Origin of the sequence: Bradyrhizobium sp. USDA 241, assembly GCF_049739505.1 — a bacterium.
Lineage (GTDB): Bacteria > Pseudomonadota > Alphaproteobacteria > Rhizobiales > Xanthobacteraceae > Bradyrhizobium > Bradyrhizobium liaoningense.
The window spans coordinates 1,538,667-1,594,183 of the sequence record NZ_JBMGPZ010000005.1 but is presented as its reverse complement, the minus strand read 5'-3'; the positions used below and the strand labels follow the sequence as shown (position 1 = coordinate 1,594,183).

At 64.5% G+C, this 55,517-nt stretch carries 54 protein-coding genes and 4 pseudogenes (2 of these 58 cut by a window edge); 32 read left to right on the top strand and 26 right to left on the bottom strand.

Annotated features, from left to right (window positions below; genetic code table 11):
• A protein-coding gene (locus ABIF91_RS29430) for a substrate-binding domain-containing protein (protein WP_028180663.1) crosses the window boundary here: on the bottom strand, positions 1-15 show its 5' end (the start). It extends 870 nt beyond the left edge of the window; the window shows 15 of its 885 coding nt (coding positions 1-15); it begins with the start codon at positions 13-15; its stop codon lies beyond the left edge, outside the window.
• Positions 16-144: 129 nt separating this feature from the next.
• On the opposite strand from ABIF91_RS29430, the gene ABIF91_RS29425 reads away from it, so the two are divergent.
• On the top strand, positions 145-1,068 hold the full coding sequence (locus ABIF91_RS29425; RefSeq protein ID WP_035670497.1) for a quinoprotein relay system zinc metallohydrolase 2: 924 nt from the start codon (positions 145-147) through the stop codon (positions 1,066-1,068).
• 53 nt (positions 1,069-1,121) lie between these two features.
• A complete protein-coding gene (locus ABIF91_RS29420) occupies positions 1,122-1,940 on the top strand; it encodes a quinoprotein dehydrogenase-associated SoxYZ-like carrier (RefSeq protein ID WP_028181814.1) in 819 nt (272 codons plus the stop codon).
• A 117-nt stretch (positions 1,941-2,057) separates the two neighbouring features.
• Here ABIF91_RS29420 and ABIF91_RS29415 read toward each other — a convergent pair whose 3' ends face one another.
• Positions 2,058-2,417 carry a hypothetical protein gene (locus ABIF91_RS29415; protein ID WP_028181813.1) on the bottom strand — a complete coding sequence of 120 codons (360 nt, stop codon included), beginning with the start codon at positions 2,415-2,417 and terminating at the stop codon, positions 2,058-2,060.
• Positions 2,418-2,555: 138 nt separating this feature from the next.
• Here ABIF91_RS29415 and ABIF91_RS29410 point away from each other — a divergent pair, with 138 nt between their 5' ends.
• From ABIF91_RS29410 to ABIF91_RS29390, 5 genes are read left to right on the top strand one after another with little or no spacing between them, the layout of a single operon-like run.
• Positions 2,556-3,503 (top strand): ABC transporter substrate-binding protein, encoded by a 948-nt coding sequence (locus ABIF91_RS29410; protein ID WP_035670500.1) that lies wholly within the window; start codon positions 2,556-2,558, stop codon positions 3,501-3,503.
• Position 3,504: 1 nt separating this feature from the next.
• On the top strand, positions 3,505-4,242 hold the full coding sequence (locus ABIF91_RS29405) for an ABC transporter permease (RefSeq protein WP_028181811.1): 738 nt from the start codon (positions 3,505-3,507) through the stop codon (positions 4,240-4,242).
• Positions 4,232-4,972: an ABC transporter ATP-binding protein gene (locus tag ABIF91_RS29400; protein ID WP_028181810.1), complete on the top strand. Its 741-nt coding sequence runs from the start codon at positions 4,232-4,234 to the stop codon at positions 4,970-4,972. Before ABIF91_RS29405 ends, ABIF91_RS29400 begins: the two co-directional genes overlap by 11 nt.
• 48 nt (positions 4,973-5,020) lie before the next feature.
• On the top strand, positions 5,021-5,815 hold the full coding sequence (locus ABIF91_RS29395) for a pentapeptide repeat-containing protein (RefSeq protein ID WP_028181809.1): 795 nt from the start codon (positions 5,021-5,023) through the stop codon (positions 5,813-5,815).
• Between the two features lie 26 nt (positions 5,816-5,841).
• Entirely contained in the window at positions 5,842-6,189 is a 348-nt protein-coding gene (locus ABIF91_RS29390; protein WP_155252095.1) for a hypothetical protein, read from the top strand.
• Between the two features lie 10 nt (positions 6,190-6,199).
• Here ABIF91_RS29390 and ABIF91_RS29385 read toward each other — a convergent pair whose 3' ends face one another.
• The 6 genes and pseudogenes from ABIF91_RS29385 to ABIF91_RS29360 all read right to left on the bottom strand — a co-directional run.
• Entirely contained in the window at positions 6,200-6,409 is a 210-nt protein-coding gene (locus tag ABIF91_RS29385; RefSeq protein WP_028181807.1) for a hypothetical protein, read from the bottom strand.
• A gap of 189 nt (positions 6,410-6,598) precedes the next feature.
• Positions 6,599-7,468, bottom strand: a complete 870-nt coding sequence (locus ABIF91_RS29380) for a hypothetical protein (protein WP_028181806.1) — start codon at positions 7,466-7,468, stop codon at positions 6,599-6,601.
• Positions 7,469-7,705: 237 nt separating this feature from the next.
• On the bottom strand, positions 7,706-7,786 hold the full coding sequence (pqqA, locus tag ABIF91_RS29375) for a pyrroloquinoline quinone precursor peptide PqqA (RefSeq protein WP_008562446.1): 81 nt from the start codon (positions 7,784-7,786) through the stop codon (positions 7,706-7,708).
• A gap of 218 nt (positions 7,787-8,004) precedes the next feature.
• The gene (locus tag ABIF91_RS29370; protein WP_035670503.1) at positions 8,005-8,334 is read right to left on the bottom strand and encodes a hypothetical protein; all 330 of its coding nucleotides are present in this window, start codon (positions 8,332-8,334) and stop codon (positions 8,005-8,007) included.
• A gap of 146 nt (positions 8,335-8,480) precedes the next feature.
• On the bottom strand, positions 8,481-8,879 hold the full coding sequence (locus ABIF91_RS29365; RefSeq protein ID WP_028181803.1) for an EF-hand domain-containing protein: 399 nt from the start codon (positions 8,877-8,879) through the stop codon (positions 8,481-8,483).
• A gap of 170 nt (positions 8,880-9,049) precedes the next feature.
• Positions 9,050-9,967: pseudogene (locus tag ABIF91_RS29360) on the bottom strand (IS1380-like element ISBdi2 family transposase); the annotation flags it as partial.
• Between the two features lie 88 nt (positions 9,968-10,055).
• Here ABIF91_RS29360 and ABIF91_RS29355 point away from each other — a divergent pair.
• From ABIF91_RS29355 to ABIF91_RS29330, 6 genes and pseudogenes are all read left to right on the top strand, one after another.
• Positions 10,056-11,164, top strand: a pseudogene (locus tag ABIF91_RS29355) (IS3-like element ISRj2 family transposase); the annotation flags it as partial.
• 168 nt (positions 11,165-11,332) lie between these two features.
• Positions 11,333-12,049: pseudogene (locus tag ABIF91_RS29350) on the top strand (PQQ-binding-like beta-propeller repeat protein); the annotation flags it as partial.
• A 10-nt stretch (positions 12,050-12,059) separates the two neighbouring features.
• Positions 12,060-12,416, top strand: a complete 357-nt coding sequence (locus ABIF91_RS29345; protein WP_028177976.1) for a c-type cytochrome — start codon at positions 12,060-12,062, stop codon at positions 12,414-12,416.
• Positions 12,413-13,342, top strand: coding sequence for a substrate-binding periplasmic protein (locus ABIF91_RS29340; RefSeq protein ID WP_424579544.1), 930 nt, complete (start codon positions 12,413-12,415; stop codon positions 13,340-13,342). The genes ABIF91_RS29345 and ABIF91_RS29340 overlap by 4 nt, the downstream gene beginning before the upstream one ends.
• Before the next feature lie 141 nt (positions 13,343-13,483).
• A complete protein-coding gene (locus tag ABIF91_RS29335) occupies positions 13,484-14,473 on the top strand; it encodes a Bug family tripartite tricarboxylate transporter substrate binding protein (protein ID WP_028177978.1) in 990 nt (329 codons plus the stop codon).
• Positions 14,474-14,598: 125 nt separating this feature from the next.
• Positions 14,599-15,024, top strand: coding sequence for a hypothetical protein (locus tag ABIF91_RS29330; protein WP_028177979.1), 426 nt, complete (start codon positions 14,599-14,601; stop codon positions 15,022-15,024).
• 36 nt (positions 15,025-15,060) lie between these two features.
• Here the strand turns inward: ABIF91_RS29330 and ABIF91_RS29325 are convergent, their stop codons facing one another.
• Positions 15,061-16,029 carry a helix-turn-helix domain-containing protein gene (locus ABIF91_RS29325; protein ID WP_028177980.1) on the bottom strand — a complete coding sequence of 323 codons (969 nt, stop codon included), beginning with the start codon at positions 16,027-16,029 and terminating at the stop codon, positions 15,061-15,063.
• A 513-nt stretch (positions 16,030-16,542) separates the two neighbouring features.
• Here ABIF91_RS29325 and xoxF5 point away from each other — a divergent pair.
• From xoxF5 to ABIF91_RS29290, 7 genes are all read left to right on the top strand, one after another.
• A complete protein-coding gene (gene xoxF5 / locus ABIF91_RS29320) occupies positions 16,543-18,348 on the top strand; it encodes a lanthanide-dependent methanol dehydrogenase XoxF5 (RefSeq protein WP_028177981.1) in 1,806 nt (601 codons plus the stop codon).
• Positions 18,349-18,453: 105 nt separating this feature from the next.
• Entirely contained in the window at positions 18,454-18,945 is a 492-nt protein-coding gene (locus ABIF91_RS29315; RefSeq protein WP_028177982.1) for a c-type cytochrome, methanol metabolism-related, read from the top strand.
• Between the two features lie 61 nt (positions 18,946-19,006).
• Positions 19,007-20,116, top strand: a complete 1,110-nt coding sequence (locus tag ABIF91_RS29310) for an S-(hydroxymethyl)glutathione dehydrogenase/class III alcohol dehydrogenase (RefSeq protein ID WP_028177983.1) — start codon at positions 19,007-19,009, stop codon at positions 20,114-20,116.
• 32 nt (positions 20,117-20,148) lie between these two features.
• Entirely contained in the window at positions 20,149-20,712 is a 564-nt protein-coding gene (gfa, locus tag ABIF91_RS29305) for an S-(hydroxymethyl)glutathione synthase (protein WP_028177984.1), read from the top strand.
• Positions 20,713-21,340: 628 nt separating this feature from the next.
• The gene (locus ABIF91_RS29300; protein ID WP_028177985.1) at positions 21,341-21,793 is read left to right on the top strand and encodes a (2Fe-2S)-binding protein; all 453 of its coding nucleotides are present in this window, start codon (positions 21,341-21,343) and stop codon (positions 21,791-21,793) included.
• Position 21,794: 1 nt separating this feature from the next.
• Positions 21,795-24,107: a molybdopterin cofactor-binding domain-containing protein gene (locus tag ABIF91_RS29295; RefSeq protein ID WP_424579543.1), complete on the top strand. Its 2,313-nt coding sequence runs from the start codon at positions 21,795-21,797 to the stop codon at positions 24,105-24,107.
• A 54-nt stretch (positions 24,108-24,161) separates the two neighbouring features.
• Entirely contained in the window at positions 24,162-24,419 is a 258-nt protein-coding gene (locus ABIF91_RS29290; RefSeq protein ID WP_028177987.1) for a hypothetical protein, read from the top strand.
• 159 nt (positions 24,420-24,578) lie between these two features.
• Here ABIF91_RS29290 and ABIF91_RS29285 read toward each other — a convergent pair whose 3' ends face one another.
• The 4 genes from ABIF91_RS29285 to ABIF91_RS29270 form a co-directional block, all read right to left on the bottom strand.
• Positions 24,579-26,303: a methanol/ethanol family PQQ-dependent dehydrogenase gene (locus ABIF91_RS29285; RefSeq protein ID WP_028177988.1), complete on the bottom strand. Its 1,725-nt coding sequence runs from the start codon at positions 26,301-26,303 to the stop codon at positions 24,579-24,581.
• Positions 26,304-26,434: 131 nt separating this feature from the next.
• Positions 26,435-27,088 (bottom strand): ubiquinol-cytochrome c reductase iron-sulfur subunit, encoded by a 654-nt coding sequence (locus ABIF91_RS29280; RefSeq protein ID WP_028177989.1) that lies wholly within the window; start codon positions 27,086-27,088, stop codon positions 26,435-26,437.
• Between the two features lie 244 nt (positions 27,089-27,332).
• The gene (locus ABIF91_RS29275) at positions 27,333-27,797 is read right to left on the bottom strand and encodes a group III truncated hemoglobin (RefSeq protein WP_035717583.1); all 465 of its coding nucleotides are present in this window, start codon (positions 27,795-27,797) and stop codon (positions 27,333-27,335) included.
• Positions 27,798-27,934: 137 nt separating this feature from the next.
• Complete coding sequence (locus tag ABIF91_RS29270) at positions 27,935-28,786, bottom strand: 3-hydroxybutyryl-CoA dehydrogenase (RefSeq protein ID WP_028177991.1); 852 nt, start codon at positions 28,784-28,786, stop codon at positions 27,935-27,937.
• A 297-nt stretch (positions 28,787-29,083) separates the two neighbouring features.
• On the opposite strand from ABIF91_RS29270, the gene ABIF91_RS29265 reads away from it, so the two are divergent.
• Positions 29,084-29,782 (top strand): ABC transporter permease, encoded by a 699-nt coding sequence (locus tag ABIF91_RS29265; protein WP_028177992.1) that lies wholly within the window; start codon positions 29,084-29,086, stop codon positions 29,780-29,782.
• Here the strand turns inward: ABIF91_RS29265 and ABIF91_RS29260 are convergent.
• Positions 29,756-30,565 (bottom strand): substrate-binding domain-containing protein, encoded by an 810-nt coding sequence (locus tag ABIF91_RS29260; protein ID WP_424579542.1) that lies wholly within the window; start codon positions 30,563-30,565, stop codon positions 29,756-29,758. The genes ABIF91_RS29265 and ABIF91_RS29260 overlap by 27 nt on opposite strands.
• Before the next feature lie 167 nt (positions 30,566-30,732).
• Here ABIF91_RS29260 and ABIF91_RS29255 point away from each other — a divergent pair, with 167 nt between their 5' ends.
• Positions 30,733-31,011, top strand: coding sequence for a hypothetical protein (locus tag ABIF91_RS29255; protein ID WP_028177994.1), 279 nt, complete (start codon positions 30,733-30,735; stop codon positions 31,009-31,011).
• Between the two features lie 259 nt (positions 31,012-31,270).
• A complete protein-coding gene (locus ABIF91_RS29250; RefSeq protein WP_028177995.1) occupies positions 31,271-32,401 on the top strand; it encodes a hypothetical protein in 1,131 nt (376 codons plus the stop codon).
• Between the two features lie 183 nt (positions 32,402-32,584).
• Here the strand turns inward: ABIF91_RS29250 and ABIF91_RS29245 are convergent, their stop codons facing one another.
• Positions 32,585-32,761 (bottom strand): hypothetical protein, encoded by a 177-nt coding sequence (locus ABIF91_RS29245; RefSeq protein WP_424579541.1) that lies wholly within the window; start codon positions 32,759-32,761, stop codon positions 32,585-32,587.
• A gap of 430 nt (positions 32,762-33,191) precedes the next feature.
• Here ABIF91_RS29245 and ABIF91_RS29240 point away from each other — a divergent pair, with 430 nt between their 5' ends.
• A complete protein-coding gene (locus ABIF91_RS29240; protein WP_028177997.1) occupies positions 33,192-35,201 on the top strand; it encodes a putative bifunctional diguanylate cyclase/phosphodiesterase in 2,010 nt (669 codons plus the stop codon).
• Between the two features lie 2 nt (positions 35,202-35,203).
• Here ABIF91_RS29240 and ABIF91_RS29235 read toward each other — a convergent pair.
• The 8 genes and pseudogenes from ABIF91_RS29235 to ABIF91_RS29200 all read right to left on the bottom strand — a co-directional run bounded on the left by ABIF91_RS29235 (position 35,204) and on the right by ABIF91_RS29200 (position 43,563).
• Positions 35,204-35,921 (bottom strand): annotated as a pseudogene (locus ABIF91_RS29235) (ABC transporter ATP-binding protein).
• Positions 35,914-36,669, bottom strand: a complete 756-nt coding sequence (locus ABIF91_RS29230) for an ABC transporter ATP-binding protein (protein ID WP_028177998.1) — start codon at positions 36,667-36,669, stop codon at positions 35,914-35,916. The pseudogene ABIF91_RS29235 and the gene ABIF91_RS29230 overlap by 8 nt, the downstream one beginning before the upstream one ends.
• The gene (locus ABIF91_RS29225; protein WP_028177999.1) at positions 36,666-37,664 is read right to left on the bottom strand and encodes a branched-chain amino acid ABC transporter permease; all 999 of its coding nucleotides are present in this window, start codon (positions 37,662-37,664) and stop codon (positions 36,666-36,668) included. The genes ABIF91_RS29230 and ABIF91_RS29225 overlap by 4 nt, the downstream gene beginning before the upstream one ends.
• Positions 37,661-38,536, bottom strand: coding sequence for a branched-chain amino acid ABC transporter permease (locus tag ABIF91_RS29220; protein WP_028178000.1), 876 nt, complete (start codon positions 38,534-38,536; stop codon positions 37,661-37,663). Before ABIF91_RS29220 ends, ABIF91_RS29225 begins: the two co-directional genes overlap by 4 nt.
• Positions 38,537-38,547: 11 nt before the next feature.
• The gene (locus ABIF91_RS29215; RefSeq protein ID WP_424579540.1) at positions 38,548-39,789 is read right to left on the bottom strand and encodes an ABC transporter substrate-binding protein; all 1,242 of its coding nucleotides are present in this window, start codon (positions 39,787-39,789) and stop codon (positions 38,548-38,550) included.
• Between the two features lie 23 nt (positions 39,790-39,812).
• Complete coding sequence (locus ABIF91_RS29210; protein WP_424579539.1) at positions 39,813-42,188, bottom strand: xanthine dehydrogenase family protein molybdopterin-binding subunit; 2,376 nt, start codon at positions 42,186-42,188, stop codon at positions 39,813-39,815.
• On the bottom strand, positions 42,185-42,706 hold the full coding sequence (locus ABIF91_RS29205) for a (2Fe-2S)-binding protein (RefSeq protein ID WP_035670554.1): 522 nt from the start codon (positions 42,704-42,706) through the stop codon (positions 42,185-42,187). Before ABIF91_RS29205 ends, ABIF91_RS29210 begins: the two co-directional genes overlap by 4 nt.
• Positions 42,703-43,563 carry an FAD binding domain-containing protein gene (locus ABIF91_RS29200; protein WP_035670556.1) on the bottom strand — a complete coding sequence of 287 codons (861 nt, stop codon included), beginning with the start codon at positions 43,561-43,563 and terminating at the stop codon, positions 42,703-42,705. Before ABIF91_RS29200 ends, ABIF91_RS29205 begins: the two co-directional genes overlap by 4 nt.
• 252 nt (positions 43,564-43,815) lie before the next feature.
• On the opposite strand from ABIF91_RS29200, the gene ABIF91_RS29195 reads away from it, so the two are divergent.
• Complete coding sequence (locus tag ABIF91_RS29195) at positions 43,816-44,451, top strand: TetR/AcrR family transcriptional regulator (protein ID WP_035670564.1); 636 nt, start codon at positions 43,816-43,818, stop codon at positions 44,449-44,451.
• Between the two features lie 37 nt (positions 44,452-44,488).
• Here the strand turns inward: ABIF91_RS29195 and hutU are convergent, their stop codons facing one another.
• From hutU to hutI, 3 genes are read right to left on the bottom strand one after another with little or no spacing between them, the layout of a single operon-like run.
• Positions 44,489-46,159, bottom strand: a complete 1,671-nt coding sequence (gene hutU, locus ABIF91_RS29190) for a urocanate hydratase (RefSeq protein WP_028178004.1) — start codon at positions 46,157-46,159, stop codon at positions 44,489-44,491.
• A 10-nt stretch (positions 46,160-46,169) separates the two neighbouring features.
• Positions 46,170-47,729 carry a histidine ammonia-lyase gene (hutH, locus tag ABIF91_RS29185; RefSeq protein WP_424579538.1) on the bottom strand — a complete coding sequence of 520 codons (1,560 nt, stop codon included), beginning with the start codon at positions 47,727-47,729 and terminating at the stop codon, positions 46,170-46,172.
• Positions 47,726-48,940 (bottom strand): imidazolonepropionase, encoded by a 1,215-nt coding sequence (gene hutI / locus ABIF91_RS29180; protein ID WP_028178006.1) that lies wholly within the window; start codon positions 48,938-48,940, stop codon positions 47,726-47,728. Before hutI ends, hutH begins: the two co-directional genes overlap by 4 nt.
• Before the next feature lie 82 nt (positions 48,941-49,022).
• On the opposite strand from hutI, the gene ABIF91_RS29175 reads away from it, so the two are divergent.
• The 7 genes from ABIF91_RS29175 to ABIF91_RS29145 all read left to right on the top strand — a co-directional run.
• Positions 49,023-50,381 (top strand): formimidoylglutamate deiminase, encoded by a 1,359-nt coding sequence (locus ABIF91_RS29175; protein ID WP_028178007.1) that lies wholly within the window; start codon positions 49,023-49,025, stop codon positions 50,379-50,381.
• The gene (gene hutC / locus ABIF91_RS29170) at positions 50,378-51,106 is read left to right on the top strand and encodes a histidine utilization repressor (protein WP_028178008.1); all 729 of its coding nucleotides are present in this window, start codon (positions 50,378-50,380) and stop codon (positions 51,104-51,106) included. The genes ABIF91_RS29175 and hutC overlap by 4 nt, the downstream gene beginning before the upstream one ends.
• Before the next feature lie 105 nt (positions 51,107-51,211).
• Positions 51,212-52,156 (top strand): ABC transporter substrate-binding protein, encoded by a 945-nt coding sequence (locus ABIF91_RS29165; RefSeq protein WP_028178009.1) that lies wholly within the window; start codon positions 51,212-51,214, stop codon positions 52,154-52,156.
• Between the two features lie 71 nt (positions 52,157-52,227).
• Positions 52,228-53,001: an ABC transporter permease gene (locus ABIF91_RS29160; protein ID WP_028178010.1), complete on the top strand. Its 774-nt coding sequence runs from the start codon at positions 52,228-52,230 to the stop codon at positions 52,999-53,001.
• Positions 52,998-53,783, top strand: coding sequence for an ABC transporter ATP-binding protein (locus tag ABIF91_RS29155; protein ID WP_028178011.1), 786 nt, complete (start codon positions 52,998-53,000; stop codon positions 53,781-53,783). Before ABIF91_RS29160 ends, ABIF91_RS29155 begins: the two co-directional genes overlap by 4 nt.
• Complete coding sequence (locus ABIF91_RS29150; RefSeq protein WP_028178012.1) at positions 53,776-55,008, top strand: Zn-dependent hydrolase; 1,233 nt, start codon at positions 53,776-53,778, stop codon at positions 55,006-55,008. Before ABIF91_RS29155 ends, ABIF91_RS29150 begins: the two co-directional genes overlap by 8 nt.
• A gap of 42 nt (positions 55,009-55,050) precedes the next feature.
• Positions 55,051-55,517: the 5' portion of an IS630-like element ISRj1 family transposase gene (locus tag ABIF91_RS29145; protein WP_424579537.1), read on the top strand. Its footprint extends 598 nt past the window's final position; only the first 467 of its 1,065 coding nucleotides appear in the window; its start codon is at positions 55,051-55,053; the stop codon falls past the right edge of the window.

Sequence of the window (55,517 nt, the reverse complement as noted above, 5' to 3'; positions counted from 1 at the left end):
TCCAGCTTCCGTCATCGCGCTTCCTCCTCGTTTTGGTTGGATGTTATCCATGCAACGCATGACGCGCCACCTGTGCCAACTTTGCACTGGCCCAACTTGTTGCAGTGCAACGAGACGAACCCTTTGAACTGAGGCAGAAAAAAAGTGTCTCGCATCGCTCTGATGATCGCAGCCTGGTTCCTGCTTGAAGCGACGCTAGCACGCGCCTGCGCAACCGAATTGCCTGTGAGCGAAGTCGCACCGGGAATCTTCGTACACTCCGGGACCATCGCCCTGATGACCCGCGAGAACGAAGGTGACATTGCCAATGTCGGCTTCATCGTCGGCGATGAGGCCGTGGCCGTGATCGACACCGGCGGCAGCCTTCGCGAAGGCGAGGCGCTGCTGGCCGCCGTGCGGGCCCGCACGCCCAAGCCGATCCGCTATGTCATCAACACCCACGGCCATCCCGACCATGTCTTCGGCAATGCCGCCTTCGTTGCGGAGGGCGCAAGATTCGTCGGGCACAGCAGGCTGCCGCAGGCGCTTGCGACGCGCGGGCCGTTCTATCTCGACAATTTCCGCCGCATCATGGGGAGCGAGCTGATCGATCCCGTCAAGATCATTGCCCCGACCCTGCTCGTGACCGACACGATGACGCTCGATCTGGGATCGCGCCGCCTGAGCTTGCGTGCCTGGCCGGCCGGACACAGCGACAGCGACTTGATCGTGTACGACGAGACGACCAGGACTCTGTTTGCTGGCGACCTGGTCTTTCTCCGCCACATTCCGGTCGTGGACGGCAGCATCCGCGGCTGGCTCGACACCTTGAAGCGGCTTGAGACCATCCCGGCGCTCCGCGTCGTTCCCGGTCACGGCCCCGTGAGCGACTGGCCCGCGGCGCTGATCGATCAACGGCGCTACCTATCAACGCTGCTGTCCGACGTCCGCACGCTGAACAAGAAGGGCGAGCCGATCCGAGCCGCCGCAGACAAGGCGGCCGCGTCGGAACGGCCGCATTGGCAGCTGTTCGACGACTACAACGCCCGCAACGCAACTGCAGCATTCTCTGAAATTGAATGGGAGTAGCGGGCGCGCTAGGCTGTCACCAACGATCGTTTCGTCCGCGCGGGATCATGACCATGACGGGATGCACACGCCGCCTGACCCTCACCGCCCTCCTGCTCGGCCTCGCTTTCGCGACGCCGGCGAAGGCGGAAGAGGCCTATGATCCCTGGCCCGGCCTTGTGCAGGACATCTTCAAGAGCCGTCCGATGAATGACGGCAGCGCCGTCATCGGCATCGAGATGCCGTATCGCGCCGAGGACGCAGCCATCGTGCCGGTGACCTTGCGCAGCAAGCTGTCGCCCGGCGATGCGCGGCGCATCCGTTCGATCACGCTGGTGATCGACCGCAATCCGGCGCCGATGGCGGCGAAGTTCGAACTCGGGCGCGACGCCAATGTCACGGAGATCTCGACACGCGTGCGCGTCAACAACTACACCGATGTCCACGCGGTCGCCGAGCTCAGCGACGGTCAGCTCTATGTGTCCAAGACTTACGTGAAAGCCTCCGGCGGCTGCTCGGCGCCGGCGGGCAAGAACGTCGAGGAAGCCAGGAACCGGCTCGGCCAGATGCGCTATCGCCAGTTCGCCCGCGAGGACGCGCCGGCGAGCCGCGTCCGCGAGGCGCAGGTCATGATCGGTCATCCCAACAATTCCGGGCTCCAGATGGACCAGGTCACGCAGCTCTACATTCCCGCGTTCTTCATCAACCAGCTCAAGCTGACGCAGGACGACAGCCCCGTGCTGTCGATGGAAGGCGGCATCTCGATCTCGGAGGATCCCAACCTGCGCTTCACGTACGTATCCAACGGCGCCAAGCGTTTGCGCGCGGAAGCAAAGGACACGGACGGGCACGTGTTCCGCAACGAGTGGGATGTGGAGAAACCGGGGACGTGATAGCGAGCCGTCATTCCGGGGCGATCCGCAGGACCGAACTCTGGCGCGCAATTGCGCACCTGAGAATCTCGAGATTCCGGGTTCGCGCTTCGCGCGCCCCGGAATGACGGCAGCAAACTAGAAACACCTGACCTCGGCTTCCGCCTGCGCGCGCCTCAAGTCGTTCACCGCCGAGTTCGCCTGCTCCGAGGTGCGGAACTGGACGCCGAGATTGCCTCGCACCTGCGACATGCTGAGCGCGGTCTCGGCGGTAACATAGCGCTCGTAGGGTATGATCGAAGCCACCACGTCGATCGAGCAGGAACATTGCTCGATCGCAGCCCGCGTCTCGCCGGTGGCCTTCATGCAGCCATAGACATACTCCGCGCGCGCCGAGGTGGGATAGTCATTGACCTCCTCGGCCCGTGCCATGCACGCGCTCGCAGCCAGCATCACCAATGCGGCGACAATCGGTCGTAGCTGTCCCGCCAGATTCATGCGCATCCTCCCGCTGGTTGCGACCAAGGCTATGCTATGCGTATTGTCCTGAAAAGCATTCCGTCAGAGGAAACGGCTCACAAGGTGATGAGAGCACTGGGTGTGACGAGGGCATTTGGTCGAACATTGGCGCTCGCAATGACGCTGGCGCTGCCGCTCGCCGCGCCCGGCCGCGCCGCGGATGCGATCCGCCTTGCGGTGCAGAAAACCGGAACATTCTCCTGGGAGCTGGCCGCAATCCGAGCGAGCGGTCTCGACAAGGAGGCCGGCCTGTCGCTGGAGGTCACCGAACTCGCGAGCACCGAGGCCGGCAAGATCGCGATGCGCGCCGGCAGCGCCGACATCATCCTGTCGGACTGGCTGTGGGTGTCGCGCGAGCGCGCGCTGGGCGCCAAGCTCTCTTTCTATCCCTACTCGAGCGCGTTGGGCGCGGTGATGGTTCCGGCGGCTTCTCCAATCAAGACGCTCGCCGACCTCAAGGGCCGCAAGCTCGCCGTCGCCGGCGGGGCGATCGACAAGAGCTGGCTGCTGCTCCAGGCGCGCATGAAACAGGACGGGATCGACCTGAAGTCCGAGGCAACCATCGTCTATGGCGCCCCGCCCCTGATCGCCGCGAAGGCGCTGGACGGCGAGATGGATGCGAGCCTCAATTTCTGGAATTTCTGCGCCCAGCTCGAAGCCAAGGGTTTTCGGCGCCTCGCCGGCATCGAGGACATCCTGCCGAAGCTCGGCGCCAAGGGTGCTGTCTCCGCCGTCGGCTATGTCTTCGACGAGAGCTGGGCCGCGAGCCATCGCGACGCCGTGGCGCGCTTCATCGCGATGACCCGCAAGGCCAAAGAGCTGCTGGCGACCTCGGACGCGGCCTGGGACAAGGTCGCGCCGCTCACCGGCACCAGCGATCCGGCCGTGCTCAAGACCTACCGCGACCGCTACCGCGACGGCATTCCGCGCCGGAGCATCGACGATGAGGAGAAGGACGCACGCGTGCTCTACCGCGTGCTGGCCGAGATCGGCGGCCGCGAACTCGTTGGCCCTGCGGCCGAGCTCGACCCCGGCACGTTCTATCACGCAGTCCCCGGAGACTGAGGTGCTGCGTCTTCTCTCGTTCGCCCTGTTCCTCGCAATCTGGTGGACCGCCGCGCTGTTCGTCGGTGGCGCGAAGTTGCCCTCACCGTCGGCCGTGCTCCAGGTCATGATCGCGGAAGCCTCATCCGGCGCGCTGTTCCTGCATCTCGGCGCCACGCTGGCGCGCGTCACGCTCGCCTTCGTGCTGGCGATGTCGCTCGGCAGCGCGATCGGTTACCTGATGGGCCGGGTGAAGCTCGCCGATCGGCTCGGCGATCCCTGGCTGATCCTGCTGCTCAATTTGCCGGCGCTGGTCGTGATCGTACTGGCCTATATCTGGGCCGGGCTCACCGAGGCCGCCGCGATCGCGGCGATCGCCATCAACAAGCTGCCGACCGCCATCGTCACCTTGCGCGAGGGCGCCCGCGCGCTCGACCGCTCGCTCGACGAGATGGCGAGCGTGTTCGCGATGCCGCGCTGGCGCGCCTTCCGCCACGTCGTGCTGCCGCAGCTTGCGCCCTATATCGCGGCCTCCGCGCGCTCCGGGCTGTCGCTGGTGTGGAAGATCGTGCTGGTCGCCGAGCTCCTGGGTCGTCCGAACGGCGTCGGCTTCGAAATCGGCGTCGCCTTCCAGCTGTTCGACACGCCGCGGCTGCTGGCCTATTCCCTGACCTTCGCCGCCGTCGTGCTCGTCATCGAAACCTTGCTGGTGCAGCCGTTCGAAGCCCGCGCAAACCGGTGGCGGCCCCGTGCGGCTTGAGGTCGATATCACAGGAAAGACCTTCACGAGTGCCGCGGGCGGAACCCACGAGGTGCTGGCGCCGGTCCAGTTCGCGATTCAATCCGGCGAGGTCGGTGTGCTGATCGGGCCGTCCGGCTGCGGCAAGAGCACGATGCTGCGCATCATCCTCGGATTGGACCGCGACTTTGCAGGCCGCATTGCGCGACCGCCGGAGGCGCGGATTGGCATGGTGTTCCAGGAGCCGCGGCTGCTGCCGTGGCGCTCGGTCGAGCAGAATGTACGGCTTGCGGCCCCGGAGATTTCCGACGCGAAGCTGTCCGAGCTGTTCCGGATCCTGGAGCTGGAAGCGCATCGCAGCCACTTTCCCGGCGAATTGTCGCTCGGCCTTGCCCGCCGCGTCGCACTCGCCCGTGCCTTCGCGGTCGAGCCAGATCTCCTGGTGCTCGACGAGCCCCTCGCCTCGCTCGACGATGCGCTCGCCGGCCGTCTGCGCGACGAGATCGCAACTCTGGTCGCGAGCCGTCCGATGATGACGCTGCTTGTCACCCACAGTCTCGACGATGCGATCCGGCTCGGCGACCGGCTGTTCCTGTTGTCGCCGCGCCCCGCGCGGATCATGCAGGAGGTGCCGATCGCCATCCCCCGCGCCGCGCGCAGCGAAGCCGAGATTGCGGCGATCAGGACCGAGCTTGGGCGGCGCATCCAAGCGGAGCAAGGCGACGCTCACGCCGGGCGGGATGTCTCATAGGCAACCGCGCGAGGCCCGTGCTAAATTGGGTCGCAGCGGAGTCTGCTCATGAAGCGAAGGATCGCCCTGACGGCACTTGGCCTTGCTCTGCTCGCGACAACGACGCGCGCACAGGACATGATGCGCGATCTCGATCTGACATCACCCGCCATGGTCTCCGCCGAGATGAGCCGGCAGGATGTCGAGGCCGCGCTGGCCAAAGCGAGCGCCGGCGCGCCCGCCGATTTGACCGGCAAGCGGTTATCGGGGCTCGATCTCAGTGGTCTCGACCTGACCAACGCAATTCTCCGTGCGGCAAGGCTCAACAAGACGAAGCTCGCCGGTGCCCGGCTTGATGGGGCGATCCTCGATCAGGCGTGGCTGCTGGACGCAGATCTCACGGGCGCGAGTCTGAAGGGCGCCAATTTGTTCGCGTCACAGATGGCACGTGCTCGCCTCGACGGCGCCGATATGACCGGTGCGCGCATCACGGCAGATCTCACCGGCGCGAGCATGGTCGGCACGTCGATCGCGGATGCACATCTCGGTGCCGACATGCGCAACCAGTCGATGGGGCTGATGCGCGCGGTGCTGAGATCCGCCAATATGGAACGGCTGAACGCGCGCAACGCCGATTTGTCACGCGTCGACCTTGAATTCGCGGTCCTCAGGGGCGCCGACCTGAGCGGTGCATCGCTGAAAAACGCCCAACTCGGCGGAGCCGATCTGACCGGCGCCATCGTCATCGACGCCGATTTCGACGGCGCCGATCTCGCCTCGGCGAAGCTGATCGCGCCGAACGGCCTTGACCGCGCCAAGAATTTCGACAAGGCAAAGAACCGCGAACGCCTGATCAGGGAATGACGGCGCGCCTGTGGGAGGACTGCTTGATGCGTTGGGTACTGGCATTGATCGCGTTGTCGACGCTTGCCGGCGAGGCCGCCGCGCAGGCCAAGGGCAAGGGCGTAAGGCTCTGGAACCTGACGACGGAGACGATCTCCGGTTTCCAGCTCGCGCCGGCCGGCAAGACCGACTGGGGTCCGAACCAGTGCCTGAACGACAAGGACAAGGAGGTCGATCACGACGAGCGGCTGCGCATCACCGGTGTCGAGCCCGGCCGCTATGACGCCAAGGTCAGCTATCCCGACGCGCGGCAGTGCATCGTCCGTGACATCGAGATCAAGGCGGACGCCGTGTTCTCGATCGCCGACAAGGATCTGAAGGACTGCACGAAGTAGCGCGGGCGCCCTATGCCCTGTCGTTGGGGTGTGGATATTCGCAGCGCCAACGCACCGCCTGCCACTTCGGATGCTCGCTGACCCATTGCGCGATATAGGGCGGCGCGGCCATCACGCATTGGCGGGGCGAGCCGGAATAGTTGAACACCAGATGCTGCTCCTCGCAGGTCGCAGGCGAGAGCACCGCACACACAGTCACCACCAGGTCAATCGGGTTCATGCCGGATCCTCTCGCAAGGGGCGCTGGAGATTAGCACGAAAGATTACGTTGCAGGGAGGGGGGAAGTTTCAGGCGGAGGTCAGGAATGGCTGGGAACTGCCTCCATCCCTTGCTGCCCTCGCGACGCAAAACGCCGAATTCTCCAGAGGTCATGGTCGGGCTTGTCCCCGCCCCATGACGATCTCGCAGCTAGAAGTTGATCCCGAACACCATCCGGGCCTGGTGCCGCTCGAAATTGACGAGGTCCAGCTTGCCGCCCGATCCGGCCGGACGTCCCCAGGCCTGCAAGCTCCAGCTCAAGGTCAGCCGCGAGCGCTCGGATAGCTGGAAATATGCGGTGGGGCCGACGAACAGGGCCTGGCCTGCAAATTCTCCGAGGCCGATCCCCTCATATTGCCGGAAATAGCGCAACTCGCCACCGAGCAGCACATTCGGCCGCACGCGCGCCAGGCCGGCAAACGCAGCGCCGATCGTTGAGCTCTTCTCGGATATTCCTCCAACCTCGAGGCGCGCCCATTCCGGTTGATAGATCAGGTTGAGGGCGCCGATGGCGAAGTTCGGGATCAGTTCGCGGTCGAAAGCCAGCGTGAACTCGGTGCCGTACATTCGCCCTTTGGCGCCGCTGGTCTCGTCAATGCGGTCGCCGTGCAGCTCGGCAGCGATAGTGAAGCCGAACGGCGCCCGGTCGCGATCCAGCAGGCGATAACGCAGGTCGAGCGAGGCGCCCTGGAAGTTGAACTGGCGGCGGTCGTCGATATCAGGGACGCCGGTGATGTCGTGCAAGCTGGCGGTGCCGCCGACCTCGATACGAAAATTCGGCAGTGGCACCACCTCGATCTCGACCTCGTGCTCGAGCGCGCGATACGCCGCCCCGCCTTTGCCGAAGCGCCCTGTCGTCTGAGTCTGGAATTCGCGCTCGCCGACATTGCCGACATCGGTGCCGATCATGAAGCCGAAAATGTGCTCGGTATCAAAGCCTTCCTCGGCGCTGCTGCGTGCCGGCGCCAGCACGATCGCGCACCCGATCACCATCCAGAACTTACAGGTTCTGCCGCCCATCCCGTGCCCCGAAGGCGCGCCGCTGTGATGCGGCAGCAACGCTCACCGAGCATCAGCGTAGCACACTGCGGCAGAGCACGGTCGAGATTTTGCACGGTCGAGATTTTGGTCGAGAGGTCGAAGCCTGTGCACGTGTCGCTTCGCGTCCATCGCAAAGCATGATGAGGCCATGCCGAAATCCGACACTGAAGCGGCTTCGACGGCGCCCGCCATCGAAGCCGCGGCAGGTCGTCAGTCCTACTTGCGCGAAGCGCAGGCGTACATGTTGATTTCCATGCCGACCGGCACTTCCACGATCTTCGGAGCTTTCCAAGCCATTCGGGTCTCCCAAGGTATTGAGCGCGACATCGCGCGGCGCAAAACGTAGGGCTGCGTCAGGTGCAGTTCAAGCCTCGATTCGACTGCCGAACTCGTCTGTGTCGATTCTTCGCGGCTGCATTTCTCTCTCGGACAAAGCCAGTTCCCTCTTGGTCAAACACGACCAGCGAGACAACAACTTGTGCAACGCACCGCGCGCCTAATCGACAACGGTGCCGTCAGCAGCCCTTGTCGGCCATTTCGGTATTCGGCTTGGCGCCTTCGGCGCGTTGGGCCGCGGTCGGCTCACTCTGCATTTGCCGCTGCGCATCCTCGGACGAAGCCGGCGTGTCACCGCTTGCACGATTCATCGTGCTGGTCGGCGGATGCTGGCTGGTATCACCCGTTGAACTGGATGAGTTCGACTGAGCGGAGCCCACGGTGACCGGACCAGAGCCAGCATCCTTGTCGGTGCTGGCGCTACCGGTGTTGCACGGGCCGGCGACGGCAACGCCGGCGCTCAATGTCAGGATGGCGCAGGCGGCAAGAACGGAACGTTTTGTGTTCATCTGCAACTCCTCTTCGCCCGCCGCGCAGCCCCGGCGCCAGGCGGGACGCTGCGGAGAAAACAGGCCGAGCAGCCCGATGTTCCCAAGCGTCAGGCCGGAATGATCGCAAACACGGCCCTCGTCAGGTCAGTTCCGAGTGCGCCCTCTCACCGTAACAATCGCAGCAGGGTGCGGCCGGCGCGCGAGTTCAGCTCCTTCGCATCCAGCGTTCCGTCCTTGTCGGGATTCGCCGCGTTGAAGCGTTGCTCGACCACGGACAGATATTCGTCCAGCGTAAGCGTCCCGTCGCGGTCAGGATCGGCGGCGGCGAGCTCTTTCGCCGACAACCGTCCGCGCAATTCGCGCGCATCAAGCGTGCCGTCATGATCGGGATCGAGCTTTGCGAACATTGCGGCGGCCACCTTCTTCACCTCGGCAAGATCGAGCGTGCCGTCATTGTCGGTGTCGAACAACTTGACCGCGTTGCCAGAGGCCGACCACGCCGGGCCGGCTGACAATGCAATCGTAAGGGCAAGGGCAAGGGCAATTGAACGACGCGAAATCATCTAGCCCGTCCTATTCGTGAGAGTGCGGCTTTTGGGCCCGATTGATGCGGCCGCACATCTTGTCTGACGAGGCGCACAGGATTGCCTTCGGCTTTTCGCCGCCTGACGACCGGTACTTTGCAACGCGCTTGAGGGATGGGTTGGGCGAACGGGGGCGGACGCCCCGCCGGTCAAGGACCGAGCGGCAGCAGCGCGCCGGGCAAGCCGCAGATCAGGTCGGCTTCGGGACATGCCGCGGCAAACGCAAGGCGAATGCGGCTCGTGGTCTCGACGACACGGGCGGCGATTTTCAAGAGCCGAAGACGCAGCGTCGCGAACTCGGCAGCGGCCAATTCCCGGGCTTTGGGAATGGCGTCGCGCACGGTCAGCATCAGCCAATAAGCGGCCGTATGGAGCACGAGACGGACCTGGTTGGCGAGCGCCGAACGGCAGCTGGTGCGATCGGAGGCGAGCTGCGTCTTATGCAGCTTGATCAGATTCTCGGCTTGGCCGCGCGCGCAATACAGGCTGTCGTAGATCCACTCGGCCGAGCCGACATCGAGGCTGGTGACGACGAAGCGGATGTCGAGGCCGAGCATCGTCGCCTCAATACGGGCGACAGTGCGCCGTTCGCGATCCCAGGACTTTGCCTTGTGGCGCGTCTCGGTATAGCCACGCAGAACCGGCAGGTTCTCGATGGCGCGTCGCGTGCGGATGTCGTCGGCGACCTCGTCGACTTTTCTGGCGAGAGGCTTGGTGCCGGACAGACCGAAGATGTAGTCGATGCCGTTGGTCTCGCACCACGCCATTGCCTCCGGCCGGGCATAGTGCCCGTCGCCACGGAACGTAATTTGCGTGTTGTGCCATCGCGTCCGGATATGCCGTACCAGGCGGCGCAGATGGGCACGCACCTCGACGCCGCCCGGCGTCTTGCCGGGCCGCAGCACGACGGCCACGGGCCGGTTCTTCTCCGTGTCGTAGACGTGGATCGGCAGGAAGCAGCGTTCGTCATAATGAGCGTTGAACAGCGAGAGCTGCTGATGGCCGTGGACGACGTCGCAGGTATCATCGATGTCGAGCGTGACGGATGCCGGCTCGCGCGGGTAGCTAGAGCTGGCCCCGCAAATTCGGACAGTAGCTTGAGTGGATTTTCTGCCTGACAGCGGCGAGGATTCTTGCTGCGAATCAGGAGCGAAGATGACGAAGAAGAGCCGCCGGACGCATTCTCCGGCATTCAAGGCGAAGGTTGCTTTGGCTGCGGTCAAAGGCGACAAGACACTGGCGGAGCTGGCGCAACTGTTTGATGTTCATCCGAACCAGATCACGATCTGGAAAAACCAGCTCCTGGAAGGCGCCGCCGGCGTGTTTGGGCATGACAAGACATCGGCCGAGACGCCGGTCGATTTGAAGGCGTTACATGCCAAGATCGGCGAGCTGGCGTTGGAAAACGATTTTTTGTCCGGCGCGCTCACCAAGGCGGGCCTGCTGAGCGCAAAGCGATGATCGACCGCGATCATGATCTTTCTATCGTGCGCCAGGCGAAGGTCCTGAAGCTGGCTCGCAGCACGGTCTACTATGAACCTCGGCCAGTTTCGGCCGAGGACCTTGCCTTGATGCGTCGGCTCGATGAGCTGCATCTCGATTATCCCTTCGCGGGAGCGCGTATGCTGCGATCGTTGCTGCGGCGGGAGGGCGTATACGCCGGTCGCCGCCACATCGCGACGCTGATGAAGCGCATGGGGATCGAGGCGGTCTATCGTCGCCCGAACACGAGCAAGCCGGCTCCGGGTCACAAGATCTACCCGTACCTGTTGCGCGGATTGAAGATCGAGCGGCCCGACCATGCGTGGGCAATGGACATCACCTACATTCCGATGCGGCGTGGCTTCGTCTATCTCGCGGCGGTCGTCGATGTGTTCAGCCGACGGGTCCTGGCCCATCGCGTCTCGATCACAATGGAGGCGGCCTTCTGCGTCGAAGCGGTCCAGGAGGCGTTGGCGAAGCACGGCAGGCCCGAGATTTTCAACACGGATCAGGGCAGCCAGTTCACCAGCCTCGAGTTCACCGATGTGCTGCTGGACGCGAAGATCGCCATCAGCATGGACGGCAAGGGCGCCTGGCGCGACAACGTGTTTGTCGAGCGGCTCTGGCGCACGGTCAAATACGAAGAAGTATATCTCCGCGCCTACGACAGCGTGTCCGAGGCGCGAGCGTCAATTGCCAAGTATCTGGCCTTCTACAATCAGGGACGCCCTCACTCGAGCCTTGACGGGCGCACGCCCGACGAGGCTTACTTCGGCACGCAAGCTATGGTGATGGCCGCATGGCCGTCGCCGACGGTTTTGTCGTCGCTCTGGTCGGGCTACGCCCTCCCGACGCAACGACAAAACCGTAAAGCCCCGCGTTCAGCATAACCCGGCAGGAATCCACTTAAATCCAGCGGGGCGCTGTCCAAACAACCGGGGCCAGCTCTGACCAAGACACTGATGAATGCCAACCGCAACGGCTTCTTCTACGTACTCGACCGTACCAACGGGAAGCTGCTCGCGGCCAATCCGTACGTGAAGGTCAACTGGGCGACCGGGATCGACATGAAGACCGGACGTCCGATCGAGACCGACGTTTCCAAGGACGCGCGCGAGGGCAAGAAAGTGACGGTCTATCCGTCCATCCTCGGCGGCAAGAATTGGGAGCCGATGTCGTTCAATCCGCAGACCGGCCTCGCCTATGCCAACACGCTCAACTTCGGCGGCAAGTACAAGGCGGAGCCCGTCACCTTCAAGCAGGGTGAATGGTATCTCGGCATGGACCTGACCGATCCCTGGGAGTTCGGGGACGGACCGCGCGGCCACCTCAAGGCCATCGACCCCATGACCGGCAAGTCGAAATGGGAAGCGCCGAGCGACATTCCGCGCTTCTCGGGCGTGCTGTCGACGGCCGGGGGCGTCGTGTTCTCGGGCGCATTGACCGGTGAGTTCGAGGCCTTCGACGCCGATACCGGCAAGAAGCTCTGGCAATTCCAGACCGGGTCCGGCATCGAGGGACAGCCGGTGACCTGGCAGCAGGATGGCGTGCAGTATGTTGCTGTGACGAGCGGCTATGGCGGCGTCTACTCGCTGTTCTCCGGCGACGAGCGGCTCGCCAAGGTGCCGCCCGGCGGCTCGCTCTGGGTCTTTGCGGTCAAGCAATAACCACGGCACGATGCTGAGAGAAGTATCACACAGGACGGTGGCGACGATCGCCACCGTCGCGGTGATGACGGTCGCGCTTGCGGCGACCGTTCGCGCCGCGGACGACGCAACCGGCAATCCACTGCAGGCGCAGATCGACCACGGCAAGTCGACCTATGCCGAGAAATGCTCACACTGCCATGGCCCCAACCTGATGAACTCCGGCACCATCACGCCGGACCTGCGCGTCTTCCCCGACGACAAGGCGCGGTTCGTCACCACGGTCAAGAACGGCAAGAACAACAAGATGCCGCCCTGGGGCGACATCCTCAACGACGACCAGATCGGGGATCTCTGGGCCTTCATCTCCAGCCGGAGGAAGCCATGACGGACCGTCGCGTTGCATGGACCGTCGCGGCCTTTCTTTCCACGATGGCATCGGCCGCTTTTGCGGCCGAAAATCCCCTGAAGATCTGCCTCGACGAGGACCGGCCGCCGCTCTCGGTGCACCACCGCGGTCAACCGGAGGCCGGCTTCGACGTGCTTCTGGCCAAGGCGATCGCGGAACGGCTCGGACGGCCGCTGGCGATCCAATGGTTCGAGAGCAGGCTGGATGAGGATTCGAGCCCGCCGCTCGAAGCCAACGCGCTGCTCTCGGATGGGCGCTGCTCGCTCGTCGGCGGCTACGCGCTGACGCAGGATTCGCTCGTCGCTCCCGGGATGAAGACGGCGCGCTTGCCGGACTTCGCCGGGGCCACACGCGACGATCGGCGCCGCCGCGTCCCGCTGGGCGTGCTCGCGCCGAGCCGGCCCTACGTCTATTCGCCGATGACGGTGGTGCTCGGGCCGAAGGCCCGCGGCCGCAAGATCGCCGACATCAGCGATCTCGCCGGCCTTCGTCTCGTCATCGAAAGCGGGTCGCTCGGCGACGCCATCCTGATGAGCTTCGACAAGGGCCGATTGATCGACAGCATCACCCATCTCGTCCCCGGTCGCGACGACCTCATCGGCGCGCTCCAGCGCGGCGACCATGACGCGACACTGATCGATCTTGCCCGCTTCGACGCCCACCGCGCCGCGCACCCCGACACGGCGATCACGGCGTCCGGCTACTACTACCAGATCGGGGCCAATCGCGGCTATGTCGGGCTCGCCAGCGATGGCACGCTGATCGAGGCCGTCAACAAGGCGCTCGGTCAGCTTGCTGCCGAAGGCAAGATCGCCGCATTCGGCAAGCAGGCCGGCCTCACCTATCTGCCGCCGCGGGAGCCAGCGATTCTGGGCGACGTCTGGACGCAAATCATTCAGCGGTGATTGCAAGGGCGCTGATGTCCCGGACGGCGCGCAGTGACGCCTGCGCGCTGCGCACGCATCATGCGCCAATCTGTCTCGCCTGCCGGCCATGCCCGGCGCCAGCCTGATGCAGTAGGTTCCGCAGAAATCCGGGAGAGAATCATGTCCGCCAAACTCGATCGCCGCCACTTCATCGCCGCCGGTACCACTGCACTGGCGATGCCATTCATCGTCCGCGGCGCCTCGGCGCAAGGCACGTGGCCGGCGCGGCAGATTCGCATGATTTGCAGCTATCCCGCCGGCGGACAGACCGACCTGCTCGCGCGCGCCTATGGCGAATTCATCTCCAAGCAGGTCGGCAAGACCGTCGTCGTCGAGAACAAGCCCGGGGCCTCCGGCGCGATCGGCACGGCGGAGGTCGCCCGCGCCGAGCCCGACGGCCACACCATCCTGTGCTCGATCTCGACGACCTACATCATGAACCGGGCGGTGATGAAAAATCCCGGCTACGACATGGACAAGGATCTGACGCTCGTCAGCGTCATTCCCGGCGCCGGCCTGCTGCTGGTGGCGAACCCGAAAACCGGGGTCAAGACGCTGGAGGATTTCGTCGCCTTCGCGCGCAAGAGCGGCAAGGTGAACTTCGGCACCTACAGCGCGGGCTCGGCTCCGCACATGACGATCAACGAGCTCAACAAGCAGTACGGCCTTAATATCGAGCCGGTCCATTATCGCGGCGAAGCGCCGATGTGGACGGGCATGCTCGAAGGCACGCTCGATGCCGCCATGGGCAGCTACACGGCCGCACAATCGGTGCTGCAAAGCGACCGCGGCACCGTCTTCGCCGTGCATTCGAAGAAGGTCGACGCGATCCCGAACGTGAAGACGCTGCCCGAACAGGGCGCGACGTCAAAATTCTTCACCGTGAGCGGGTTCACCGGCTGGGCCGTGCCGAAGGCGACGCCGCAGCCGGTGGTCGATCGCCTCGCCGAGCTCTGCGTCGCCGCCAACGGCGATCCGAAGGTGAAGGAGGTTCTCGCGACTTTCGTGCTCGAACCCGCAATCGGCTTCAAGGAAACCAATGCGCTGTATCAGCGCGAGTTGCCGATCTGGATCGAGAGCGCAAAGTCGCTCGGCCTCGAGCCGGCCTGACCCTCACGCCATCGCCAGCACGCCGGTTGCTCCCTTTCCGGCCCGGAGTCCGACCAAAGCCCAGTGTCGGAAGCGCGTTTTCCCGCTATGATTGTACCCTTCTGCGGACAAGGAGGGCCGATCCCATGACCCCGGATGCCGTCGCCGTCGCCGTTATGATCATCCTGCTCTTTCCGATGAGCTATTTCACGCTGGCATCGCCGGCCTTCCTGCTGGTGAGGCTCGATATCCAGCCCGTTGCACAATTGCTGCGCGGAATGTTCAACGCTCATTTTCTGGTCATGCGCGTCGTCGGCATCATCGGGATGGTGGCTCTCCTCCTCGACGGTCGCCCGCTTGCTGCCGTTGGCGTCGGCATGATCGCAGCCCTGGCGATCTGGGGAGGACGCCGCTTCATGCGACGGGTAGACGACCAGCTCAGCGCGAGGGACGCCGGGGATGCCGATGCCGCACGACGGTTGCGCCGGCTGCATTGGAGCGTGATGCTGGGAAACGCGGTGCTGCTGGTCGCTTTGGTGGCCGGCATTCCCTACATCACAACGTCGGCATGAACTTTCTCCGACGCCGCGCGAGTTGGCTCAAGACGCCTAATGCCCGCCCGAGTTCGCGGTGCCCTGCTGCGCCTTGTGGATCGAGGACGGTACCACGCCGAAATATTTCCGGAACACCCGGCTGAAATGCGATGAGCTGGAGAAGCCCCACGAAAACGCGACGTCGGTGATGGTCTTGCCGGCGTGGGCCTCGAGTTCCTGGCGGCAGTTCTGCAACCGCGCCTGCCAGATATAGTCGCTGACCGTGGTGCCGCGCTCCGAGAACAGCATGTGCAGGTAGCGCTTGGAGCAGCCGAGCTCGGCCGAGATCTGGTCGATGCACAGATCCGGATCGCGCAAGTGCTCGCGGATGAAGAACTGCGCGCGCACATACATCGCTTCGGGCCCGACACGATCGAACATCGTGTCGGCCTCGCGCAGCGGCAGCAACAGCAGGTCGATCAGGGAATCAGCGACGCCGACCGCGCTGTTCGCCGACAGCTTTGCCGCCTCGTCGAAGGTCGCATGGACGAAATCGTGGGCGATCCTCCCCGTGCCGGTTTTTGAGGACAGCTTGCAGGCGGGCATCCGCTGCGACGGGAATCCGCGGTCACGCAACAATGCCTTCGGCACGATCACCACGTCGTGACGCGTGAAGGCCGGGCTGATGATCGAATGCGGGCAGGAGACATCATAGGCGATGATGTCGCCGGGGTTGATTTCGATGTGACGGCCTTCCTGTTCGAAATAGGACACCCCGTAGGTCTGGAAGTGGATCTTGATGTACGGGTGTTCATTGGCCTTGGCGCGCGCGAGCGTGTGCGCGATGCGATGCTGGCTCACCTCGATCTGGCAGAGCTTCAGGCGCGACACGCTGGTGTAGTCGATGCGACCTTCCAGCGAGGACGCCTCCAGCGGATCGACGTCGAAATGCCCACACAAGCTCGTCAGCCCGTCGATCCAGCTCTGGATCTGCCGCTTCGGCGTCATTCCGGTCGTCGAGAGCGTGTGAATTGTGTCGGACATTAATCCAGCCACTGGTTTGATCCGGAGATTCGACGCGAATCGCGACCAGCGCTGCCGGAGCCCTCAGCCGTGATTGCGTGACGTTTACCTCGAATTTGAGCGATCTTGTGGAACAAGCGCCACCGTTCCATTGCCACCCTTGAAGCTTAATCCTCCGCCTTAGTTGCAGCGCCGTCAAGGGGAACCTAAGCGTCGAGCGCGGCCCGCCGCGGCGCGGAAACGACTGAATTCGCTACTGCAAAATCAAAATCTTTGCCCCCGTGCGCTGTCGAGCAAACCGGCTTCTCTCTTGGGCAAGTTTCCCAATGGCGAAGTCGTTAGGGATTGCGGCAGGAACAATAAGAACGGGCCGCTCCTGCACGTGGACCCGTGGCTCTCATCAGGAGGAGGAAACAGCACAGCATCGTTTCTGGTCCCAATCGCGACCGCCCTGCACGAGCTGACGCCGGACGAGAAGCCCGGTGATTGAGCAATGCTTCGGAAACAATAAACGAGACCAACGGAGGAATGACTATGCGCAAGGTGCTACTGGCGACCTATCTCGGCTCCGCGGCGGCTCTCGCCGTCGGCAGCGCTTCAGCCAACGACGAGCTGATCAAGATGTCGCAGAACCCGAAGGACTGGGTGATGCCGGCGGGTGACTATGCCAACACCCGCTATTCCAAACTGAACCAGATCAACGCTCAGAACGTCGGCAAGCTCCAGGTCGCCTGGACCTTCTCGACCGGCGTGCTGCGCGGCCATGAAGGCGGCCCGCTGATCATCGGCAACATGATGTACGTCCACACACCGTTCCCGAACAAGGTCTACGCCATTGACCTTTCCAACGAGAACAAGATCGTCTGGAGGTACGAACCGAAGCAGGATCCGAACGTCATCCCAGTGATGTGCTGCGACACGGTCAATCGCGGCCTGTCCTACGGGGACGGCAAGATCATCCTGCATCAGGCCGACACCAACCTCGTCGCGCTCGACGCCAAGACCGGCCAGGTCGCCTGGTCGGCAACCAACGGCAATCCCGCGAAGGGCGAGACCGGCACTTCGGCGGCCCTGGTCGTCAAGGACAAGGTCATGGTCGGAATCTCCGGCGGCGAGTTCGGCGTGCAGTGCCACCTCACCGCATACGACCTCAAGACGGGCAAGCAGGCCTGGCGCGCCTATTCCGAAGGTCCTGACGATCAGATCAAGGTCGATCCGGTCAAGACGACGGCGCTCGGCAAGCCGGTCGGCGCGGATTCCTCGCTGAAGACCTGGCAGGGCGACCAATGGAAGATCGGCGGCGGCTGCACATGGGGCTGGATCTCCTACGATCCCGCGCTGAACCTCGTCTATTACGGGTCGGGCAATCCCTCGACCTGGAACCCGAAGCAGCGTCCCGGCGACAACAAGTGGTCGATGACGATCTTCGCGCGCGATGCCGACACCGGCATGGCGAAGTGGGTCTACCAGATGACGCCCCATGACGAGTGGGACTATGACGGCGTCAACGAAATGATCCTCACCGATCAGCAGATCAACGGTCAGCCCCGCAAGCTGCTGACGCACTTCGACCGCAACGGCCTCGCCTACACCATGGACCGCGAGACCGGCGAACTGCTGGTTGCCGAGAAGTACGACCCCAAGGTGAACTGGACCAGCGGCGTCGACATGGACAAGAACTCGCCGACCTACGGCCGTCCGAAAGTCGTCGCGCAATACTCGACTGAGCACGGCGGCGAGGACAAGAACACGAAGGGCATCTGCCCGGCCGCGCTCGGCACCAAGGACGAGCAGCCGGCAGCCTACTCGCCGGACACGCAGCTGTTCTACGTCCCGACCAACCACGTCTGCATGGACTACGAGCCGTTCAAGGTGAGCTACACCGCGGGCCAGCCCTATGTGGGCGCGACGCTCTCGATGTACCCGCCCCCGGGTGAAAGCCACATGGGCAACTTCATCGCCTGGGACAACAAGACCGGCAAGATCGTCTGGTCGAACAAGGAGCAGTTCTCGGTCTGGTCGGGTGCGCTCGCAACGGGAGGCGGCGTGGTGTTCTACGGCACGCTCGAAGGCTACCTGAAGGCGGTCGACGCCAAGTCCGGCAAGGAGCTCTACAAGTTCAAGACTCCCTCGGGCATCATCGGCAACGTCACCACCTATGAGAACAATGGCAAACAGTACGTTGCAGTGCTCTCCGGCGTTGGTGGCTGGGCCGGCATCGGTCTGGCGGCAGGTCTGACCGATCCGACCGCAGGTCTCGGCGCGGTCGGCGGCTACGCGGCCCTCAGCAACTACACGGCACTTGGCGGTACGCTGACCGTGTTCTCGCTGCCGAACTAGGCCTCGGTCTGCATCAACTCCACGCGCCGGCTCGTCTCCCACCGGGTCCCACCGGGCTCCTCGAGGAAAAATCTCTTGCGTAAAATCTGCTCTGTCATTGCTGCGATGATCTTGGTTGCGTCCGGAGGAATTGCGGTCGCGGACGGTCCGGGCGACCCCACCGCAGTGAAAAAGGAAGACGACGGAAAGTGGCTCGATAAGGAAGGGGTTCCGACCTACAAGATTTCGGCCGACGGCACCGTGGACTGGTTCACCTATTCCGGATACCGCCGCTATCATTCCGACTGCCACGTCTGTCATGGCCCCGACGGCATGGGCTCCACCTACGCGCCGGCGCTGAAAGATTCCGTCAAGAGCATGAGCTATGGCGACTTCCTGGGCGTGGTCGCCTCCGGCCGCAAGAACATCTCGACCGCGCAGGAGAACGTCATGCCTGCTTTCGGCGACAACCCGAACGTCGCCTGCTACATGGACGACCTGTACGTCTATCTGCGCGCCCGCTCCACCGAAGCATGGGGCCGGCAGCGCCCCGCCAAGAAGGAGGAGAAGACAGAGGCGTACAAAAAGGCGGAAGACGCCTGCATGGGCAACAAATGAACGTTACGAGGACTGCCGAGACCACCTCTTGGCGTCCTATGAGAATTTGAGGAGTCTTACTATGAAAACACGTGCCGCCGTCGCCTTCGAGGCCAAGAAGCCGCTCGAAATCGTCGAAGTCGATCTGGAAGGCCCAAAGGTCGGCGAGGTCCTGGTCGAGATCAAGGCCACGGGCATCTGCCATACCGACGCCTACACGCTCGACGGCTTCGACAGCGAGGGAATCTTCCCGTCGATCCTGGGGCATGAGGGCGCGGGCATCGTCCGCGAGATCGGCCCGGGGGTGACCTCGGTGAAGCCGGGCGATCACGTCATCCCGCTTTACACGCCGGAATGCCGGCAGTGCAAAAGCTGCCTCAGCCGCAAGACCAATCTCTGCACCGCGATCCGTGCGACGCAGGGCAAGGGCGTGATGCCTGACGGCACCAGCCGTTTCTCCTACAAGGGCAAGCCGATCTACCACTACATGGGCTGCTCCACCTTCTCGAACTTCACCGTGCTGCCCGAGATCGCGGTCGCCAAGATCCGCGAGGACGCGCCGTTCGACAAGAGCTGCTACATCGGCTGCGGCGTCACCACCGGCGTTGGCGCCGTGGTCAACACCGCCAAGGTCGAACCCGGCGACAACGTGATCGTGTTCGGCCTCGGCGGCATCGGCCTCAACGTCATCCAGGGCGCCAAGATGGCGGGCGCCGACAAGATCATCGGCGTCGACATCAACGATTCCAAGGAGGAGTGGGGCAAGCGGTTCGGCATGACCCATTTCGTCAACCCGAAGAAGGTCACTGGCGACATCGTCCCGCACCTCGTCGGCCTCACCGATGGCGGCGCCGACTACACGTTCGACTGCACCGGCAACACCACGGTGATGCGCCAGGCGCTGGAAGCCTGCCATCGCGGCTGGGGCACCTCGATCATCATCGGCGTCGCCGAAGCCGGCAAGGAGATCGCCACCCGCCCGTTCCAGCTCGTCACCGGACGCAACTGGCGCGGCACCGCCTTCGGCGGCGCGCGCGGCCGCACCGACGTGCCGAAGATCGTCGACTGGTACATGAACGGAAAGATCCAGATCGATCCGATGATCACCCACGTGCTCAAGCTCGAAGAGATCAACAAAGGCTTCGATCTCATGCACGAGGGCAAGTCCATCCGTTCAGTCGTCGTGTTCTAGCTCGCAGACATCACACCAAGGAGGATCGACCCATGACTGTTGCACTCCATCCCTCGATCGACAACGGCATCAAGCAAGGCAGCGGCAACTTCGCCGGCGGCACGCTGGTCTGCAAATGCACGGACCATCCGGTCAAGGTCGGCATCAAGGGCGACGTCGCCCACAACCACGCCTGCGGCTGCACCAAGTGCTGGAAACCGCAGGGCGCGACCTTCTCCGTCGTCGCCGTGGTGCCGCGCCAGAACGTCACCGTGCTCGAGAACGGCGATAAGCTCCAGATCGTCGACCCCTCGGCGGTGATCCAGCGCCACGCCTGCAAGGCCTGCGGCACGCACATGTACGGCCGCATCGAGAACAAGAACCACCCGTTCTACGGCCTCGACTTCATCCATCCCGAACTGTTCCAGGAGCAGGGCTCGCAGGCGCCGCAATTCGCCGCCTTCGTCTCCTCGGTGATCGAATCAGGCGTGAAGCCCGAGCAGATGGCAGGCATCCGGTCGCGGCTGAAGGAGATCGGGCTCGAGCCCTATGACTGCCTCTCGCCGGCGCTGATGGACGCGATCGCGACCCATGTGGCGAAAGCCAAAGCCGCCTGAGAAGGCCGCCTGAGCGGAGCCGCCGAACCTTCGCCGGTCCCCCCATCCGCTCGCTGGCGCCTGCCGTTGCCAGCGAGCCGGACCGGTCGCCGTCCCGGGATCAGCGCGGCGATGCCGCCGCTTCGGCACCAGACATGTATGAGGGCCATCAGTTCCTCAGTCCTGGTCTCTGAATGACTGCGCAGGGCCGCCCGCCTCCTGCTTGAAGCTCGCGGAGCCTGCGCTTCTCCCTCCCTCGACTGAGGCATCCTGCTTCGTCCGCGCAGTTCCTGGCGGACGAAGCTTTTTTGCTTGGGACGGTTGCAGAGGCGCGCAGCGCGATGACCGCGCCCTGCTTTTGACAAACCATCGATGCAATCTTTTCCCGGTGAGAACACTCGGCTGTGAACGTCGGGCCGGAGCGATCTCTGTTACGATCGCGCCGTCACGATGCCGCGCGAATACAATCAATCAAGAACAATACGGGAGGTATCGAGGACATCCAGACATCGCCATTGGCGTTCCTTCCCCTTTCGGGATTTGCCCGCGCGGGACGATGGCGGAATGCGGCGAGACGACGCGTGAACCGTCGCCCACCGGCGTCGGCGAACTCTAAATTTGGCATGCTTATGAAGAGCGAGGCACGATCATGATCAAGGTGAAGATCAACGGCCAGGAACAGAGCTGGGACGGCGACCCGGACCTCCCGCTACTCTGGTTCCTGCGTGACGAGGCCGGACTGACCGGCACCAAATACGGCTGCGGGCAAGCCCTGTGCGGCGCCTGCACCGTCATCGTCGATAAGGAGGCCGTGCGGGCCTGCATCACGTCGGTGAACGACGTCGCCGGACGCGAGGTCACCACGATCGAGGGATTGCATCCCAACGGCGATCACCCGGTGCAGAAGGCCTGGCGCCAGGTCAACGTGCCCCAATGCGGCTTCTGCCAGGCCGGCCAGATCATGCAGGCCGCAGCCCTCCTGATGGACAACCCGAAACCCTCGCATGACCAGATCCGCGAGGCGATGTCGGGCAACATCTGCCGCTGCGGCTGCTACCAGCGCATCGAGAACGCCGTCCATCTCGCATCGACGGGAGTGTGACATGAACTTCATCGACAATCCCCGCAAGCTTCGCGGCTTCGAGAAGCATATCAGGGTCGAGAAGGTCTCCCGCCGCAGCATCCTGAAGGGGCTCGGCGTCACGGGCGGCTTCGTCCTCGCCGCCCCCGTGATGTCGCGCCAGGCGCTCGCCTATGAGACCGGCGCCGGCCAGATGCCGCACGGTGTCGTGGTCGATCCGCGCGTGTTCGTTTCGGTCGCCCCGGATGGCATCGTCACCATCATCGGGCACCGTTCGGAAATGGGCACCGGCGTGCGCACCAGCCTGCCGCTGATCGTGGCCGAGGAGATGGAAGCCGACTGGTCCAGGGTCAAGGTGCAGCAGGCCCATGGCGACGAGGTCAAGTTCGGCAACCAGGACACCGACGGCTCGCGCAGCACGCGGCACTATCTGATGCCGATGCGCCAGATCGGCGCCTCCGCCCGCACCATGCTGGAGCAGGCTGCGGCGAAGCGCTGGGGCGTGCCCGCGACCGAGGTCAAGGCGGTCAACCACGAGGTCATCCACAGCGCCAGCGGCCGCAAGCTGGGTTTCGGCGAGCTCGCCGCGGACGCAGCCAAGGAATCGGTGCCGAGCATCGAAGGTCTCAAGCTGAAGGATCCCAAGGACTTCCGCTATCTCGGCAAGGGTCAGGTCGGCATTGTCGATCTTCACGACATCACCACCGGCAAGGCGCTTTACGGCGCTGACGTCCGCTTGCCCGGCATGAAGTATGCCGTGATCGCGCGCCCGCCCGTCACGGGCGGCAAGCTGGTCTCGTTCGATCCGGATGCGGCCCTCAAGATTCCCGGCGTCGAGAAGGTGATGCAGGTGCGCGGCTGGCCGTGGCCCTCGAAGTTCCAGCCGCTCGGCGGCGTCGCCGTGATCGCGCGCAACACCGGCGCGGCGATCAAGGGCCGCGACGCGTTGAAGCTGGTATGGGACGACGGTCCCAACGGCAAATACGACTCCGTCGCCTATCGCAAGGAGCTCGAGGAGGCCTCGCGCAAGCCCGGCCTCGTCCTGCGCAAGGAGGGCGATGCGGGCGCCGCCCTAAAGGGGGCCGACAAGGTCATCGTCGGCGAATACTACATCCCGCATCTCGCCCATGTCGCCATGGAGCCGCCGGTCGCGGTTGCCAACGTCAAGGGCGACAAGGCGGAGATCTGGGCGCCGGTGCAGAGTGCCGGCGGCACCCGCGAGGACGTCGCCAAGACGCTGGAGATCCCCGAAGGCAACGTCACCGTCAACGTGACGCTGCTCGGCGGTGGTTTCGGTCGCAAGTCGAAATGCGACTTTGCGCTCGAGGCCGCCCTCCTGTCCAAAGAGCTCGGCGCGCCCGTGAAGGTGCAGTGGACACGCGAAGACGACCTCCACAACGGCTTCGTGCACACCGTCTCGGTCGAGCGGATCGAGGCCGGTCTCGACAAGAGCGGCAAGGTGATCGCCTGGCGCCACCGCAGCGTGGCTCCCAGCATCGCCTCGACCTTTGCCGCCGGCACGTTGCATCAGGCCCCGTTCGAGATCGGCATGGGCCTTGTCGATATGCCGTTCGAGATCGCCAACATCTCCTGCGAGAATCCGGAAGCAGCCGCGCACACCCGCATCGGCTGGTTCCGCTCGGTCTCGAACATCCCGCGGGCCTTCGCGGTGCAATCGATGGTCGGCGAGATTGCGCAGGCGACCGGCCGCGACCAGAAAGACATGCTGCTCGAGCTGATCGGCTCGCCTCGCATCGTCAAGCCGAACGTGAAGGACCTCTGGAACTATGGCGAGCCCCAGGACAGCTACCCGATCGACACCGCGCGCCTGCGCAAGGTGGTCGAGCTGGTCGCCGAGAAGGGCGAGTGGGGGCGCAAGATGCCGAAGGGCCACGGTCTCGGCATCGCCGTGCACCGCAGCTTCGTCAGCTACATCGCGACCATCGTCGAGGTCGCCGTCGACGACAAGGGCAAGCTGACGGTGCCGCGGGTCGACACCGCGATCGATTGCGGCACCTATGTCAACCCCGAGCGCATCGCTTCGCAGATCGAGGGCGCCGCGATCATGGGGCTCAGTCTCGCCAAATACGGCGAGATCACCTTCAAGGACGGCAAGGTGCAACAGAAGAATTTTGACGACTTCCAGGTCGTCAGGATCGACGAATCTCCTGCGGTGACCAACGTCTACATCGTGCCGCCGGGGCCCGACACGCCGCCGAGCGGCGTCGGCGAGCCCGGTGTTCCCCCGTTCGCGCCGGCCCTGATCAACGCGATCTTCGCGGCGACGGGAAAACGCATCCGCTCGCTTCCGATCGGCAAGCAATTGGAAGCGTGAAACGGAACACAAACGGCCTCGCGCCGTTTGCATCGATCTGACAGGAGCAGATCGATGAACAAAATCTCAAGGGCGCTCGCAGTCTCGCTGTCGGGCGCCTTTCTTTTGACCACCACCGGTGCGTTCGCGCAGGGGAGCACGACTCCGCCGACAACGGCCACGCGCCCCGCTACGCCGGACCAGACTTCGCTCCCCAACGCCAATGCCCCGCCCGCTTCGACCACGCAGACGACGGGAAAGCACAACCCGGATCCGAAGATCCGTGAGATGAACCAGAAGGAAAAGGACAAGGTCGAGCGCGTCGGCAAGTAGCGGTTTGACGACTGCATCGCCACCTACTCCCACAAGCGGAGAAGGGGGCAGTTTCGGCCCGCACGCAATTTCACCACACGCGAGAATGCGGCGGACGTTGCCGTCCGCCGCATTCACCACCCCCCTTGCTGCTCCGCTACTTTCGATCCGCCCGCGGAGCTATTTCTTCAGCGCGAACACCCAGACGACGCCGCCCTGCGGCACGTTGGCTTCGATGCCGATATTGTTGGTCACGAGTGCATCCTGGATGCGCTGTGCGTCCACGCCCCAGCCCGACTGGATCGCGATGTACTGCGTGCCGTCGATCTCATAGGACACCGGCATGCCGACGATGCCGGAATTGGTCTTCTGTTCCCACAGAAGTTCGCCGGTCTTGGCGTGGAAGGCTCGGAAGTTGCGGTCGTTGGTTCCGCCGACGAAGACGAGATCGCCCGCCGTCGCCGTGACCGAGCCGAACAGCTGCGACTTCGGAAAGTTGTGCTGCCAGACCTTCTTGCCCGTGGCGGGATCCCAGGCCTGAAGCTCGCCGAAATGATCCGCGCCCGGCCTCGTCTTCAGGCCGATGTCCTCCGGCTTGGTGCCGAGCCAGAGCTCGCCCGGCTTGAGCGGGACCTTCTCGCCGGTGAATCCGCCGCAGAAATTCTCATTGGCAGGCACGTAGACGAGGCCGGTCCTCTGGCTGTAGGCGGCCGACGGCCAATCCTTGCCGCCCCACAGCGACGGACAGAACTCGACGCGCTTGCCGATCACCGGCTTGTGCGCGGGATCCACGATCGGCTTGCCGGTCTCGTCGATGCCCTTCCAGACGTCCGTATAGACGAACGGCCAACCGGCGACATAGTTGATCTTGGTCGGCGTCCGCTCGAGCACCCAGAAGATCGCGTCGCGTCCCGGATGGACCAGGCTCTTGATGGTGCGACCGTTGCGTTGCAGATCGATCAGCATCGGGGCTTCGACCTCGTCCCAGTCCCAGGAATCGTTCTGGTGGTACTGGTGATAGGCCTTGATCTTGCCGGTGTCGGGATCGAGCGCGAGCACCGATGCAGTGTAGAGATTGTCGCCGGGATGGGTCTCGCCGGGCCATGGCGCCGCGTTGCCGACGCCCCAATAGATCGTCTTGGTCTCCCTGTCGTAATTTCCGGTCATCCAGGCCGACCCACCGCCGTTCTTCCAGTCGTCGCCCTGCCAGGTGTCGTGACCGGGCTCGCCTTCGCCGGGGATGGTGTAGGTCCGCCACAGCTCCTTGCCGTCCTTGGCATCATAGGCCACGATATAGCCGCGTACGCCGAACTCGCCGCCGGACCCGCCGACGATGACCTTGCCGTCCACGATCAACGGCATCAGCGTCAGGTACTGGCCCTTCCTGTAGTCCTGCACCTTGGTGTCCCACACCACCTTGCCGGTCTTGGCATCGAGCGCGACCACATGGTCGTCCGTAGTGGCGAGGTAGAGTTTGTCCTCCCACAGGCCGACGCCCCGGTTGGTCGGATGCAGCTGAAACAGATCGTCAGGGAGCTGCCGCTTGTAACGCCAGTATTCGTCGCCGGTCTTCGCGTTCAGCGCGATCACCTGCCCCATTGGCGTCGTCACGAACATCGCGCCATTGTTGACGATCGGCGGCGCTTGGTGGCCTTCGACCACGCCGGTAGCAAAGGTCCAGACCGGCGTGAGGCTCTTCACGTTCGAGGTGTTGATCTGGTCGAGCGGACTGTAGCCCTGCCCGTCATAGGTGCGCCGATAGAGCATCCAATTGCTTGGCTCAGGATTTTCCAGCCGCTGCGCGGTGACCGGAGAATAATTCTCGATCGGACCTGATACGGCGGCGGTCGAGGCAAGACACGTGAAGGCGACGAAGCCGGACAGTAACCATTGCTTCCTTGCCATGGAAGTTTTCATGGACGTTCCCCTTTTTCATCCGTTTGAATTCTTGTTGTGAATTCTTGTCGTTCGTCCCATCGTCCGCCCATCGGTGGACGCGGCCTCTCGTGACGCGGGCACGGCCCCGCAACCGTCCATCATCCTGGCTGCGCGCCACCTACCTTTCCGACGAAATTGCCGGCGACGCTGAGCGATCCGTCAGCCAGCGCCAGAGGCAATGCTGCGAGCCGTCGCGGCGCCGGTCCGAACACAACCTGCGCGCCCGCGCGAGGATCGTATTCGGAATTGTGGCACATGCACTTGAACACCTCCTTGTCGCCGACATCGCTCTTCACCCACGCGGTGACAGGACAGCCCGCATGCGAGCAGATCGCCGAATAGGCGATGATGCCGTCGACAGCACGCGCGCGGGTCTTTTCGTCGAGCTCGGCGGGATCGAGCCTGATGATCAGGATCTCGTTGAGCCGCGAGGCGCTGCGCACCACCGATGTGTTGGGATCCTTCGGCCAGGCATGGAGCGGTGGACCGCCGGCCTTTAGATCGGCCGTGGTGATAGTCTTCCCCTCCTGCTCGCCTTCGGAGAAGACGAGCAGATCGCCCTTCTGCGGCCGCTCGTCGGCGCCGGGCGGATCCTCGCCTGCACGCGCCGGCGGGGAACAGCCGAGGCACGCGGTGGTCGCAAGCGCGCCGAGCAGCAGCGTTCGTCGCGTTTGCTCGGTGCCCGCGTCGGCTTCAGCTTCCGCTATGCTCTCGGACGGTGATGAATTGACGTTGAACGGTGCGCTCGACATGCCCGCTAGCAGGCGCTGGAACTCTGCCGAAAACAAGGCAAAGAATTGGCGCCGCAGTGCATCAATATGGCTTTGCTCGCGATGATTGAATGATACTAAACGCGTTCAAGCGCGTTTTCGCAAATTCTTCATCGCATCACGCGAACCGCATGATGATTTTGCAGATCAGACCGATGATGTTGGAATTGGTGCAGCGCGCCATCGCGGGATGCGAGCCGCGCATTTCTCAGGCAGGCATTTGTGTTCAGGACCTGAGCACGTGACGCGGCGATGCGATACGACCCGCGACAGTTGCCGAAGCCATCTCGAAACTGTCGGCGATACGACGCGCCTTGTCGATGAACAACGCAGCCGCCGCCGGCGGGCAGACCTTGCGCGCGGTCTGTTCGAACAGATCGAGCCAGCGGTCGAAATGATCTCCCACCAGATTCAGCGGCAGATGCGCCCGCATCGGCGAGCCATGATAGCGGCCGCTCATCAACACCACCGAGGACCAGAAGTCCCTGAGCTTGGCGAGGTGCTCGTCCCAATTCTGCACGATGGCGAAGACCGGACCAAGCAACGTGTCCTCGCGCACGCGTCCGTAGAAGCGGGTGACGAGCTCCCCAATCATCTCTTCGTTGATCCCGGTGCGCTCGATCGCATCCTGTGTCAACAGGCTCCGCCGTGCGGCCGCCGCCTCGCGCTCGGCCTTCAGTCGATCCGACATATCCTCTGTGTCCGTTCCATTGTTCCCGCGGGCCGCCCGTTCGACATTGTCGGGCCAGTTGCGCGCGGCGTCGTTGTCGCAGCGCAAAGTGCGGGATCCGGCGGCGAACGCGAAAGGCCCGCCGCCGGTCGCCCTGATCAGGCGCTGTAGGTGTAAAAGCCCTGCCCGGTCTTGCGGCCGAGATGGCCGGCATCGACCATTTCCTTCAGCAGCGGGGCCGGACGGTATTTGGGATCGTTGAAGCCCTTGTAAAAGACCTCCATCACCGAAAGCATGGTGTCGAGCCCGACGAGATCGGCCAGCGCCAGCGGCCCGATCGGATGGTTGCAACCGAGCTTCATGCCGGCGTCGATTTCTTCCGCGGTTGCGATTCCCTCCTGGAGCGCGAAGATCGCCTCGTTGATCATCGGGCACAGGATGCGGTTGACGGCGAAGCCCGGGCTGTTCTTGGCCGTGATCGCCACCTTGCCGACGCGCTTGGCGAAATCGAGCGCCTTGGCATGGGTGTCGTCCGAGGTCTGCAAGCCGCGGATGAGTTCCAGCAGCGCCATCACCGGCACCGGGTTGAAGAAGTGCATGCCGATGAACCGGTCGGGACGATCGGTCGCCGCAGCGAGCTTGGTGATCGAGATCGACGACGTGTTGGTCGCGACCAGCGTGCGCGGCGACAGCTTTGCGCAGAGATCCTTCAGGATCTTGACCTTGAGCTCCTCGTTCTCGGTCGCGGCCTCGATGACCAGATCGCAATCCGAGAGCTTCGCCCGATCGGTCGTGCCGGTGATGCGCTTGAGCGTCGCCTCGCGATCGGCCGCCGACATCTTGTCCTTCTTGACCAGGCGCTCGAGGCTGCCGCCGACGGTCGAAAGGCCGCGGTTCACCGCCGCATCGGAAATATCGACCATCACGACCGAGAGTCCGGCCGCGGCGCAGACCTGCGCGATGCCGTTCCCCATGGTCCCTGCCCCGATGATGCCAACCGTCTGGATCATTGCCTCACTTCCTTCTCATCCTGCGGCCGATGCCAGCATGGCCCGCCGCCTTTGTTTCCGCATCAGGTCTAGCACCACCGCAAGACGGCTGCGACCCGATCCTGCCCCTCCCTTAAAGCATTCATGGACGGAATAAAGCGCCTGACGGGCTCCAAACGCCGTCCTCGGGCGCCCGGAGGCCGGTTTGCGGCCTCCATGCCCTCCCGCGGCAGCCCAGCCGGGGTCTTGATTATGGCAGCCGCAACGGCGAGAACGCACGTCGCGGGAGCCCCGCGGAACGGAGTTGCCTGAGGCCGGATGAACGACTTTGCACGATCTATCGGCTCCGCCCTCACCCTGATCGCCGAGGCCGACGCCGAGCTGCTCGGCATCGTCGCATTGTCGGTGCGGGTCAGCCTGACCGCCAGCATCATCGCGCTCCTGATCGGCGCACCGTTGGGAGCCCTGCTTGCGATCACCCGTTTCCGGGGACGTCAGGTTATCATCGTCGTGACCAATGCGCTGCTCGGCCTTCCGCCGGTCGTGGTCGGGCTCGCCCTCTATCTCCTGCTGTCGCGGTCCGGTCCGCTCGGGGCGGCGGGCTTGCTGTTCACACCGGCCGCCATGGTGATTGCGCAGACGTTGCTCGCCACGCCGATCGTGGTGGCGCTGGTGCACCGGCCCGCGAGCCTGCTCTGGGCGGAGTATGGCGATCTGGCGCGGATCGACGGGCTATCGACACTGCGCAGCATCGGCCTGCTGTTCGCGCTCGGGCGGACCTCGCTGCTGACGGCCTTTCTCGCGGCATTCGGGCGCGCCATTGCGGAAGTCGGCGCCATCATCGTCGTCGGCGGCAACATCCGCGGCTTCACCCGTACGATGACGACGGCGATCGCACTGGAAACAAGCAAGGGCGACCTGCCGCTGGCGCTCGGACTGGGGCTGATCCTGCTGGCGCTCAGCGTGGCGGTGTCGACCGTCGCCTTCGTGCTAGTGGGACGCGTTGGGGAAAAATAACTGCTCGCCGCCGACCTTGTACCCGGCGATCGCGTCCTGCCCCTTCGGCGAAACCAGCCAGTCGATGAAGGCCTGCCCGTCCTTCACCTTCACGCTCGGATGCTTTTCAGGATTCACCAGCATGACGCCGTATTGGTTAAACAGCCGCTTGTCACCCTCGGTCAGGATGGCGAGCTCGCCACGGTTCTTGAACGATAGCCAGGTGCCGCGGTCCGACAGGAGATAGGCGTTCGACGACGAGGCCATGTTCAGCGCCGGGCCCATGCCCTGACCGATTTCCCGGTACCAGTTGTCCTTGCCGGCGCCGAGGTCGACACCCGCCTCTTTCCATAGCCGCAACTCGGCCGCATGCGTGCCGGACTTGTCGCCGCGCGAGATGAAAGTCGCCTTGGCCGTCGCGATCTTGCGTAGCGCCTCGACCACATCCTTGCTGCCTGATATCCGCGCCGGATCGCTTCTGGGTCCGATGATGACGAAGTCGTTGTACATGACGTCGAACCGTTTTACGCCCCGCCCTTCGGACATGAACTTGTCCTCGGCGGGCCTGTCATGGACGAACACCACGTCGGCATCCCCGCGCCGGCCGATATCCAGCGCCTGACCGGTGCCGACGGCAACGACCTTCACGCTGATGCCTTCCGCCTTCGAGAACAGCGGCAGCAGATGACCGAACAACCCAGACTGCTCCGTCGACGTGGTCGAGGCGACGGTGATGGTGCGATCCTGTGCGAATGCGATCGTGGACCAGAGCAGAGCCGCTCCGATCGTGGCAAGCTTCCTCATGCGTCGTCTCCGACCAGACACTGACGGTTCTGAATAGCCGCTGGCGACGACGACGGGAACCCCTTGGACAGGCAGCAACGGAAATTGACGCGAGGGGCTACACGCGTTGGCAGGAACGTCGTCGGCGCAGGCGGGTTGTCCGGGGATGTAAAGTCAAGGAGAATCCGATGAAGAAGATCATCCTGGCATCCGCATGCATCATGGCGCTGGCGACAGGTGGCGCCTTCGCACAGACACAACCCGCCCCCGGTGCGTCCGGTCAGGGCGACGTCGGCCCCTCGTCGCGAGGCCCGGCGACCAAGGGAATGACGACGGGACGTACATCGAACATGCAGAATGAGGCCAGCGACAGCAAGGGCGCGAAATCGCCATCTGCCGGCGGTAGCAACAGCAACAATATGGGCAGCCAGGCCGGCGGCGGTGCGGGCTCTGGCTCCGGGAAATGAATGAGGATCGAATATCCCGAGAGGGGACAGCTGTCCCCTTCACTCCAAGCACGCGTCGATTGGAGGAATCGCGAGCCGCATTCGCAAAGCGGGGGGAATTCCCCCCGCAGAGTAGAGGCGTGGATGTTCTGCAATTGGTCCTCCCTACATTGACACGAGTGTGACGGCCGGGGCAGGTTTTCTCATTGCTGGCGAATCAGCGATTGCCTCACGCCGAGTACCTCTTGGACAACTCCCAGTGCTTTCGAGACTGATATCGTTGCTGCGCCGCATCCCCGCGGTGAACTGGGCGTTTACCCGACTTCGGCCCTTGCCGCACGGCAGCAGCATTGACGTCGCGCCGATCGTCACAGACGCTTCGCCCGCCGTCATCGAAGACGTCGCGGCCACTGCACAAGCTCCAATCGCCGAGATCAGCACCGCCCCAGTGCGCGACGACGCTGCCCCCGCCACCCAGGCTCCGGTCGCGGAGAACGATGCGGCTGTGTCTGTCGTCGCGGAGAGTCCGTCCGACGATATCTGCACCAGCGACGACTCATCTCCGGAGGGAGCGACGGAAATCGAGGCGCCCGCGACGCCGCCAGTCGCCGAGGAGGTGCTGGTTTCACCGGCCGACGCGGAGAACGAGCCAGTTGCGGACGCTGATCTCGCCATCATTGGCGATGCATCGCCTGCCGAAATCGATTCCGTCGTCGCAGAGGAGGTTGTGGTTTCGTCATCGGACGTCGCGACCGCTTCGACTGACGTCCCTAATGCCGTCATCGAGACCGCCCCCTCGTCCAACGTTTCCGCCGAGGTCGAAACGGTCGCCGTCGATGCAATCCCGGTCCTCCTCGGCGACGCCAATAGCGTCGCGCCCGACGTTTCTGAAGCCGGTGCCGATAGCGACCCAGAGCTCGCCGTCGAGGTCGCGCCGGCCCCTGCAAACGATGTCCCGCTCGTCACAGCCGTTGCGACGGCGGCCAACGAGTCAGCCAGCGTCGTCATCGAGATCGAACCGGCTCCAGCGCTCGAGTCTCCTGCTCCGGAGATCCGGAGCGTACCGAAAGCGAGCGCCAGAGCCGCGGAACCTGCCGATCGCGCCGCGCTGATCCGGCAGCGCTGGGCGGAGACCGGAATCCGGATGTGGAATCCGCGGCTTCACGGCACCGGCGAGGCCGCGCTGAACATCCAGGGAAGCGTCGGGCTGCTGCCGCCGGCACCCGGCGAGACAATGCCGCGCTACGACAAGCTGGAATTCAAGATGCTCGGCGGACAGATCATCTGTGAGGGCGTCATTGTCGAGGCGCCCGCGCAGGCGAGCCATCGCAGCTTCACCCGGCTCGCCGAGCCGCGGAACATCGAGCGGGTCCGCGAACCGACGCGGGAGCGCCAGGCCGCTCTCGCCTGATCCTTCCTTCTGCGAACGATCCCGATGTGCTAGGCTGATGTCCCGACATGGGAGATCGTGTATGCGCGCAAGGTCGTTGCTTCTGGTCGTGATCGCATTCTCCATCTCACAGCCAGCGCTCGCCGCGGGTAAACGGCCGCGTCCTGCAGCCACGGCCATTCCCGCCACCGATCCAGCAGCACCCTACAAGGCCGATCGGATCTCTTCCTCGCGCGGAGAGACGATCCTCGACATGCCCGGCCAGACTACCGTGCTGACGCGGCAGGTCCTCGACGACATGAACGCGACCAGCCTGAGAGGCGCCATGCGCTCGACCGCCGGGGTGACGATCGGGCGCTGAAGCGCGACCGGTCGAGCCACGGCAATCGCCCGATCGGAACGACAAGAAAACTATGGGAGGCAGACCATGGGAAGACTCGCATCCGCGATGCGCCCACTGGCCCTGTTCGCACAAGGGGCGGTTTTGCCGAGATCAAAAAGGACACGGCGCGCTGCTCGTGACCCGGTGAGCGTGACAAGCCGCTGCTCGACGGGGAGAGGTGGAGCGAGCACACCGGATGACACCATGGTTAGCAGGCCGTAGCTGCAGTGATGCGGCGGACTTGTGTCCGAGACGCACGCATGCAGCGGCGGATATCCTTAACGGGACCTCACCAATCGACACCGCCGAAAAGACCTTGAGGTAGCGCGCAACCTGTATCGGCCTTCCGCGCGCCCCGATCTAACGCGGCCTTTACCCACGCCGTGCAAGATCGCCCGCGTTTTGAGGGGATCCGGGGCTCGTATTTCAATGCCTGTTGCCGATTTGAAGTCTCATCTTGCCGCCGCAACGCGGCTGTTTCGCGTACCGGCCGATAACCCGGACCTGACGCGTGCGCAGTTCGCCGCGTTCTCCAAGCAAATCCCTCTGCTCTACTTCATCCTCATCAGCAACACGATCGCGGTGGCCTATACGTATGTGAACGTGGCGCCGGACTGGTTGACGCTGATCGTGCCGAGCGTGCTGGCCGTGCTCGCAGGGTTGCGAACCGTCTGGTGGCTGCGCCAGCGCCGCCGCGTGCGCAGCGATGCCGACATTCTGAGCAATCTGCGCGCCACCAACTGGCTGACTTTGCCGATCGGCGCCGGCTTCACCGCCTGGTCCTTCGCACTCTACCCTTATGGCGATCCCTTCGCCAAGAGCCAGGTCGCCTTTTACATGGCGGTCACCGTGATCGGCTGCATCTTCACGCTGATGCATCTGCGTTCGGCAGCGCTGATCGTGACGCTGATCGTCGATGTGCCCTATGTGCTGTTCTTCTTCGCCACCGGCGAACCGACGCTGAAGGCGATCGCCGTCAACAACCTCCTGGTTTCCGGCGCGATGGTGACGGTGCTGTTCATCTACTACCGCGACTTCGCCGATCTCGTCGCCAGCCGCAAATCGCTGCTGGCGCAACAGGCGGCGACGCAGGCGCTCTCGGACGAGAACTTTCGACTTGCCAATCTCGATACCCTCACCGAGCTGCCGAACCGCCGCCGCTTCTTCGCCGAGCTGTCGAGTGCCTTCACGGATGCCGAGCGCAGGAACGTTCGCGTTGCGGTCGGCATCATCGATCTCGACGGCTTCAAGCCGATCAACGACAATTACGGTCACTCGGTCGGCGACCGCGTCCTGATCGAGGCGGGTCGGCGCATCCGCGAGGTCTGCGAGGGCTTTGGCCCGCAGCGCGTGGAGTTCGCCCGGCTCGGCGGCGACGAGTTCGGTCTCATCGTGTGCGGCGACCCCGACGACGTGGATCTGATGCGACTGGGCGAACGCATCGGCGGCCAGGTCAAGCTGCCTTACCAGCTCGATACCGCCCACACCGGGCTGTCATGCTCGATCGGATTCGCATCGTTTCCGGACTCAGCGACCACGTCGGAAGCGCTATACGAGTGCGCCGACTACTCGCTCTATCACGCCAAGCGCAATCTGCGCGGCCGCACCGTGATCTTCTCGAGCGAGCTCGAGGCCGAGATCCGCAGTCGCGGAGTCATCGAGAACCTGCTGCGCACGGCCGATTTCAGCACCGAGATGGATCTGGTGTTCCAGCCCATCGTCGACGCCATGAGCGAGTACACCGCCGGGTTCGAGGTCCTCGCGCGCTGGCATAGCACTCGCCTCGGCATGGTCTCCCCGGCCGATTTCATTCCGGCCGCCGAGCGTATCGGTCTGATCCGGCCGCTGACGCAGGCGCTGCTGGTGCGCGCGCTCGCCATCGCCAGGACATGGCCCGATCACGTCCGCCTGTCGTTCAACCTCTCCGCCCACGATGTCTGCGCGGCGGAGGGCATTTTGCCGCTGATCTCCATCATCGAGAAGAGTGGGTTGCCGCCGCATCGGATCGACTTCGAGATCACCGAGACCGCCGTGACTTTCGACTTCGTGCGCGCGCAGCAGTCGATCGCGACGTTGAAGGCGATGGGCTGCGGCATTTCGCTTGACGATTTCGGCACCGGCTATTCGTCGCTGAGCCACGTCCACCGGCTGCCGCTCGACAAGATCAAGGTCGACCGCAGCTTCGTCGCCGACATCAACGAAAATCCCGTCAGCCACAAGATCATCAAGTCGCTCACGGGCCTGTGCGACGACATGGAGATCGCCTGCGTCGTCGAGGGAGTCGAGACCCGCGCCCAGCTCGACAGCCTGCGCCGGCTCGGCTGTGACTTCATCCAGGGTTACTATTTCGCAAAGCCCATGCCGGCCGATGCGATTGGCGACTATCTGGCGAAGGAAGGCCAGGGCCTCGAAGGCTCCGGGGCCAAGGTCGTGGCCTAAAGTCACACCGCGCAATAGCGCTCCTGGATATCCTTGTCCGCGAGCAGCGCCGCCGCGCTGCTTTGATGCACGACCTCGCCTTGATCAATAATGACGGCGCGGTCAGCCAGCCCCAGCGCCCATTCGACGTTCTGCTCCACCAGCAGCAGCGTCTTGCCCTCGTCGCGCAGGCGGCGGAACAGCACGCCCATCTCCTCGACGAGGACCGGCATGATGCCCTCCGAGGGCTCGTCGAGCAGGATCATCTTTGGCTTTGCGATCAGCGCGCGCAATCGCCAGCATCTGCTGTTCTCCGCCCGAGAGCGTCACGCCCTCCTGATCGAGACGTTCCTTCAGGCGCGGGAAGGTTTCGGCGATCTCGTCGATCGCTGTGCGCTCCTCGATCTCGCCGCCGGCCGCGACCAGACCGAGCCGCAAATTCTCGCGCACGGACAGGCCGGGGACGATGCGGCGCTCCTCGGGCACGTAAGCGAGGCCGAGATGGAAGCGCTGATGCGCGCGGAGCGGCAACAGCTCCCTGCCTGCGAAGCGCACGCGGCCTGTCGCCTTCGGCATCAGGCCCATCATCGCCCGCAATGTCGTCGTTTTGCCGGCACCGTTGCGGCCGACCAGGGCGACGACCTCACCCCGGTTCACGTGCAAGGAGATGCCGTGGAGGATATGGCTTGCGCCATACCAGGCATGGAGATCGTTGATTTCGAGCAGCACGGTCTCAGCCATAGCCTTCACTCTGTCCGAGATAGACCCGGCGGACCTCCGGATTGCTCCTGATCTCGTCGGGCGCGCCGTCCGCCAGCAGGCGGCCGTGATGTAGCACCACCACGCGCTTACTGAGCCCCAGCACCATCTTCATCTTGTGCTCCACCAGGAGCACGGTGCGCTTCTCGGCGAGGCGCTCGAGCAGAGCGACCATGTCCTTGGTTTCTTCCGGCCCCATGCCGGCAGTCGGTTCGTCCAGCAGCAGCAATTCCGGCTCGGAAACCAGTGCGATCGCGATCTCCAGTGCGCGCTGCTGGCCATGCGACAGGAATTTCGCCAATTCGTTCCGCCTGGCCAGCAGCCCGACTGCGTCGAGCGCGGCGTCTGCGCGCGCATCCAGTTCAGCGAGCCGGGCGCGGTTGCGCCAGATGTCGTAGCTCACGATCAGCGCTTGGGCAGCCACCCGCACGTTCTCGTGCACGGACAGATCGGGAAAGATGTTCGTAATCTGGTAGGAGCGCGAGATGCCCTGATGCACGAAGCGGTGCTGCGGCAGCCCGTTCAGCTCACGCCCCCTGAAGTGCAGCTTGCCCGAGCTCGGCGTCAGCGCGCCCGAGAGGATGTTGAAGAAGGTGCTCTTGCCGGCGCCGTTCGGCCCAATGATCGAGGTGAGCTGGCCGGCCGCGAACGAAACGGTGATGTCTTCGAGCGCGACGAAGCCGCCAAAGCGTTTGCCGATGCCTTCGGCGCGAAGCAGCTCGCCGCTCATCGCCGCGCCTTTCCGATGCCGAGGGCATCGAGCAGCGTACCCCAGATGCCCTTGGGCAGGAACAGCACGAACAGCACGAAGATCGCGCCGACGAAGATCTGCCAATGCGGCGTCCAGAGCGAGATCACGTCCTCCAGGATCAGGAAGCTGGCAGCACCAACGAAGGGCCCGAAGAAGCTGCGGGCGCCGCCGAGCAGCACCATCATCACGATCATGCCCGAGGTCTGGTAGTGCAGAATGTCCAGTGGCACGATGGACAGATGCAGTGCCAGCATGCAGCCGCCGAGCGATGAAATTGCGCCCGACAGCATGAACACGACCAGCTTGCTGCGTTCGACGTCATAGCCGCAGGCCCGTGCCCGCTGCTCATTCTCGCGGATCGCCTCGATGACGGCCCCGAAAGGTGAGTTCAGGATGCGCGATTGGAACCACATCGCCAACGCTGCGAAGGCCATCAGCAAGTAATACTTGTTGACGGGGTCGAGGAAATTGACCTGAAGGCCGAACAGGCTGATGCGGTCGACCGTGAAGCCGCGTAGCCCGTTCTCGCCGCCGGTGAAGGAAGCCGCCTGGAGCGCGACGTAGTAGACGAGTTGCGCCAAGGCGAGCGTCACCATGGAGAAGTAGATGCCGCGTGTGCGCGTCGAGACGATGCCGATTGCGGCGGCGAGGCAGGTGCTGAGGAGTACGGCGATCGGTACGGCGGCGAACCAGGGTATGCCGTAGCGTCCGATCGCGATGCCGGTGAAATAGGCGCCTGCACCAAAGAACGCAGCCTGGCCGAACGACAGCAGCCCGGTGTAGCCGAACAGCAGATTGTAGCCCATCACCACGACGCCGTAGATCAGGACGTTGACGGCCAGCGCCTTCGACGGCAGCAACCAGGGCAGCAAAGCAAGCACGGCAATCGAGAGGAGCACGCGCTGGTCGAGGAGCCAGCGGAGCCCACTGGAGGCAGGTTTGGCGACCGCTTCGCCGCTCGAACGTAGCGTCACGCCGTCCTCCCTCTCACACCGAACAGACCTTGCGGGCGGATCAGCAGCACCACCGCCATCAGTGCGAACATAACGATGGCCGCCATCTCCGGCGCGAACAGCGCCACCATGCTGATGGATACGCCGACCATGAGACCAGCTACGACTGCGCCAACGATCGAGCCGAGCCCGCCGATCACGGTCACCACGAAGGCTTCCGCCAGAACCAGCGAGCCCATCTCCGGATTGACGCTGCGCATGGGCCCGGCGAGCACGCCACCGAGCGCGGCAAGCCCCACCCCGAGCCCGAAGATCGCGAGCCAGACCCGCCCAATATCGACACCGAGCACCTGCATGATGGTCGGATCGCGCGCGCCGGCGCGCACGATCAGGCCGACGCGGGTCTTCTCCAGCGTCAGCCAGAGCACCAGCAGCACCACCGCCACCAGCGCGATGACGAACAGGCGGTAGCGCGGGAAGAAGCCGATGCCGAGATCGAGCACGCCGACCAGCTGCGGCGGCGTCGGAAAAGGAATGCCGTCGCTGCCGAACACGATGCGCACGCCCTCGACCAGGATGTAGCTGAGGCCGAAGGTCAGCAGCAGCGGATCGTCGATCGAGCGTCCATACAGTCTCCGGATCAGAACGAACTCGATCAGCATGCCGAAGACGCCGATCAGGATGGGTGCGAGCAGCAGCCCCCACCAGAAACTTCCGGTGAGCGATGCCAGATACAACCCCGCATAGGCCCCGATCATGAACAGCGCGCCGTGGGCGAAATTCACCACCCCGAGCATGCCGAACACGATCGTCAGCCCAAGCGCAGTGATCACCAGGACCGCCCCAAGGGCGATCCCGGAGAGAAGCTGCATGATGATCAGCGACAGGTCCATCGTGACAGGCTTCAGGTCGCGTGGCCGAGCTCGCTGCAGCTGCGCAGCATGTCGTCGGCCCCCGCGTCGTTGGCGAGGATCGCGAACAGATCGTTCTCGCCCGTCATGGCCGACTTCTTCTTGGACTCCAGCACCAGCACCGACTGAACCGACTGGTGGTCGCACTTGCGGTAGTGCTGCGGGCCCTTGGTCAGATCGTATTGCAGCTTCTCCAGGGCATCGACGACCTTGTCGGTGTCGGTGCCGCCGGCGGCCTGCATGGCAGCCAGCAACGATCCGACGCCGGAATACCCGTAGGCGCCATAATCGGTCGGAATCGCGCCGCCGTTGGCGGCCTTGAACGCTGCGTTGAACGCGGACGCCGACTTGCTCTGCGTCTCCAGCCCCCAGTAATAGTTGGCGCCACCGACCACGCCCTCGAACACGTCGGGGCCGACGGCGAGGCGCTGATTGTGCAGGATGACCGGGACGACGATCTTCATCTGCTGCTTGACGCCGAAGTCCACGGCCTGCTTGATCGCGTTGGCCTGGTCGCGACCGAAATTCGAGATGCAGAGCACGTCGGGTCGCATCGACATCAGGCGCGGCATGAAGGTGGAATAGTCGGCGGCGCCGAACGGATGCAGGATCTCGCCGACATTGTCCGCACCGATCGCGGTCTGAGCGCGCTTGAAGCCGCGCAGCATCTCGTGACCATAGGCATAGTCGGCGACGAGATGGGCGACCTTCATGCCCTTCTTCAGGGTCTGCCGTGCCACCGCGGCCGTCGTCATGTGGGGGTTCAGCGCCTCGTGGAAGGTATATTTGCTGAAATCCTTGGCCTCGTTGATGGTGTCGGACTGACTGATCGAGACGTAGGTCACGCCGCGAGCGCGGGTGACCTCGTTGACCGCCAGCTGCACCGCGCTGGAGAGCGCGCCGACCACGGCATGGACTTTGTCCTTCTCGATCAGTTCGAGCGTGCGGGTCGCGGCCTCGCCGGCGTTGAGCTTGTCGTCGCGGACCAGCAGCTCGACCTTGCGGCCGGCAATGCCGCCCTTGTCATTGACGAGCTTCACCGCGAGCTCGGCGCATTTGACCTGATCGCGCGCTTCAGCGGCGAACGGTCCGGTCAGCGGCGTCGGGAAGCCGATGCGGATCGTCTCGTCGGCGGCGCGGCCGAGCCGTGGCATGGCGAGCAGGGCCGCGCTGGCCGAGAGGCCGGCGAGCGCGGTGCGGCGGGTTATCTTCGGGGTCGAACCGGATTTGAGCATGATTTCCTCCAACTGTCTTTTTTCTAGAAACGCTTCAGGGCTTTCAGGACTTTTGCGGGCGTGATCGGAATCGAGTTGATCGTAGCACCGAACGGCGCGAGTGCATCGTTGACCGCGTTGAGCACGCAGGCGGACGCCGCTGCGGTGCCGGCCTCCCCAACCCCCTTGGCACCGAGCTCGGTGTCGGCGGTCGGCGTCTCGACATGGGCGATGACGATGTCAGGCATCTCCATCGGCATCGGGACGAGGTAGTCGGCGAGCGAGCCGTTCACGAACTGTCCGGAGTCGCTGTAGCGGCACTCCTCGAACAGCGCCGCGCCCAGCCCCTGCACGATGCCCCCACGAAGCTGCTCGTCCACCAGCATCGGATTGATGACCCGGCCGCAATCCTCGACGATGAAATGCTTCAGGAGCTTGATGAAGCCAGTTTCGACATCGACCTCCAGTGAGCAGCCCTGAATGCCGTTGGTGAAGGGAAGGGATAGCCTTGCGGGGCGAAATGATGACTGACGGTGAGTTGCGCCCTGCGTGCCCGGCGGCAGCGTATCGGAGCGGAAATAGGCGATGCGCGCGATCTCGGAGATCGGCATGCGCTGGTTCCGCGTGCCTGCGTCCACGACATCACCATTGACGATGTCGAGGGCCGACGGCTGCTCCTGAAGGATGAGCGCGGCGATCTCCAGAATGTTGCGCTTGAGCGCGCGCGTGGCCTGGAGCGCGGTCTCGCCGCCGATGCCGGCGCCGCGGCAGGCCCAGGTGGCGCCGCCATGCGGCGTCACCTCGGTATCTCCAGTGATGACCTTGACGTGCTCCTGCGCAAGGCCGACCTGATCGGCCACGATCTGGCTGATGATCGCCTCGGTCCCCTGCCCCTGCTCGGTGACCGAGATCAGGCAGCGCACCTCGCCCGACGGCGTCAGGCTGACGATCGTCCCGTCCTGCGAGGAGATGCGTGCGCCGCCGACGCCATAGAATGCCGGGCTCGGGTTGGTGATCTCGACAAAGGCGGCAATGCCGATGCCGCGGTAGATGCCGCGCTTGCGCAATTCCGCCTGCTCGGCACGCAAGCCGTCATAGCCCATCATCTCGTGCAGGCGCCTGAGGCACGCCTGATGCGACAGCGCCTCGAAGCGGTAGCCGGTCGGCGAGGTCTGCGGATAGGCGTCATCGGCGATCACGTTCTGCGCGCGGATGGCGAAAGGATCGAGGCCGAGCTTCGCCGCCGCCATGTCGACCATTCGCTCGGTGACGGCGCAGGCGATGGGATGGCCGACGGCGCGATATTGGCTGGTCTGCACCTTGTTCTGGAAGATCACCTCCAGCGTGGCGCGGTAGTTCCTGAAGCGGTAGGGCGCGCCGATCAGGCGGATCACCTGGTTGCCCTCGACCACGCTGGTGCGCGGATAGGTCGAGAATGCGCCGATCGCGGTCAGATCCAGCACGTCCATTGCGAGAATCTCGCCCTTGGCGTCCAGCGCCATGCGGGCCCGCACGCGGTGGTCGCGGGCGTGGATGTCGGAGACGAACGATTCAATGCGGTCGACGACGTACTTCACGGGACGGCCGAGCAGGATCGAGAGGCCCACCACCGCCATGTCCTCGTGATAGACATGCAGCTTCATTCCGAAGGAGCCGCCGATGTCGGTCGCGATCACGCGAACACGGGCTTCCGGGATGCCATAGTGGCGCGAATAGAGATCCTGGAACTGGTAGGGCGTCTGGGTGCCATGATGCACGGTGAGCATCCCGGCGGCGGGATCGTAGTCGGCAACGATGGCACGAGGCTCCAGCGTTACCGCGGTGTGGCGGCCGAAGGAAAATTCCTCCTCCACCACATGGGCTGCATGCGCGAAGGCGTCATCAACGGCACCGCTGTCGAGCTGGCTGCGGAAGCACACATTGTTCGCGCTGCCGGGATTCACCAGCGGGCTGCCGGCCTCACGCGCGCCGTCGATGTCGACGACAATGGGAAGGTCCTCATAGTCGACCTCGATCAGCTCCAGCGCATCCTCGGCGGTCGCACGGTTCTCAGCGACGACGGCGACCACTGCCTGTCCGGCCCAGACCACGCGATCCAGCGGCAGCGGCAATTGCGGCGCGGAGGTCATGCCCTTGAAATGATCGAGCGTGCCGGTCCAGGGCGTGCAGATCTTTGCGAGATCCGCACCCGTAGCGACGAGATGCACTCCTTCCAGCGTGCGCGCCTCGTCGGTCTTGATCGAGACGATCTTGGCGTGGGCATGCGGACTGCGCAGGAACGCAGCATAAAGCATGCGCGGCAGACGGAGGTCGCTGACATATCGCCCGCGCCCCGCGAGCAGGCGCTTGGCGTTCGGCCGCGGCAGGGAACGGCCGATGTAGGAGTTCGGGCGGTCGAGCGAGGTCAGCGGCGCAGTCATCTCGCGCCTCCGGCGCTGCGTGCCTTGGCGACAGCGTCGATGGCGTCGACGATGGCTTCATAGCCGGTGCAGCGGCAATAATTGCCCGACAGCGCGTCGCGGATCCGCTCGCGGCTCGGTAGGGCAATCTGCGAGAGCAGCTCGCAGGCGTTGATCAGCATGCCCGACGTGCAGAATCCGCATTGCAGCGCGTTGCGGCGATGGAATTCGGCCTGGAGGTCGGCGATCGCCCCGCTCTCGGTGAGCCCCTCGATCGTATCGATCCTGGCGCCGTCGGCCTGCACCGCGAACATCAGGCAGGAGTGCACGGCGCGGCCATCGACCTGTACCAGGCAGGCGCCGCAGGCGCCCATCTCGCAACCGGCATGCGTGCCCGTCAGCTCGAGCTTGTCGCGCAGGCAATCAACCAGCGTCTCGCGGGGAGCAACCTCGCAGGCGACCTTGCTGCCGTTGACGACGAAGCGGACCCGCACAGTCTCGTCGGCCTCGTCCAGCAGGGTTTCGTCAAAGCCTCTCATGCACCCTCACCGAGACGTCCAAGCAGGCGGCCAAGCAACACGCGGGCGAGATGCAGGCGCATCGCAGGCGGCACCTCGTCGTTCTCGGGCGGCGCGAGATCATCCGCGAGCGCCGCCTGCGCGGCAGCGATATGTTCCGCATCGAGGCCGAAGCCGACCAGAGCCGCCTCAGCGGCTTTCACCCGCGTCGGCCTATTGCCGACGGAGAAGAAGGAGATGCGGATGTCGTCGATCCGGTCACTCGTGAAAGTCGCAAGCATGCCGCAACCGACCAGCGCATAATCGCCGCGCCGCCGCGCCAGTTCGTCGAACGCAAAGCGCTGATCGGCCTTGAACAGCGGAACGTAGATGGCCGTGATCAGCTCGCCGGGCTGCAATGCCGTCTCGAACAGGTCGATGAAGAACTCATCGGCCTTCACGCGCCGGCTGCCCGAGGGACCGGCGATCTCAATCTCGGCGTCGAGCGCCAAGGTCATCGCGGGAAATTCGGAAGCCGGATCGGCCAGCGCGACGCTGCCGCCGAACGTGCCGCGGTTGCGGATCGCGGGATGGGCGACGAAGGGTGCCGCGGCGTGCAGCAGCGGCGCAAACTCCGCGATCAGCGGCTCGCTCAGCATCTCGCAGTGGCGCGTCAGTGCGCCGATGCGCAAATAGGCGCCCTCGCGCCTGATGCCGCGCAGCTCGGCAATGTGCGTGATGTCGATCAGCAGCCGCGGCGCCTGGAGTCGCAGTGACAGCGCCGGCACGAGGCTCTGGCCGCCGGCGATGAAACGCGCGTCGTCCCCGGCGCGCGCATGAGCGTCCAGCGCCTGGTCGATCGTCGCAGCACGAAAATAGCTGAAAGCCCTCGCCTTCACTGCCGTTTCCTCGAAATCCTTCGGCTCATCAGCCGGGATGCCAGATTTGTAACCATCTGGTCTCAAAATCCTGACACGCCGCCGGGAGGCGGTCAACAGGAAATGACCATTTGGTCACAAATGCGCCTTGGGCTATGAAGGCACCAAGACGTATGATTCAGCGACGAAATGGCCCGAAAAGCGCAGAGAACGCCGAAACGACTGGTCCGAAAGCGGACCGAGACAGGCAAGTCCGCGCCAAAGCGCCGCAACATGCGCGCGGCGGATCGGGAGCGCGCGATCGTGGACGAGGCGATCCGGTTCTTTGCGGAGCGCGGGTTCGAGGGCCAGACCCGCGAGCTCGCCAAGCGCATGGGCATCACGCATTCGGCGATCTACCGCCACTTCCCCAGCAAGGAGGCGCTGATCGAGCGGGTCTACCAGGAAGTCTATCTCAGCCGCTGGTCACCCGATTGGGGACCGATGATCCGCGACCGTGCCTTGCCACTGGAGGCGCGGCTCACCCGCTTCTATCTCGACTATGTCGAACGCGTGTTCGAGTACAATTGGGTGAGGATCTTCGTGTTCTCCGGCATGAAGTCGTTCGGCATCACCAGCCGCTATCTCGACATCGTCCGCCGCGAGATCATCGAGCCGGCGGCCGCCGAGCTGCGTCATGAGCTGAAGTTGCCCGATGCAAGAGCTCACGCATTGAGTGAACGCGAGACCGAGCTGTTCTGGGGCCTGCACGGCCGCATCTTCTATCTCGCGATCCGCAAGTTCATTTACGCGACGCCGATCCCGCCCGATCTCGGCGCCATCGTCCGCGACGCCGTCCAGACTTTCATGGACGGCGCGAAGACGACGATGCCAAAACTGGTAAGCAGTACGCCCCGGCTCGGCGTTTGACTTCGCCCCTGCCCAGAGGAGTGAGGTAGAGCTGCAGCTATTCTGCCAAGCTCGGCAGATCGAGCCCCTTGTCACGGGCGCAGTCGATCGCGATCTCGTAGCCCGCGTCGGCGTGGCGCATGACGCCGCTGGCCGGGTCGTTCCAGAGCACGCGCTCGATGCGCCTGGCGGCTTCCGGCGTGCCGTCGGCGACGATCACCATGCCCGCGTGCTGGGAATAGCCGATGCCGACGCCGCCGCCATGATGCAGCGACACCCAGGTCGCGCCGCTGGCGCAATTGAGCAGCGCATTGAGCAGGGGCCAGTCGGACACAGCGTCCGAGCCGTCCTTCATCGCCTCGGTCTCGCGGTTGGGGCTGGCGACCGAACCGCTGTCGAGATGATCACGGCCGATCACGATGGGGGCTTTCAGTTCGCCCCGCGCCACCATCTCGTTGAAGGCGAGGCCCAGGCGATGGCGATCACCGAGGCCGACCCAGCAGATCCGCGCCGGCAGGCCCTGAAACTTGATGCGGGCCTTGGCCATGTCGAGCCAATTATGCAGATGCTTGTCGTCTGGCATCAGCTCCTTGACCTTGGCGTCGGTCCTGAAGATGTCCTCGGGATCGCCCGACAGCGCCGCCCAACGGAACGGGCCGACGCCGCGACAGAACAAGGGGCGGATATAGGCGGGCACGAAGCCAGGGAAATCGAAGGCGTTCTTCAGGCCCATGTCCTGCGCCATCTGGCGGATGTTGTTGCCGTAGTCGAGGGTCGGGATGCCCCGCGCATGGAAATCCAGCATCGCCTGGACGTGCTCGACCATCGAGGTCTTGGAGGCGCGCTCGACCGATTTCGGATCAGAGGCGCGCTTGGCCTCCCACTCGGCAAGCGTCCAGCCTTTCGGCAGGTATCCGTTGATCGGATCGTGCGCACTGGTCTGGTCGGTGACGATGTCTGGCCTGACTCCGCGGCGCACCAGCTCCGGGAAGATCTCCGCGGCATTGCCGAGCAGGCCGACCGAGACCGCCTTCTTCGTCTTCGCGGACTCTGCCATGATCGCGAGCGCCTCGTCGAGCGTTGCGGCCTGCTGATCGAGATAGCCGGTGCGCAGGCGCATCTCGATGCGACTCGGCTGGCATTCGATCGCGAGCATCGAGGCGCCGGCCATGGTCGCGGCCAGCGGCTGCGCGCCGCCCATGCCGCCAAGGCCGGCGGTGAGGATCCATTTGCCGGCCAGGCTGCCGCCATAATGGCGCCGACCAACCTCGACGAAGGTCTCGTAGGTGCCCTGCACGATGCCCTGGCTGCCGATATAGATCCAGGAGCCGGCCGTCATCTGGCCGTACATCATCAGGCCCTTGCGATCGAGCTCGTTGAAATGATCGAGCGTCGCCCAGTGCGGCACGATGTTGGAGTTCGCGATCAGCACGCGCGGCGCGTCCGCATGGGTGCGGAACACGCCGACCGGCTTGCCGGACTGAACCAGCAGCGTCTGGTCGGCTTCGAGCTTGCGCAAGGCCGCAACGATCCGGTCAAAGCTCTCCCAGTCACGCGCGGCGCGGCCGATGCCGCCATAGACGACGAGCTCGCTCGGGCGTTCCGCGACATCAGGATCGAGATTGTTCATCAGCATGCGCAAGGGCGCTTCCGTCAACCAGCTCTTGGCGCTGATGTCGCTGCCGCGGGGCGCGCGGATGGTGCGGTCGTTGTCCAGTCGGCGGTTCATGCGGACCTCTTCAGCTAAGTCTCGGAAATGGATCGGATGAAAGCGCGGCCATCGCGACGCTCGTCAGCATGTCGGTCTCGATCAACGCAGCCGCCTTGGCGAGATCGCCAGCCATATAGCGGTCGGTACCGAGTGCCGGCACCTGCTCGCGCAATGCGGCGATGACGGCAGCAAGTGGCCTGCTGGTCGCATGCGGCGCTCGCAGCGTGATGCCTTGCGCGGCGACCAGGAGCTCGATGCCGAGAATGGCGGCGAGGTTGTCGGCCATGTCGGACAGCCGCCGCGCGGCGTGCGCCGCCATAGAGACATGATCTTCCTGGTTGGCACTGGTCGGCGTCGAATCGATCGAGCAGGCGAGCGCGCGCTGCTTGTTCTCGGCATAGAGCGCGGCCGCAGTGACCTCGGCGATCATGAAGCCGGAATTGATGCCGGGATCGGGCGTGAGGAACGGCGGCAGGCCGAAATTCAGCGCAGGATCGACCAATGTGGCAATGCGCCGCTCGCTGATCGCACCGATCTCCGACAGAGCCAGCGCGATAGCGTCGGCAGCGAAGGCGACCGGCTCGGCATGGAAATTACCGCCGGAGACGATCTCCCCGGTTTCGACCAGCACCAGCGGATTGTCGGTGACGGCATTGGCCTCGACGATCAGCGTGCGCGCCGCCTGCGTGATCAGGTCGAGCGCGGCGCCCGCGACCTCTGGCTGGCAGCGCAGGCAATAGGGATCCTGCACACGCTCGTCGCCTTCGAGATGCGAGAGGCGGATGTCGCTGCCATCCAGCAGCGCGGTCAGCGTCGCCGCCGAGGCGATCTGCCCGGTATGGCCGCGCAGCGCCTGGATCTCGGGCCGGAACGGCGCCGTCGAGGCCATCGCCGCATCGACCGACAGCGCGCCGGTCACGAGCGCGGCCCGCGCCAGGCGGAACGCACGCAGAACGCCTGATACGGCGTAGGCGGTCGAAAATTGCGTGCCGTTGATCAGCGCCAACCCCTCCTTGGGGCCGAGCGTCAGCGGCGCAAGGCCGGCAGCTGCCAGCGCTTCAGCGCCGGACACGGTTTTCCCGTCAACGATCGCCTGCCCCTCGCCGATCATCACCGCGGTCATATGCGCGAGCGGCGCGAGATCGCCGGAGGCGCCCACGGAGCCCTGCTGTGGCACCAGCGGATAGACAGCCCGCGCCAGCATGTCCTGCAGCTGCTCGATCAACTCGCGGCGCACGCCGGAGGCGCCACGGCCGAGCGAGATGATCTTCAGCGCCATCATCAGGCGGACGATCGGCTCGGGTGTCGCCGCGCCGACGCCGCAGCAATGTGAAACGATCAGGTTGCGCTGGAGCAGCGCGGTCTGATCGGGCGCAATGCGCTTCGATGCCAGCTTCCCGAAGCCGGTGTTGATGCCGTAGACGGGGACATCTGCGCGCGCAGCTCTTGCGACGATGTCCGCCGCTGCTTTGATGCGCGGCCAGAACGAGGGATCGAGCACGACGGGCGCACCGTCGAGCACGCACGCGAGATCATCGAGGCTGACCGTTCCCGGCTTGACGACGATTGCTGCGCCCTCGTTCGTCATTGTCCCCTCCACACCCGGCGGTGCAGCGGATTGAAGCCGATGCGGTAGACCAGCTCGGCGGGCCGCTCGATGTCCCAGATCGCGAGATCGCACCATTTGCCGGCCTCTAGCGTTCCGGCTTCGCTGAGGATGCCGAGCGCACGAGCACCCTCACGGGTGACGCCTGCGATGCATTCGACCACATTCATCCGGAACAGTGTCGCGCCCATATTCATCGTGAGCAGAAGCGAGGTCAGTGGCGAGCTGCCGGGGTTGCAGTCGGTCGCGAGCGCCATGGCAACCCCATGCGTGCGGAAGGCCTCGACCGGCGGCTTTTGAGTCTCGCGAATGAAGTAGAAGGCGCCGGGCAGCAGCACCGCTACCGTCCCGGCCTTCGCCATTGCGGCGGCGCCGGCCTCGTCGGTGTGTTCCAGGTGATCGGCCGACAGCGCCGAGAATTTCGCGGCAAGCGCAGCACCGCCGAGGTTCGAGAGCTGATCGGCATGCAGCTTGACCGGCAGGCCGAGTTCCCTCGCCGTCTCGAACACCCGTGCGGTCTGCGCAGCCGAGAACGCGATGCCTTCCATGAAGGCGTCGACGGCATCGGCGAGGCCTGCCTTGGCAACCTCCGGCAACATCTCCTTGCAGACGAAATCGATGTAGCGGTCCTTGTCGCCATCAGCTTCCACCGGCAGCGCATGTGCGCCGAGAAAGGACGTGCGGATCGCAATCGGTCGCCGGCCTTCGAGGCTACGCGCGGCTGCGAGCTGCCGCATCTCGGTCGCAGTGTCGAGGCCGTAGCCCGACTTGATCTCGATCGTGGTTGCGCCCTCGCCGATCAACGCATCGAGGCGCGGCAGCGCACTTGCGACGAGATCGGCCTCGCTCGCCTTGCGCGTCGCGGCCACCGTCGACACGATGCCGCCACCGGCACGCGCGATCTCCTCATAGCTCGCGCCCTTCAGGCGCAACTCGAATTCGTGCGCGCGGTCACCGCCGTAGACGAGGTGGGTGTGGCAGTCGACAAGGCCGGGCGTGATCCAGCGTCCTCCGCAGTCGATCCGTTCGGCGGCATCGGCATCCGCCGGAAAATCGGCCTGCGCGCCGGCATAGACGATGCGGCCGCCGCGCGCGGCGATCACGCCCAGTTCGATCTCGCCGAGGTCGGGACGGTCGGCCCGTAGCGTAGCGAGCCGGGCATTGTGCCAGATCCGGTCGAAGCGCTCTGCCATGCAACGGCCCCTTCGTGGGATGCTTGACTTATATGTCTAGACATATAATCGTGCGGGAGTTCTGTCCAGCCGGCATGGAAACATGACACGACTGCATTTCGCCTCCGCGCTCCTGCCATCGGGCTGGGCCAATGACGTGCAGGTGGTGATCACCGCCGGCGCGATCGCCGAGGTGACGCCGAATGTCGCGCCCGTTGCCGGCGGTGAACGCCACGCAATCGCGCTGCCGGGATTGGCGAGCCTGCACAGCCACGCGTTCCAGCGCGGCATGGCGGGACTTGCGGAGCTGCGCGGAGACAGCACCGACACCTTCTGGACCTGGCGCGAGACAATGTATCGCTTTGCGCTGGCCATGACGCCGGACGACGTCGCGGCTGTTGCGACGCTGCTCTATGTCGAAATGCTCGAGCAAGGCTTCACCCGGGTTGGCGAATTCCATTACTTCCACCACGATTGCGACGGTTCGCCCTATGCGGATCCTGCCGAGATGGCCGCGCGCATTGCGCAGGCTGCTGAAGCATCAGGCATCGCCCTCACGCTGCTGCCGAGTTTCTATGCGCATGGCTCGTTTGGAGGAGCAGCGCCGCATGCCGGCCAGCGTCGCTTCATCTGCTCGGTCGATCAGTTCGCCGCATTGATGGCTGCTTCGCGCAAGGCGATCAGCGCATTGCCTGGCGCCAACATCGGCATCGCGCCGCACAGCCTGCGCGCGGTGACGCAGAACGAGCTCACGGCGATCGTTCCGCTGGCCGACGGCGGGCCGGTGCACATTCACGCGGCCGAGCAGGTGAAGGAGGTCGAGGACTGCCTCGCCTGGTCGGGACAGCGCCCGGTGCAATGGCTGCTGGAGCACGCGCCAGTCGATCAGCGCTGGTGCCTCATTCACGCAACGCACACGGCGGACGAAGAGGTCAGCGCCTTTGCCAAGACGGGGGCAGTCGCCGGCCTCTGTCCTGTCACCGAGGCGAGCCTCGGCGATGGCATCTTCCCGGCGCGCGAATTTCTTGCTGCCGGCGGTGCATTCGGTGTGGGCACTGATTCCAACGTGCTGGTCGGCGTCGCGGACGAGCTCCGTCAGCTCGAATATGGCCAGCGCCTCAAGCATCGCCAGCGCAACGTGCTCTCCAGTGGCGCGGGCCGTTCGACGGGACGCACGCTGTTCGATCATGCGCTCGCGGGCGGAGCACAGGCCCTGGCGCAATCGACAGTCGGCCTCACGTCCGGTGCGCGCGCTGACATCGTCACCCTCGACACTGCGCATCCATCGCTGGCCGGACGTCAGGGGGATGCGGCTATCGATGGCTGGATCTTTGCGGCCGGCATCGGTGCGATCGATTGCGTTTGGGCCGGCGGCGCCAAGGTCGTCGAAGGCGGTCGGCACAGGCTGCGTCAGTCAGCGCGCGAGCGCTTCAATGCATCGGTGCGGAGGCTCGTCGCATGAGCCTTGCCACTGACGCAGCCGACAAGCCGACCCTCTACAAGCGCATCCGCGCCGACATCGAGAAGCGCATCCTGACCGGCGAGTGGCCGCCGGGCCATCGCATTCCGTTCGAGCATGAGCTGGTCGCTCGCTACGGCTGCTCGCGCATGACCGTGAACAAGGCGCTGTCGGAGCTGGCACAGGCCGACCTGATCGAGCGGCGCCGCCGTGCCGGCTCGTTCGTGCGCCGGCCGCAGCATCAATCGGCGGTGCTCAAGATTGCCGACATTCGCGCCGAGATCACGGCCCTCGGCCGCGCTTACGGCTACGAGCTGATCGGCCGCAAGCTGCGCGCGGCGACCGCTGCCGACCGCGATCGCCTCGGCGTCAAGAAGGCGGGCAAGGTGGTCGCGATCACCTGCCGCCATAGCGCCGACAACGTGCCCTTCGCCGCCGAGGACAGGCTGATCGACCTGTCGTCCGTGCCGGATGCCGCGACCGCGGACTTCTCGCGCGAGCCACCTGGCTCGTGGCTGCTTCACCATGTCCCATGGACCGAAGCCGAGCACACGATCAGCGCTATCGTTGCGGACGATCGCACCGCGGAGGCGCTCGACATCGCCGTCGGCGCGCCCTGCCTCGTGATCGACCGCTACACCTGGCGGAGCGCGCGCACCATCACCGCGGTGCGCCTGCTTTATCCCGGTGACTCTCACCGCCTTGTCGCCCGATTCAAGGGAGGCTGAGAGGATATGTCGGCACAATTCGTGCAACGCTTCGGGCAACGGTCCGGATGGACCGACAGTGATCAACAGGACGCCAATCCATCGATCGGCAAGAGGACAACAATCATGCGTAGTTCAAAGCTATTTGCGACAATCATTGCTCTCGCGGCCGCCACTCCCGCGCTCGCCGACGACGTCAAGGTCGGCGTCGGCATCTCCGGATGGACCGGCTTCGCGCCGCTGACGTTGGCGAAGGAGGCGGGCATCTTCAAGAAGAACGGCCTCGACGTCACCATCAAGAAGATCCCGCAGAAGGACCGCCATCTCGCGATCGCCTCCGGCGACATCCAGTGCGCGGCGACCACGGTCGAGACCTGGATCTCCTGGAATGCCAATGGTGTTGCCACCAAGCAGATCTTCCAGCTCGACAAGAGCTATGGTGCCGACGGCATGGCCGTGCGCAACGACGTCGCCGCGATCAAGGACCTGAAGGGCAAGACCGTCGCCGCGTCCGCACCCGGCACCTCGCCCTATTTCGCGCTGGCCTGGATGCTCAAGAAGAACGGGCTTTCGGTGAAGGACGTCACCGTCGTGAACCTCGAGCCGGCCGCGGCCGCGCAGGCTTTCGTCTCCGGCCAGAACGATGCCGCAATGACCTACGAGCCGTACCTGTCGACCGTACGTGCCGCGCCCGACAAGGGCAAGATAATCGCTACCACGCTCGACTACCCGATGGTCATGGACACTTTCGGCTGCACGCCGAAGTTCCTGACGGAAAATCCCAAGGCCGCCAAGGCGCTCGCCGACAGCTATTTCGAGGCCATCGAGATGATCGCCAAGGACCAGGCAAAGTCCTACGAGATCATGGGCGCCGACGTGAAGCAGACCGCCGAGCAGTTCGGCAACTCGGCAAAATATCTGCGCTGGCAGGACAAGGCCGCGAACCAGAAATTCTTCGCCGGCGACTTCCTGACCTTCAACAAGGAGGCCGCCGACCTCCTGCTCGAGATCGGCATCATCAAGGCCGCGCCGAAGGTCGAGGACCTCTTCGACGCGAGCTTCATCAAGTAAACGTCTTCAAGCCGCCGGTTCCGCCACGAGGCGGAGCCGGCTCGTGATCGACTATTCGGATAGACAGTTTGATGCGTCCCCTGGACCCTGTTACGTCGAGGCAGCGCGTGGCCTACGGCCTCGCGTTCTTCGTGCTGTTCGTCGCCCTCTGGTCCTGGGCGACTTTTGGCGGCCATGTGTCGAAAACATTCCTCGCCAATCCGCTGACCATGGTGCAGGAGGGCGTTGAGCTGCTCACCAAGCATGGCTTCCTGTTCGACATCGGCATGACGATCTGGCGCGTCGTCGGCGGCTTTGCACTCGCCGCAATCATCGCGGTGCCGCTCGGCGTGCTGATGGGAGCCTACAAGCCGGTCGAGGCGTTCCTCGAACCGTTCGTCTCCTTCGCACGCTATCTGCCGGCCTCCGCCTTCATTCCGCTCCTGATCCTGTGGGCGGGCATCGGCGAGCTGCAAAAGCTGCTCGTGATCTTCATCGGCTCGGTATTCCAGGTCATCCTGATGGTCGCGGTGACCGTCGGCGCCACGCGGCGCGATCTGGTCGAGGCGGCCTATACGCTGGGCGCCGGCGACCGCGGCATCATCCGCCGGGTGCTGCTGCCCTCCTCGGCGCCCGAGATCGCCGAGATCCTGCGGCTGGTGCTCGGCTGGGCCTGGACCTACGTCATCGTCGCCGAGCTGATCGGCTCGTCCTCGGGCATTGGTCATATGATCACCGACAGCCAGGCGCTGCTCAACACCGGCCAGATCATCTTCGGCATCATCGTGATCGGACTGATCGGACTGATCTCGGACTTCCTGTTCAAGGCGTTCAACGCCTGGCTGTTTCCCTGGAAGCTCGCATGACGACCCTGAAGATCGAACAGGTCTCGCGCACCTTCCCCGCGCGCCACGGCAACGCACCGACCAGGGCGCTGGAACCGACCGACCTCGTCATCGGCAACAACGACTTCGTCACCATCCTCGGTCCCTCCGGTTGCGGCAAGTCCACGCTGCTGCGCATCGTCGCCGGCCTCGACCGCCCGACCAGCGGACGCGTCACGCTCGACGGGCGCGAGGTGACGGGGCCGGGCGCCGATCGCGGCATGGTGTTCCAGTCCTACACGCTGTTCCCATGGCTGACGGTGCGCGAAAACATTGCCTTCGGCCTGCGCGAGCGCGGCGTGGCGCAGGACGAGCGGAACAAGATCGCCGATGCCTTCATCCGCCAGGTCGGACTGTCGGGCTTCGAGAACCATTGGCCAAAGCAGCTCTCCGGCGGCATGCAGCAGCGCACGGCCATCGCACGTGCGCTCGCCAATGATCCGAAGATCCTCTTGCTCGACGAGCCCTTCGGCGCACTGGACAACCAGACCCGCGCCTTGATGCAGGAAATGCTGCTCGGGATCTGGGAGCGCGACCAGAAGACGGTGCTGTTCGTGACCCACGACATCGAGGAAGCGATCTTCCTCGGCAGCCGCGTCATCGTCATGAGTGCGCGTCCCGGCCGCATCAAGGCCGAAATCAATGTGGACCTGCCGCATCCGCGCTCTTACAAGATCAAGACCACGCCGGAATTCGTCCAGCTCAAGGAGCGGCTGGTCGAGGAGATCCGCACCGAGGCGCTGAAAGTTGCCGAACATGCCTGACACCCCGCCGCGCGCCGACGGAAATCGCGTCCTCGCCGACCTCCATGCGCTACGCGCCATGGGTGCCTACAAGACCGGCGTGCACAAGCCGACCTTCTCCGAGCCGCACAAGCTTTCGCTGGAGTGGCTCGTTCAGAAGCTGCCCGAGGCCAACCTCTCCGCGACGATCGACGGCATCGGTAATGTGTTCGGCACCAGTACGAAGCCCGGGGCGAAGCTGCTGGCGGGCTCGCACCTGGAAAGCCAGAACTACGCCGGCTGGCTCGATGGCCCGCTCGGCGTCGTCTACGCGCTCGAGGCCGCGCGCGTGCTCAATACCGATCCCTCGCTCAGCGGCGTGGTCGAAGTCGCCGCCTGGTGCGACGAGGAGGGACATTTCGGCCATTTCCTCGGCTCGCGCTCCTATGTCGGACAGGTGACAGAGGCCGACATCGACGCTGCGCGCGACCGCACCAGCGGCCGCACCATGCGTGATGCGCTAGCCGACATGGGTCTCGCCGGACGCCCGCGCATCACCGTCGAGCCGGGGCGGCACGTTGGCTATCTGGAGGCGCATATCGAGCAGGGCGATACGCTCGAAAGCGGCGGCCTCGCGATCGGCGTCGTGACCTCCATCGTCGGCATCTGGCAGTACCAGATCAATTTTACCGGCGAGCAGAACCACGCCGGCACCACGCGCATGGCAGTGCGGAAGGATGCCGGCCTCGCGCTGGCAAAATTCTGCGTCGCGATCGACGAACGCTTTCCGTCTGCCTGCGGCCCGCGCACGGTCTGGACCACCGGGCGCATCACGCTCGATCCGGGTGCGCCGAGCATCATTCCGGGTGGCGCAGAGATGCTGTTCCAGATCCGCGACGATGATCCGGCCGTGATCGCGCGGCTGGAACAGTTGCTCTGGACCATGGCGGACGAGTCCAGTGCGAACGGTCCCTGCACCGTCACCGTCGAGAAATTGCGCACTGGTGCGCCCGCCATGATGAATTCCGGCTTCCAGGACGCAATCGAAGCCGCGAGCAGGGCCCTGGCCGGCGGCCGGTCCATCCGCATGCCCAGCGGCGCCGGGCATGACGCGCAGATGCTCGCGACCGTCATGCCCGCGGGCATGCTGTTCGTGCCTTCGATCGGCGGCATCAGCCATCACTGGACCGAGAACACCGCCGACGCCGATATCGTCACCGGCGCAGAGGTGTTCGTCGACGCCTGCCGGCGGATTCTCGGCGGCTAGTACCCACTTTTCTTGGAACGTGAGTCGCGATTCAAGGTCGGGATGATACCCGAAGCAAGAGAAGTCCACCTTTCGAGGAAAGATCGCAAGGTGCTTGAGGCGTGCTGTCGCTCACCGGTGACGTTGCAGCGCGATTTGAAGCGGGCGCGGATAGTTCTGTTGGCGGCGGATGGGCGCAGCACCCGGTCGATCGCCAAGGAAGTTGGGGTCCAGCCGCGGATTGTCAGCCTTTGGCGGCATCGCTATGCCGACCATGGCCTTGAAGGGCTGCAAGACAAGCCGCGGCCTGGCAAGCAGCCGATCTATACGAAGACGACCGACAAGCGGATTCTGAAGCTGCTGGATAAGCCGCCACCGCAAGGGTTTGCGCGCTGGACCGGCCCCCTGCTGGCCGAGGCGCTGGGCGATGTCGATGTCCAATATGTCTGGCGGTTCCTGCGCAGCCACAAGATTGACCTGGTGGCTCGCAAGTCCTGGTGCGAGAGCAACGATCCGAACTTTACGGCCAA

Bases quoted from the DNA above. Each gene is read 5' to 3' on its own strand.
- ABIF91_RS29420 (WP_028181814.1), top strand. From the start codon at position 1,122: ATGACGGGATGCACACGCCGCCTGACCCTCACCGCCCTCCTGCTCGGC.
- ABIF91_RS29415 (WP_028181813.1), bottom strand. From the start codon at position 2,417: ATGAATCTGGCGGGACAGCTACGACCGATTGTCGCCGCATTGGTGATG.
- ABIF91_RS29410 (WP_035670500.1), top strand. From the start codon at position 2,556: ATGACGCTGGCGCTGCCGCTCGCCGCGCCCGGCCGCGCCGCGGATGCG.
- ABIF91_RS29395 (WP_028181809.1), top strand. From the start codon at position 5,021: ATGAAGCGAAGGATCGCCCTGACGGCACTTGGCCTTGCTCTGCTCGCG.
- ABIF91_RS29390 (WP_155252095.1), top strand. From the start codon at position 5,842: ATGCGTTGGGTACTGGCATTGATCGCGTTGTCGACGCTTGCCGGCGAG.
- ABIF91_RS29385 (WP_028181807.1), bottom strand. From the start codon at position 6,409: ATGAACCCGATTGACCTGGTGGTGACTGTGTGTGCGGTGCTCTCGCCT.
- ABIF91_RS29380 (WP_028181806.1), bottom strand. From the start codon at position 7,468: ATGGGCGGCAGAACCTGTAAGTTCTGGATGGTGATCGGGTGCGCGATC.
- pqqA (WP_008562446.1), bottom strand. From the start codon at position 7,786: ATGGCTTGGAAAGCTCCGAAGATCGTGGAAGTGCCGGTCGGCATGGAA.
- ABIF91_RS29370 (WP_035670503.1), bottom strand. From the start codon at position 8,334: ATGAACACAAAACGTTCCGTTCTTGCCGCCTGCGCCATCCTGACATTG.
- ABIF91_RS29365 (WP_028181803.1), bottom strand. From the start codon at position 8,879: ATGATTTCGCGTCGTTCAATTGCCCTTGCCCTTGCCCTTACGATTGCA.
- ABIF91_RS29345 (WP_028177976.1), top strand. From the start codon at position 12,060: ATGCTGAGAGAAGTATCACACAGGACGGTGGCGACGATCGCCACCGTC.
- ABIF91_RS29340 (WP_424579544.1), top strand. From the start codon at position 12,413: ATGACGGACCGTCGCGTTGCATGGACCGTCGCGGCCTTTCTTTCCACG.
- ABIF91_RS29335 (WP_028177978.1), top strand. From the start codon at position 13,484: ATGTCCGCCAAACTCGATCGCCGCCACTTCATCGCCGCCGGTACCACT.
- ABIF91_RS29330 (WP_028177979.1), top strand. From the start codon at position 14,599: ATGACCCCGGATGCCGTCGCCGTCGCCGTTATGATCATCCTGCTCTTT.
- ABIF91_RS29325 (WP_028177980.1), bottom strand. From the start codon at position 16,029: ATGTCCGACACAATTCACACGCTCTCGACGACCGGAATGACGCCGAAG.
- xoxF5 (WP_028177981.1), top strand. From the start codon at position 16,543: ATGCGCAAGGTGCTACTGGCGACCTATCTCGGCTCCGCGGCGGCTCTC.
- ABIF91_RS29315 (WP_028177982.1), top strand. From the start codon at position 18,454: ATGATCTTGGTTGCGTCCGGAGGAATTGCGGTCGCGGACGGTCCGGGC.
- ABIF91_RS29310 (WP_028177983.1), top strand. From the start codon at position 19,007: ATGAAAACACGTGCCGCCGTCGCCTTCGAGGCCAAGAAGCCGCTCGAA.
- gfa (WP_028177984.1), top strand. From the start codon at position 20,149: ATGACTGTTGCACTCCATCCCTCGATCGACAACGGCATCAAGCAAGGC.
- ABIF91_RS29300 (WP_028177985.1), top strand. From the start codon at position 21,341: ATGATCAAGGTGAAGATCAACGGCCAGGAACAGAGCTGGGACGGCGAC.
- ABIF91_RS29295 (WP_424579543.1), top strand. From the start codon at position 21,795: ATGAACTTCATCGACAATCCCCGCAAGCTTCGCGGCTTCGAGAAGCAT.
- ABIF91_RS29290 (WP_028177987.1), top strand. From the start codon at position 24,162: ATGAACAAAATCTCAAGGGCGCTCGCAGTCTCGCTGTCGGGCGCCTTT.
- ABIF91_RS29285 (WP_028177988.1), bottom strand. From the start codon at position 26,303: ATGGCAAGGAAGCAATGGTTACTGTCCGGCTTCGTCGCCTTCACGTGT.
- ABIF91_RS29280 (WP_028177989.1), bottom strand. From the start codon at position 27,088: ATGTCGAGCGCACCGTTCAACGTCAATTCATCACCGTCCGAGAGCATA.
- ABIF91_RS29275 (WP_035717583.1), bottom strand. From the start codon at position 27,797: ATGTCGGATCGACTGAAGGCCGAGCGCGAGGCGGCGGCCGCACGGCGG.
- ABIF91_RS29270 (WP_028177991.1), bottom strand. From the start codon at position 28,786: ATGATCCAGACGGTTGGCATCATCGGGGCAGGGACCATGGGGAACGGC.
- ABIF91_RS29265 (WP_028177992.1), top strand. From the start codon at position 29,084: ATGAACGACTTTGCACGATCTATCGGCTCCGCCCTCACCCTGATCGCC.
- ABIF91_RS29260 (WP_424579542.1), bottom strand. From the start codon at position 30,565: ATGAGGAAGCTTGCCACGATCGGAGCGGCTCTGCTCTGGTCCACGATC.
- ABIF91_RS29255 (WP_028177994.1), top strand. From the start codon at position 30,733: ATGAAGAAGATCATCCTGGCATCCGCATGCATCATGGCGCTGGCGACA.
- ABIF91_RS29240 (WP_028177997.1), top strand. From the start codon at position 33,192: ATGCCTGTTGCCGATTTGAAGTCTCATCTTGCCGCCGCAACGCGGCTG.
- ABIF91_RS29230 (WP_028177998.1), bottom strand. From the start codon at position 36,669: ATGAGCGGCGAGCTGCTTCGCGCCGAAGGCATCGGCAAACGCTTTGGC.
- ABIF91_RS29220 (WP_028178000.1), bottom strand. From the start codon at position 38,536: ATGGACCTGTCGCTGATCATCATGCAGCTTCTCTCCGGGATCGCCCTT.
- ABIF91_RS29215 (WP_424579540.1), bottom strand. From the start codon at position 39,789: ATGCTCAAATCCGGTTCGACCCCGAAGATAACCCGCCGCACCGCGCTC.
- ABIF91_RS29210 (WP_424579539.1), bottom strand. From the start codon at position 42,188: ATGACTGCGCCGCTGACCTCGCTCGACCGCCCGAACTCCTACATCGGC.
- ABIF91_RS29205 (WP_035670554.1), bottom strand. From the start codon at position 42,706: ATGAGAGGCTTTGACGAAACCCTGCTGGACGAGGCCGACGAGACTGTG.
- ABIF91_RS29195 (WP_035670564.1), top strand. From the start codon at position 43,816: ATGCGCGCGGCGGATCGGGAGCGCGCGATCGTGGACGAGGCGATCCGG.
- hutU (WP_028178004.1), bottom strand. From the start codon at position 46,159: ATGAACCGCCGACTGGACAACGACCGCACCATCCGCGCGCCCCGCGGC.
- hutH (WP_424579538.1), bottom strand. From the start codon at position 47,729: ATGACGAACGAGGGCGCAGCAATCGTCGTCAAGCCGGGAACGGTCAGC.
- hutI (WP_028178006.1), bottom strand. From the start codon at position 48,940: ATGGCAGAGCGCTTCGACCGGATCTGGCACAATGCCCGGCTCGCTACG.
- ABIF91_RS29175 (WP_028178007.1), top strand. From the start codon at position 49,023: ATGACACGACTGCATTTCGCCTCCGCGCTCCTGCCATCGGGCTGGGCC.
- hutC (WP_028178008.1), top strand. From the start codon at position 50,378: ATGAGCCTTGCCACTGACGCAGCCGACAAGCCGACCCTCTACAAGCGC.
- ABIF91_RS29165 (WP_028178009.1), top strand. From the start codon at position 51,212: ATGCGTAGTTCAAAGCTATTTGCGACAATCATTGCTCTCGCGGCCGCC.
- ABIF91_RS29160 (WP_028178010.1), top strand. From the start codon at position 52,228: ATGCGTCCCCTGGACCCTGTTACGTCGAGGCAGCGCGTGGCCTACGGC.
- ABIF91_RS29155 (WP_028178011.1), top strand. From the start codon at position 52,998: ATGACGACCCTGAAGATCGAACAGGTCTCGCGCACCTTCCCCGCGCGC.
- ABIF91_RS29150 (WP_028178012.1), top strand. From the start codon at position 53,776: ATGCCTGACACCCCGCCGCGCGCCGACGGAAATCGCGTCCTCGCCGAC.